This is a genomic window from Streptodolium elevatio (genome assembly GCF_053592165.1).
The window spans coordinates 383,819-439,570 of the sequence record NZ_JBSFVE010000003.1 but is presented as its reverse complement, the minus strand read 5'-3'; the positions used below and the strand labels follow the sequence as shown (position 1 = coordinate 439,570).

General features: G+C 71.3%; 54 protein-coding genes, 1 tRNA gene, 1 other RNA gene and 1 pseudogene (2 of these 57 only partly in view). 26 read left to right on the top strand and 31 right to left on the bottom strand.

Annotated elements, in window-relative coordinates; genetic code table 11:
* Positions 1 to 342, top strand: partial view of a TetR/AcrR family transcriptional regulator gene (locus ACWD12_RS09580; RefSeq protein WP_358356069.1) — the 3' portion only. Its footprint begins 282 nt before the window's first position; 342 of the gene's 624 nt are visible here — the last part of the coding sequence; its start codon lies beyond the left edge, outside the window; its stop codon occupies positions 340 to 342.
* Positions 343 to 388: 46 nt separating this feature from the next.
* Here the strand turns inward: ACWD12_RS09580 and ACWD12_RS09575 are convergent, their stop codons facing one another.
* Entirely contained in the window at positions 389 to 967 is a 579-nt protein-coding gene (locus tag ACWD12_RS09575; RefSeq protein WP_358356067.1) for a helix-turn-helix domain-containing protein, read from the bottom strand.
* 115 nt (positions 968 to 1,082) lie between these two features.
* On the opposite strand from ACWD12_RS09575, the gene ACWD12_RS09570 reads away from it, so the two are divergent.
* Positions 1,083 to 1,790 carry a B3/B4 domain-containing protein gene (locus ACWD12_RS09570; protein ID WP_450099035.1) on the top strand — a complete coding sequence of 236 codons (708 nt, stop codon included), beginning with the start codon at positions 1,083 to 1,085 and terminating at the stop codon, positions 1,788 to 1,790.
* Between the two features lie 12 nt (positions 1,791 to 1,802).
* Here ACWD12_RS09570 and ACWD12_RS09565 read toward each other — a convergent pair whose 3' ends face one another.
* Positions 1,803 to 2,207: an ATP-binding protein gene (locus ACWD12_RS09565; protein ID WP_450099034.1), complete on the bottom strand. Its 405-nt coding sequence runs from the start codon at positions 2,205 to 2,207 to the stop codon at positions 1,803 to 1,805.
* 66 nt (positions 2,208 to 2,273) lie between these two features.
* Between ACWD12_RS09565 and ACWD12_RS09560 the strand changes: the two genes are divergently transcribed.
* Together ACWD12_RS09560 and ACWD12_RS09555 are read left to right on the top strand one after the other, a co-directional pair.
* Entirely contained in the window at positions 2,274 to 3,311 is a 1,038-nt protein-coding gene (locus ACWD12_RS09560) for a Scr1 family TA system antitoxin-like transcriptional regulator (protein WP_450099033.1), read from the top strand.
* On the top strand, positions 3,308 to 3,514 hold the full coding sequence (locus ACWD12_RS09555) for a DUF397 domain-containing protein (protein ID WP_450099032.1): 207 nt from the start codon (positions 3,308 to 3,310) through the stop codon (positions 3,512 to 3,514). The genes ACWD12_RS09560 and ACWD12_RS09555 overlap by 4 nt, the downstream gene beginning before the upstream one ends.
* A gap of 76 nt (positions 3,515 to 3,590) precedes the next feature.
* On the opposite strand, the gene ACWD12_RS09550 is transcribed toward ACWD12_RS09555, so the two are convergent.
* On the bottom strand, positions 3,591 to 3,917 hold the full coding sequence (locus tag ACWD12_RS09550; protein ID WP_450099031.1) for a hypothetical protein: 327 nt from the start codon (positions 3,915 to 3,917) through the stop codon (positions 3,591 to 3,593).
* 271 nt (positions 3,918 to 4,188) lie between these two features.
* Between ACWD12_RS09550 and ACWD12_RS09545 the strand changes: the two genes are divergently transcribed.
* Complete coding sequence (locus ACWD12_RS09545; protein WP_358356056.1) at positions 4,189 to 4,878, top strand: restriction endonuclease; 690 nt, start codon at positions 4,189 to 4,191, stop codon at positions 4,876 to 4,878.
* A 125-nt stretch (positions 4,879 to 5,003) separates the two neighbouring features.
* Here ACWD12_RS09545 and ACWD12_RS09540 read toward each other — a convergent pair whose 3' ends face one another.
* The 3 genes from ACWD12_RS09540 to ACWD12_RS09530 form a co-directional block, all read right to left on the bottom strand.
* Complete coding sequence (locus ACWD12_RS09540) at positions 5,004 to 6,212, bottom strand: cytochrome P450 (RefSeq protein ID WP_450099030.1); 1,209 nt, start codon at positions 6,210 to 6,212, stop codon at positions 5,004 to 5,006.
* The gene (locus ACWD12_RS09535; RefSeq protein WP_450099029.1) at positions 6,202 to 7,083 is read right to left on the bottom strand and encodes a tRNA-dependent cyclodipeptide synthase; all 882 of its coding nucleotides are present in this window, start codon (positions 7,081 to 7,083) and stop codon (positions 6,202 to 6,204) included. The genes ACWD12_RS09540 and ACWD12_RS09535 overlap by 11 nt, the downstream gene beginning before the upstream one ends.
* 339 nt (positions 7,084 to 7,422) lie before the next feature.
* Positions 7,423 to 10,857 (bottom strand): BTAD domain-containing putative transcriptional regulator, encoded by a 3,435-nt coding sequence (locus ACWD12_RS09530; RefSeq protein WP_450099028.1) that lies wholly within the window; start codon positions 10,855 to 10,857, stop codon positions 7,423 to 7,425.
* Positions 10,858 to 11,026: 169 nt separating this feature from the next.
* On the opposite strand from ACWD12_RS09530, the gene ACWD12_RS09525 reads away from it, so the two are divergent.
* The 3 genes from ACWD12_RS09525 (at position 11,027) to ACWD12_RS09515 (ending at position 14,320) form a co-directional block, all read left to right on the top strand.
* Positions 11,027 to 12,166, top strand: coding sequence for an alkene reductase (locus tag ACWD12_RS09525; protein ID WP_450099072.1), 1,140 nt, complete (start codon positions 11,027 to 11,029; stop codon positions 12,164 to 12,166).
* Between the two features lie 49 nt (positions 12,167 to 12,215).
* On the top strand, positions 12,216 to 12,359 hold the full coding sequence (locus tag ACWD12_RS09520) for a hypothetical protein (RefSeq protein WP_450099027.1): 144 nt from the start codon (positions 12,216 to 12,218) through the stop codon (positions 12,357 to 12,359).
* 134 nt (positions 12,360 to 12,493) lie between these two features.
* Positions 12,494 to 14,320, top strand: a complete 1,827-nt coding sequence (locus ACWD12_RS09515; RefSeq protein ID WP_450099026.1) for an AMP-binding protein — start codon at positions 12,494 to 12,496, stop codon at positions 14,318 to 14,320.
* Positions 14,321 to 14,427: 107 nt separating this feature from the next.
* On the opposite strand, the gene thpD is transcribed toward ACWD12_RS09515, so the two are convergent.
* From thpD to ectA, 4 genes are all read right to left on the bottom strand, one after another.
* Positions 14,428 to 15,342, bottom strand: a complete 915-nt coding sequence (gene thpD, locus ACWD12_RS09510) for an ectoine hydroxylase (RefSeq protein ID WP_450099025.1) — start codon at positions 15,340 to 15,342, stop codon at positions 14,428 to 14,430.
* Entirely contained in the window at positions 15,342 to 15,737 is a 396-nt protein-coding gene (locus ACWD12_RS09505) for an ectoine synthase (RefSeq protein ID WP_450099024.1), read from the bottom strand. Before ACWD12_RS09505 ends, thpD begins: the two co-directional genes overlap by 1 nt.
* Positions 15,738 to 15,771: 34 nt before the next feature.
* Positions 15,772 to 17,052 (bottom strand): diaminobutyrate--2-oxoglutarate transaminase, encoded by a 1,281-nt coding sequence (gene ectB, locus ACWD12_RS09500; RefSeq protein WP_450099023.1) that lies wholly within the window; start codon positions 17,050 to 17,052, stop codon positions 15,772 to 15,774.
* A 75-nt stretch (positions 17,053 to 17,127) separates the two neighbouring features.
* Entirely contained in the window at positions 17,128 to 17,643 is a 516-nt protein-coding gene (gene ectA, locus ACWD12_RS09495; protein WP_358358203.1) for a diaminobutyrate acetyltransferase, read from the bottom strand.
* Between the two features lie 841 nt (positions 17,644 to 18,484).
* On the opposite strand from ectA, the gene ACWD12_RS09490 reads away from it, so the two are divergent.
* The gene (locus ACWD12_RS09490; protein WP_450099022.1) at positions 18,485 to 19,072 is read left to right on the top strand and encodes a hypothetical protein; all 588 of its coding nucleotides are present in this window, start codon (positions 18,485 to 18,487) and stop codon (positions 19,070 to 19,072) included.
* 75 nt (positions 19,073 to 19,147) lie between these two features.
* Here the strand turns inward: ACWD12_RS09490 and ACWD12_RS09485 are convergent, their stop codons facing one another.
* Positions 19,148 to 20,050, bottom strand: coding sequence for an IclR family transcriptional regulator (locus ACWD12_RS09485; protein ID WP_450099021.1), 903 nt, complete (start codon positions 20,048 to 20,050; stop codon positions 19,148 to 19,150).
* Between the two features lie 295 nt (positions 20,051 to 20,345).
* Between ACWD12_RS09485 and ACWD12_RS09480 the strand changes: the two genes are divergently transcribed.
* The gene (locus ACWD12_RS09480) at positions 20,346 to 21,377 is read left to right on the top strand and encodes a carboxymuconolactone decarboxylase family protein (RefSeq protein ID WP_450099020.1); all 1,032 of its coding nucleotides are present in this window, start codon (positions 20,346 to 20,348) and stop codon (positions 21,375 to 21,377) included.
* A gap of 127 nt (positions 21,378 to 21,504) precedes the next feature.
* On the top strand, positions 21,505 to 22,344 hold the full coding sequence (gene nadE, locus ACWD12_RS09475) for an ammonia-dependent NAD(+) synthetase (protein ID WP_450099019.1): 840 nt from the start codon (positions 21,505 to 21,507) through the stop codon (positions 22,342 to 22,344).
* Between the two features lie 15 nt (positions 22,345 to 22,359).
* Here nadE and ACWD12_RS09470 read toward each other — a convergent pair whose 3' ends face one another.
* The 5 genes from ACWD12_RS09470 to ACWD12_RS09450 all read right to left on the bottom strand — a co-directional run bounded on the left by ACWD12_RS09470 (position 22,360) and on the right by ACWD12_RS09450 (position 27,097).
* Positions 22,360 to 23,136, bottom strand: a complete 777-nt coding sequence (locus ACWD12_RS09470; RefSeq protein ID WP_450099018.1) for an ABC transporter ATP-binding protein — start codon at positions 23,134 to 23,136, stop codon at positions 22,360 to 22,362.
* Positions 23,133 to 24,137, bottom strand: a complete 1,005-nt coding sequence (locus ACWD12_RS09465) for a FecCD family ABC transporter permease (RefSeq protein WP_450099071.1) — start codon at positions 24,135 to 24,137, stop codon at positions 23,133 to 23,135. The genes ACWD12_RS09470 and ACWD12_RS09465 overlap by 4 nt, the downstream gene beginning before the upstream one ends.
* Before the next feature lie 98 nt (positions 24,138 to 24,235).
* Positions 24,236 to 25,201: a FecCD family ABC transporter permease gene (locus ACWD12_RS09460; protein ID WP_450099070.1), complete on the bottom strand. Its 966-nt coding sequence runs from the start codon at positions 25,199 to 25,201 to the stop codon at positions 24,236 to 24,238.
* Positions 25,202 to 25,265: 64 nt separating this feature from the next.
* Positions 25,266 to 26,093, bottom strand: coding sequence for a siderophore-interacting protein (locus tag ACWD12_RS09455; RefSeq protein WP_450099017.1), 828 nt, complete (start codon positions 26,091 to 26,093; stop codon positions 25,266 to 25,268).
* Positions 26,090 to 27,097 carry an ABC transporter substrate-binding protein gene (locus ACWD12_RS09450; protein ID WP_450099016.1) on the bottom strand — a complete coding sequence of 336 codons (1,008 nt, stop codon included), beginning with the start codon at positions 27,095 to 27,097 and terminating at the stop codon, positions 26,090 to 26,092. Before ACWD12_RS09450 ends, ACWD12_RS09455 begins: the two co-directional genes overlap by 4 nt.
* 107 nt (positions 27,098 to 27,204) lie before the next feature.
* On the opposite strand from ACWD12_RS09450, the gene ACWD12_RS09445 reads away from it, so the two are divergent.
* The 3 genes from ACWD12_RS09445 to ACWD12_RS09435 are packed head-to-tail and all read left to right on the top strand — an operon-like array spanning position 27,205 to position 29,898.
* Positions 27,205 to 28,017, top strand: a complete 813-nt coding sequence (locus ACWD12_RS09445; protein WP_450099015.1) for a helix-turn-helix domain-containing protein — start codon at positions 27,205 to 27,207, stop codon at positions 28,015 to 28,017.
* A 58-nt stretch (positions 28,018 to 28,075) separates the two neighbouring features.
* On the top strand, positions 28,076 to 29,110 hold the full coding sequence (locus ACWD12_RS09440; protein WP_450099014.1) for an ATP-binding cassette domain-containing protein: 1,035 nt from the start codon (positions 28,076 to 28,078) through the stop codon (positions 29,108 to 29,110).
* Entirely contained in the window at positions 29,107 to 29,898 is a 792-nt protein-coding gene (locus ACWD12_RS09435) for an ABC transporter permease (RefSeq protein ID WP_450099013.1), read from the top strand. Before ACWD12_RS09440 ends, ACWD12_RS09435 begins: the two co-directional genes overlap by 4 nt.
* Here the strand turns inward: ACWD12_RS09435 and ACWD12_RS09430 are convergent.
* From ACWD12_RS09430 to ACWD12_RS09410, 5 genes are all read right to left on the bottom strand, one after another.
* On the bottom strand, positions 29,876 to 33,016 hold the full coding sequence (locus ACWD12_RS09430) for an ATP-binding protein (RefSeq protein ID WP_450099012.1): 3,141 nt from the start codon (positions 33,014 to 33,016) through the stop codon (positions 29,876 to 29,878). The two genes, ACWD12_RS09435 and ACWD12_RS09430, sit on opposite strands and share 23 nt — an antisense overlap.
* A 46-nt stretch (positions 33,017 to 33,062) precedes the next feature.
* The gene (locus ACWD12_RS09425) at positions 33,063 to 33,371 is read right to left on the bottom strand and encodes a GNAT family N-acetyltransferase (RefSeq protein WP_358358238.1); all 309 of its coding nucleotides are present in this window, start codon (positions 33,369 to 33,371) and stop codon (positions 33,063 to 33,065) included.
* Between the two features lie 105 nt (positions 33,372 to 33,476).
* Complete coding sequence (locus ACWD12_RS09420) at positions 33,477 to 34,154, bottom strand: ankyrin repeat domain-containing protein (protein WP_450099011.1); 678 nt, start codon at positions 34,152 to 34,154, stop codon at positions 33,477 to 33,479.
* A gap of 9 nt (positions 34,155 to 34,163) precedes the next feature.
* A complete protein-coding gene (locus ACWD12_RS09415; protein ID WP_450099010.1) occupies positions 34,164 to 35,987 on the bottom strand; it encodes a methyltransferase in 1,824 nt (607 codons plus the stop codon).
* 139 nt (positions 35,988 to 36,126) lie between these two features.
* Positions 36,127 to 37,293, bottom strand: coding sequence for a 4-hydroxybenzoate 3-monooxygenase (locus ACWD12_RS09410; RefSeq protein ID WP_450099069.1), 1,167 nt, complete (start codon positions 37,291 to 37,293; stop codon positions 36,127 to 36,129).
* A gap of 464 nt (positions 37,294 to 37,757) precedes the next feature.
* On the opposite strand from ACWD12_RS09410, the pseudogene ACWD12_RS09405 reads away from it, so the two are divergent.
* Positions 37,758 to 37,949: pseudogene (locus ACWD12_RS09405) on the top strand (MerR family DNA-binding protein); the annotation flags it as partial.
* 119 nt (positions 37,950 to 38,068) lie between these two features.
* On the opposite strand, the gene ACWD12_RS09400 reads toward ACWD12_RS09405, so the two are convergent.
* The 3 genes from ACWD12_RS09400 to ACWD12_RS09390 all read right to left on the bottom strand — a co-directional run bounded on the left by ACWD12_RS09400 (position 38,069) and on the right by ACWD12_RS09390 (position 41,627).
* Positions 38,069 to 39,655, bottom strand: coding sequence for an AMP-binding protein (locus ACWD12_RS09400; protein WP_450099009.1), 1,587 nt, complete (start codon positions 39,653 to 39,655; stop codon positions 38,069 to 38,071).
* 175 nt (positions 39,656 to 39,830) lie between these two features.
* Positions 39,831 to 40,280 (bottom strand): nuclear transport factor 2 family protein, encoded by a 450-nt coding sequence (locus ACWD12_RS09395; RefSeq protein ID WP_450099008.1) that lies wholly within the window; start codon positions 40,278 to 40,280, stop codon positions 39,831 to 39,833.
* Positions 40,281 to 40,349: 69 nt separating this feature from the next.
* Positions 40,350 to 41,627, bottom strand: coding sequence for a phosphotransferase (locus ACWD12_RS09390; RefSeq protein WP_450099007.1), 1,278 nt, complete (start codon positions 41,625 to 41,627; stop codon positions 40,350 to 40,352).
* 90 nt (positions 41,628 to 41,717) lie between these two features.
* Between ACWD12_RS09390 and ACWD12_RS09385 the strand changes: the two genes are divergently transcribed.
* Positions 41,718 to 42,242 carry a MarR family winged helix-turn-helix transcriptional regulator gene (locus tag ACWD12_RS09385; protein ID WP_450099006.1) on the top strand — a complete coding sequence of 175 codons (525 nt, stop codon included), beginning with the start codon at positions 41,718 to 41,720 and terminating at the stop codon, positions 42,240 to 42,242.
* A 208-nt stretch (positions 42,243 to 42,450) separates the two neighbouring features.
* Here ACWD12_RS09385 and ACWD12_RS09380 read toward each other — a convergent pair whose 3' ends face one another.
* Positions 42,451 to 42,933 carry a TrmO family methyltransferase domain-containing protein gene (locus ACWD12_RS09380; RefSeq protein ID WP_450099005.1) on the bottom strand — a complete coding sequence of 161 codons (483 nt, stop codon included), beginning with the start codon at positions 42,931 to 42,933 and terminating at the stop codon, positions 42,451 to 42,453.
* Between the two features lie 41 nt (positions 42,934 to 42,974).
* The gene (locus tag ACWD12_RS09375) at positions 42,975 to 44,366 is read right to left on the bottom strand and encodes a Tat pathway signal protein (protein ID WP_450099004.1); all 1,392 of its coding nucleotides are present in this window, start codon (positions 44,364 to 44,366) and stop codon (positions 42,975 to 42,977) included.
* Positions 44,367 to 44,526: 160 nt separating this feature from the next.
* Here ACWD12_RS09375 and ACWD12_RS09370 point away from each other — a divergent pair, with 160 nt between their 5' ends.
* The 4 genes from ACWD12_RS09370 (at position 44,527) to ACWD12_RS09355 (ending at position 46,362) form a co-directional block, all read left to right on the top strand.
* Complete coding sequence (locus ACWD12_RS09370; RefSeq protein WP_450099003.1) at positions 44,527 to 44,730, top strand: hypothetical protein; 204 nt, start codon at positions 44,527 to 44,529, stop codon at positions 44,728 to 44,730.
* A 282-nt stretch (positions 44,731 to 45,012) separates the two neighbouring features.
* Positions 45,013 to 45,369, top strand: coding sequence for a PRC-barrel domain-containing protein (locus ACWD12_RS09365; protein ID WP_358358283.1), 357 nt, complete (start codon positions 45,013 to 45,015; stop codon positions 45,367 to 45,369).
* 30 nt (positions 45,370 to 45,399) lie between these two features.
* Positions 45,400 to 45,567 carry a hypothetical protein gene (locus ACWD12_RS09360; protein ID WP_450099002.1) on the top strand — a complete coding sequence of 56 codons (168 nt, stop codon included), beginning with the start codon at positions 45,400 to 45,402 and terminating at the stop codon, positions 45,565 to 45,567.
* Positions 45,568 to 45,792: 225 nt separating this feature from the next.
* Positions 45,793 to 46,362, top strand: coding sequence for a DUF5994 family protein (locus ACWD12_RS09355; RefSeq protein ID WP_450099001.1), 570 nt, complete (start codon positions 45,793 to 45,795; stop codon positions 46,360 to 46,362).
* A 160-nt stretch (positions 46,363 to 46,522) separates the two neighbouring features.
* Here ACWD12_RS09355 and ACWD12_RS09350 read toward each other — a convergent pair whose 3' ends face one another.
* Positions 46,523 to 47,398 (bottom strand): LysR family transcriptional regulator, encoded by an 876-nt coding sequence (locus ACWD12_RS09350; protein WP_450099000.1) that lies wholly within the window; start codon positions 47,396 to 47,398, stop codon positions 46,523 to 46,525.
* Between the two features lie 323 nt (positions 47,399 to 47,721).
* Here ACWD12_RS09350 and ACWD12_RS09345 point away from each other — a divergent pair, with 323 nt between their 5' ends.
* Positions 47,722 to 48,681: an EamA family transporter gene (locus ACWD12_RS09345; protein ID WP_450098999.1), complete on the top strand. Its 960-nt coding sequence runs from the start codon at positions 47,722 to 47,724 to the stop codon at positions 48,679 to 48,681.
* Between the two features lie 95 nt (positions 48,682 to 48,776).
* Entirely contained in the window at positions 48,777 to 49,988 is a 1,212-nt protein-coding gene (locus tag ACWD12_RS09340; protein WP_450098998.1) for an MFS transporter, read from the top strand.
* Between the two features lie 31 nt (positions 49,989 to 50,019).
* Here ACWD12_RS09340 and pip read toward each other — a convergent pair whose 3' ends face one another.
* The 4 genes from pip to ACWD12_RS09320 all read right to left on the bottom strand — a co-directional run bounded on the left by pip (position 50,020) and on the right by ACWD12_RS09320 (position 52,022).
* Positions 50,020 to 50,982: a prolyl aminopeptidase gene (pip, locus tag ACWD12_RS09335; protein WP_450098997.1), complete on the bottom strand. Its 963-nt coding sequence runs from the start codon at positions 50,980 to 50,982 to the stop codon at positions 50,020 to 50,022.
* Positions 50,983 to 51,068: 86 nt separating this feature from the next.
* Positions 51,069 to 51,491: a PIN domain-containing protein gene (locus tag ACWD12_RS09330; RefSeq protein WP_450098996.1), complete on the bottom strand. Its 423-nt coding sequence runs from the start codon at positions 51,489 to 51,491 to the stop codon at positions 51,069 to 51,071.
* Positions 51,488 to 51,703 carry a type II toxin-antitoxin system VapB family antitoxin gene (locus tag ACWD12_RS09325; RefSeq protein WP_450098995.1) on the bottom strand — a complete coding sequence of 72 codons (216 nt, stop codon included), beginning with the start codon at positions 51,701 to 51,703 and terminating at the stop codon, positions 51,488 to 51,490. Before ACWD12_RS09325 ends, ACWD12_RS09330 begins: the two co-directional genes overlap by 4 nt.
* A 231-nt stretch (positions 51,704 to 51,934) precedes the next feature.
* Positions 51,935 to 52,022: transfer RNA gene (locus ACWD12_RS09320), tRNA-Ser, on the bottom strand.
* 107 nt (positions 52,023 to 52,129) lie between these two features.
* Between ACWD12_RS09320 and ffs the strand changes: the two genes are divergently transcribed.
* The 4 genes from ffs to recR all read left to right on the top strand — a co-directional run.
* Positions 52,130 to 52,226, top strand: an RNA gene (gene ffs / locus ACWD12_RS09315) — signal recognition particle sRNA small type.
* A gap of 45 nt (positions 52,227 to 52,271) precedes the next feature.
* Positions 52,272 to 54,620 (top strand): DNA polymerase III subunit gamma and tau, encoded by a 2,349-nt coding sequence (locus tag ACWD12_RS09310; protein WP_450099068.1) that lies wholly within the window; start codon positions 52,272 to 52,274, stop codon positions 54,618 to 54,620.
* Between the two features lie 164 nt (positions 54,621 to 54,784).
* Positions 54,785 to 55,138, top strand: coding sequence for a YbaB/EbfC family nucleoid-associated protein (locus ACWD12_RS09305; protein WP_358350589.1), 354 nt, complete (start codon positions 54,785 to 54,787; stop codon positions 55,136 to 55,138).
* A 202-nt stretch (positions 55,139 to 55,340) separates the two neighbouring features.
* Positions 55,341 to 55,752: the 5' portion of a recombination mediator RecR gene (gene recR, locus ACWD12_RS09300; RefSeq protein ID WP_358350587.1), read on the top strand. Its footprint extends 188 nt past the window's final position; the window shows 412 of its 600 coding nt (coding positions 1-412); the start codon lies at positions 55,341 to 55,343; its stop codon lies off the right edge, out of view.

Here is a 55,752-nt window from a genome sequence, read left to right as displayed (position 1 = left end):
GAGGCCGTCGTCGACCTGCTGGCGGACATCGTCAGCGAGGCGATCCGCCAGGGCCGGGACCAGAAGATCGCCCGCTACGAACTGGCCCTGGAGGCCACCCGGCGGCCGGAGTTGCGCGGCGCGTACGACGAGGCCGGACGCGCGTTCCGCGAGGCGTCCGTCGGCATCATGGCCGCGATGGGATCGCAGGACCCGGTCCGGCACGGCCGCTTCCTGGTCGCGTGGTGCGAGGGCATCATGTTCGACTCGATCGCCGGCGCGGGGTGGTCCGTCCCGCCGTCACGCACCGACATCGCCGCGGGGCTCGGAGAATTGCTCGACGGCATGCTGCGCGCGGTCTGAGGCAGCCGCGCGGCGCGTGGCAATGCAGACACCCGAACCGGGCCGACTAGACCGGCTGTTGCCGCTGCGGAACGAGCACCACGCCGGTGTATTCGGTCACTTCGCCACCGAGGTTGGCGTACGCGTGCGGGTGGTCGGCCGCCATGCGCAGCGCGTGGCCGGTCGGCAGCACCACCTCGCGGTCCGCAACCGTCACCGTGAGGGTGCCGCTCAGTACGTGCAGCAGCTCGACGGTCCCGGCCATGTGCGCCTCGCTCGCGTGCCGCTCGCCGGGCAGCAGGCGCCAGTGCCACAACTCCGCCCCGACCGGACGCGAGACCCCGGTGGCCAGGGTGCCCGAGCCGCCGTCCGGGCCGGTCCACAGGACGGACTGCTCCTCGGGGGCGGCGGCTTGCAGCAGCAGCGGTTCGGGCGCGCTCAGCAGGGTGGTCAGCGGTTCGCCGAAGGCGTCGCACAGGCGTACCAGCGTCGCGAGGTTCGGGTTCGAGCGGCCGTTCTCCAGCGACACCAGCACACCCTTGCTGACCTGTGCGCGCGTCGAAAGGACGTCGAGGCTCCAACCGCGTTCCTTGCGCAGTGCGCGTACGCGGGCGGCGACCGCCTCGACGATGGCCCTGTCGTCCACGTCGTCTGCCTCCGCACTCGTCGTCCCATGCCGCCGACCCGCCGGCTCTCAGCTCGGCCCGCGGTCGGTTAATGCTACCGTAGAGTTCATCAGAACGACCGGAGGGAAGCCCGGCATGCCCACCACCCCCGACCTGGACCGGGTCGTCGCGAGCGTGCTCGTGGACCCGGCCGTCCACGCCCTGCGCCCCGACTTCGCGGTCCTGGTGGTCGCGGTGGACGGCCTGCCCGGCGGTCCCGCCGACGCCTGGTCCGGTGGACTCCTCAAGGCGGCCGCGGAGAGCGCGGCCGACCTCGACGTCACCGCCGACCCGCACATCGCGGCGTGGCGCGAGGCGTACACCGCCTTCGGCGCCAAGCCGAACCGTACGCGCAACAGTGCCGAGGCCCTGATCCGCAGGGCGGGCGCGGGTCTCCCCGAGGTCAACCGGATCGTGGACGCGTACAACGCGGTCAGCGTCGCCCACCGCCTGCCGGTCGGCGGGGAGGACCTCGACGCCTATTCAGGTGCACCGCGCCTGATCCGCGCCACCGGCACCGAGACCTTCGAGACCGTGGCCAACGGCGAGCCCGCCGTGGAACATCCGTCGGCGGGCGAGGTGGTCTGGGTGGATGACCTGGGCGTCACCTGCCGCAGGTGGAACCACCGGCAGTGCACGCGCACCCGCATCACCGAGGCCACCATGCGGGCCCTGTTCCTGTTCGAACGCCTCGCCCCGATGCCGCTCGACGCCGTGCAAGCCGCTGCCGACGAACTGCTCACCGAGTTGGCCGCGCAGTCGCCCGCGCTCCGCACCGCGCGTCGTCTCATCGGCCCTGTGTAGTCGCACTCGAGGTCAGATGCCCGGCTCGTAGTCGAGCGTGGCGGAGACGGCCTTGCGTCCCTGTCCGACGGAGTGGACCTCCAGGGTGCCGCCCAACAGGACGATCAGGGGTAACCCCCGCCCGCTCGTGGCGTCGTCGGTGAGGTGGGCGAAGCAGCTGTCCCCGTGGGGCAGTTGCGGGACAAGGGTCGGAGCGTGGTCGACGACCTCGACGAACCAGCACGCGCGGTTCGCGTACACCGACAGCACCATGCCGTCGCCGGTGGACGCGTGCCGTACGGCGTTGGTGACGAGTTCCGAGGCGACCAGCGTCGCGACGTCCTGGTCCACGCCGAGGAGACCGGCGACGTTGGTGATCGTGCCTCGGGCAGCGGCGACTGCTCTGGACTCGCACGGCAGCCTCAGGCGGAAGACCAAGTCGGCGTCTCTACCCGTGTGTTCAGCGTGCACGGCACCCCCCAGGGGCTGGGTGGGCGATGCGTCGTGGAAACGATCTTGCATCGCATGGTGATTGCGTGGTGGCTTTCCGTAACCTTCGCTGACCATATCGCAAGGCAGATAGATCGAAATGCCAATTACGAGAAATATTTCTCCATGCTGGTCAGTCCTTGCGTCCGCGCGACACACTGTGTCCGTCATCGCAGCGCAGATGCAGGGGGCACCGTGGCCAGGCCGCAACCAACCGTCCGCCGACGCCGATTGGGGCTGGAGCTTCGGCGCATTCGAGAGGAACGAAAGCTCACTCTCGAACAGGCCGCGAAGCTGCTCGAACGGGTGCCGTCCGCCATCAGCAAGATCGAGAACGGCAAGCAGGCGCTACCTGCGCGGGATGTCCCGTTCATCCTGGACAAGTACGAGGTCCTCGACACCGAAGTGCGTGAGCACCTCGCGCAGTTGGCTCGGCGAGGCACTCAGCGCAATTGGTGGCAGGACTACCGCGACGTTGTCCGGGACCCCCTTGCGGACTTCCTCAACCTGGAAGAGGACGCGAAGGAACTCGGCGTCTTCGACGGCCTTCGCATCCCCGGCCTGCTGCAAACCGAGGAGTATGCCACTGCGGTCGTGGAGGCCAGCCGCGCCTGGCGCACGGCCGAAGAGATGCGGCGGTTCGTCGAGTTGCGGATGGCCCGTCAGAACGTGCTACGTCGGCCAGAGCCCTTGCAACTCTGGGCTGTCATGACGGAGCAGGTTCTGATCCAACGCGTGGGCGGTGTCGAGGCCATGCGGCGTCAGCTTGCTCACCTGCTCGACGTGTCCCACAGCCACCCGAGCATCACCATCCAGATCCTGCCGCCCGCTGCGGGCGCGCATGGTGGGATGGACGGGCCGTTCTCGATCATGCGATTCGGGGGTCTGGACGCGGATATTGCGGTCGTCGAGAGTCTTACCGCGACGCTTTACCTTGAGGAGGACAACGAACTCGACCGCTACCGCACCGCATGGGAACACGTGAAGTCGGCCGCGCTGTCCCCAATGGACAGCCGAGCGGCCATCAAGCGGATCATCAAGGAGCTAGGTTGAACAGCCCTATCAACGTCGGTGTCGAGCGCTCCGGCACGGCATGGCACAAGAGCAGCTACAGCAGTGGCGGTGACAACTGTGTTGAGGTTGCCGGCCTGGAGGCCACGGCCGGTGTGCGTGACACCAAGGCGCGTGACCGCGGCCACCTGGAACTGGGCCCGCACACCTGGCGCTCGTTCCTGGACACGCTCAAGCGCGGCTAGTCCCGCCGCGCGCCACCGACGGCTGGACCGTACACGCGTGGATCGTCCGGTCCGGCCGTCCGTAGGCGCGCTCGGATCAGGAACCCGCGGCGACCTCGTCCGCCGCTCCGCGGTCGGCCAGCAGATACGACGCGACCGCGACCGACCCCGCCGCCGTGAACACCGCGGGCCAGGCGCCGATCTTCTTCGCCAGCGGATGCGAGACACCGAACGCCGCTAGGTAGAGACCCGTCAGTCCGGCCGCGACCGGTACGCCCGCGGCGTCCTTCCAGCCCCTCGCCGCCACCGCACCCGCGCCCGCGAGCACGACGCCGCCCAGCGGCCGCCGCTTCGAGAAGCGCGCCACCGCGTACCCGCCGACCAAGCCCAGCCCTGCCACCGCGGCACCCGGAACACGTCCCACGACCCGCACCCACTCTCACCCGGGCGGCGCCGGCCGCCAGCGAACAATTCCCCTCGAACGTACCTCGGCCCCGATCGGCCCCCGCCGACCACCCCAGGAGGCCACCGGGCGGGAAGCGGCCGAAGGCGTTTGCGAGGGGACGGCCGACGGGGTGGAGAGAGCGCAGGGCAGCAGACCCGGCCCCGAACGCTCCGGCGATCAACAGGCCTTCCCTTGCGACCGGGTGGCGCTCACACTGCTGTGGAGGGTGTCGATCCGGTTGGGGGCCGCCATGGCAGGCGGGCGGGGTACGGAAGGGCTCGGGGCATCCGAGCTGGTGTTGGTGGGCGGCGCGCTCGTGGTGGCCGTCGCGTTGGTCTACCGGGTGTCGGGCTGGCCGTACGCGCTGGCCGCGCTGGTGGTCGGAGTCCTGGGCGGTGCAGCCTGGTTCGCGGTACGGACCGATCGTCGCGTACGAGCAGCCGACCACGAATGGCGTGCCGAGGACGCGGTCGCCGCCGGGCGCCGCACGCTCGACGAACTCGACGCGATGACGGGAACGCAGTTCGAGGAACACGTGGCCGACCTGTGCCGCCGCGACGGCTGCACGGAAGTGCGGCGCGTGGGCGGAGCCGGCGACAACGGCGCGGACGTACGCGGGCGCATGCCCGACGGCCGGACGATGGTCGTGCAGTGCAAGCGGTACGCGCCGAAGGCCGCGATCCCCGCCCGAGACCTGCGCGAACTGCGCGGTGCGCAGGTGCACTTCGGGGCCGACGTCGCCATCCTTGTGACCACGAGCCGCTTCACGCGCCAGTCGACCGCCTTCGCGGTCGACAACGGCATCATCGCCATCCATCGGGACTTCCTCGGCCTGTGGAACAACGGCACGCGACTGCCGGTCCTCGCCGCGCTCAACGGCGCCGGGCAGGGCGACCGGCGGCACCGCGAGCGCTGGAAGCGGACGTACGACGACCGCTGAGCCGCAACGCGGGCCCGGGGCCGCCGACGGCCGAACGCGTGAGCGCGACCCCGCCGGAGACCGGACGGGGCCGCGCACGACGGCGGACGACTACCAGGGCAACGGCGCCGGGCCGCCTTCGCCGGCTACCACATGACGTGCAGGCGCTCCGGCATCCGCTTCATGAACCCGGTACGCCAGACGATCTGCTCGACCGGCACGGCGAGCCGCAGGTCCGGCATGCGCGCGATCAGCGTCTCCAACGCGATCTCCGCGTGCTTCTTGCCGAGGGCCGTCGCCGGGCAGTAATGCTGGCCGCCGCCGAACGACAGGTGGGTGTCGCTGTTCGCGCGGGCGATATCCACAAGGTGTGGATCGTCGAACGCCTCGGGGTCGAAGTTGGCGCCCTCCACCAGGACCAGCACCAGTTCGCCCTTCCTGACCTCGACGTCCCCGAGCTTCACGTCCTCCAGCGCGACGCGCGGGAGGCCGTCACCGATCGACAGGTTGACGCGCAGCAGTTCGTCGACGGCGCCCGGGATCTTCCTGCTGTCGTCCCGCAGTTCGGCCCACACCTCGGGGTGCTGGAGCAGTGAGAACACGGCCATCGTGAGGAACGCCGACGTCGAGATCACCCCCGCGCCGAACATGGTGACGCCGACCGTGGCCAGCATCTCGTCCGTGAGGTGGGCGTAGTCCGGGTTCCCGCGCAACGCCGCGATCTCCGCCATGAGCCCGGTGGTGGCCGGGTCGTCGAGGCGTTCGACCATGTACGCCATGTCGTGGTCCCAGTTCAGCTTCGCCCCGGTCACCGGGCACGCCGAGTTCATGAACGCGATGTCGAGGCTGGCCGCGAGCCGCGGCGCGTCGGCGAGCGGGATGCCCAGGATCCGGCAGTGCAGCGCCTCGGAGTACGGGTTGGCGAACCGCGACCGCAGGTCGACCGGCGCCCCCTGCGCGAACAGTCCGTCGACCAGATCGGCGGCGTACGCGCGCATCCACTCCTCAAGGCCCTTGCTCTTCGGGCTGATGGCCTTGAGCACCGCTTTGCGCAGCCCCACGCCCGTGATGTTGCCCATGTTGTTGACGACCTCGGGCGGAATCGTCAGCGCGTACTGCCGCGGCGCGCCGGGGGCCGACGTGTCCTTGAGGCTGAAACGCCGGTCCTCCAGCACCTGCCTGCACAGCGCATAGGAGGACACGAGCCACGCCTCGTCACCGGCTATCGTCCGGACCCGCTTCACCGGCTCCTTGCGCAACATCGCGATCTCGTGGGGGAGTTGGTCGCCCCGCCAGGAGAACGGAAAGTCGACGGGCGCGCCGGCGGGCTGGGGCGGCAGCGTCTCAACGGTCATGGCGGTTGCCTTCCGTGGCGATGGCGATGGCGGTGGCAGTGGCGGTGCTTTCAGAAGTGGTGTCGGCGGCAGCGGATGCGGCCCGGGATCCGCCGAGAGATCCGGTCAGGGACACGGCGACGGGCCTGTCGTGCGGTCCCTCGGTCGGCTTCACGATGGCGTGCCCCTGATTGCGCGAGGCCCGCAGTCCCGATCCGCGCGAGTACAGCAACTCGGCCATCGGCAGGAGCTGGTGGTAGCAGTTGAGCGAGGAGGGCACGTCCAGAATCGCGGGTGTGTCCAGGAACAACGGCGCCTCGGCGCACACGTACTTCAGGCACACCTCGCGCTGTTCCGCCGTCGCCGCTCTGCCGTCGAGGACCTTGGAGGATAGGAACGAGTCCACCAGGGCATCGCAGGTGCGGACGAATTCCGGGTCGTGTTCCAAAAGTTCGGATATGTGCTCGTGGATGGCCCGATAGGCCGGGTTGTCGGTGAACGCCGACATGGGGTGCGAGCGGAGCCGGCCCCCGTGCGGACCGACGGCCTCCACGGCGCCGGTCACCTTCGCCCGTACGCCCCGCAGGTTCTTCACCGCCTTGCGCCGCGCGTCGTCGGCCGGATAGCCGAGGGCTTCGTACATCTCGGCGACGTGCAAGTCGGTGTAGATGAGGTCGACTTCACCGAAGTTGGCGACACCCCAGCGGGCCAGGTCGATCACGCGCTGGGCGGAGAAGTAGCTGTTCCCCGGCGACACCCCGATGACGGCGTGGTCGCCTTCCTCGCGGATCACCTGGCAGTGGGGTGTGTAGGGCTCGACGTCGAAGACTCGGGCCGCCGCGCCGGCCATGGGGAGGGACGCGGGTTCGAGGATTCCGGTCGCTGTCGTCAACGATCATGTCCTTCGCGGCACCGCTAGTCCCTGGGAGCCCCGTGCTCCCGGTGTGGCGGCACCGCGCCCAGTCCATATTCGGATGCGGAGAGTGTCAACGAGGCCACGATCCGGAAGCGAAGATTCCTACGAGAGCCCGGCCGCGGGGTCTTGCCGGAGGTGAACTCCCTGGTCAGAGCACTGCGACCGAACCTCGGGCGCAGGACGGCGGCAGGGCTCGCCGGCCGACGCGCGGAGCCCGCTCGGCGTGCCGCGCCGCATGCCGCGGATCGACGGCGTGGATGTTTGGAGGTTCCGACAGTGCGTATACCCGGCCGTCTCGATGGCCCGCGGCTGCGGTCAGTTCGTGGCCGGAAACGTACGCCGAACCAGGTCCACGGCTTGTGCCGGAGCGAGTTCGGCACCGCGACGGAACGCGGTGCCGAAGTCGTCGTCGCCGAGCACCTTGACGGCTGCCGCGGTGATGCGGTCGACGTCGGTGCGTTCCGCGGCGGGCAGCGGTGCCCCGACGCTCTGCCGCGACGCGTCCGCAGCGCCGAGGAGTACGGCCGCCCGTTCCGCGCCGTCCCGATCCGCGGTCAGCGACGCCGCGCCCGCGAGGCCCTCCAACGACAGTGCCAGTGCCCGTGGTTCGTCCATCGCGAGGGCGACCTCCAGGCCGATGAGATGTTGTACGGCCGCTCGCTCCCGGTGGCCTTGCTGCTCGGCGGCGAATCCGAGTTCCGACCGGCGCAGGTGGACGCCCGCCGGAGCGGCGATGTCCGCGTACGCCTTGAGCAGATGGATCAGACGGCGCTCGGCGTCGTCGAGGTCGCCCGCACGTCGCGCTCCGAGCGCGAGCCCCATCTCGGCGTGCACCTTGCCCAGCATGTAGCCCTGGGAGGACGCCAAGTGCAGTGCCTCCTCATGGAGTTCCCTGGCACGCGCCCAGTCATGGGTGAACAGCGCGAGCCTGCCGAGCCCCGACAGCCGGGCCGCGATCTCGGCGGACAACCCCAGTTCCCTGGCAATACGCAGCCCGTCGTGCTGCCGACGGGACGCCTCCGCGTAGTCCCCTCTGATCTCGGCCAGCGAGGCGAGCGGTGAGACGGTCTGCAACTCGCCCCAGGAGTCCCCGAGTTCCCGGAACGTTGCGGCGGCCTCCAGACCCGCGGGCGCGAGCGCGTCGAGGTCTCCGGCGGCGAGCGCGTTGGTGGCGCCGAGTGCCAGCGACGCGGCTGTCGTCCACCGGTCGTCGGCGACTGTGGCCATGTCCAGGGCCCGGGCGTTGGCCGCACGGCTGGCGGCCGGATCGCCTGCGTTGAACAGTGCGTACGCGAAGAGCCAAACCGCTCGGGCGCGGCGCACCGGGTCCTCGATCGCCGCCTCGGGGCAGGTGCCGGAGGCCGACCTGTCGCCGGTGAGCAGGACGAATGCGCCGCGCAGGACATGGAGTTCGGCGATTTCGACGTCTTCGACGATTTCGGCGTCTTCGGCGGCAGGCGCGGAATCGGTACCGCCGTCGGAGGCGACATCCTCGGGCGTCGTCCTCCGCGGCCCGGCGGCCGGGACCGCGTCCGGGACCGGGGCCAGGACCGCGTCCGGGACTGCGTTCGGGACTGCGCACAAGACCGCGTCAAGCGCGCGCCGGCCCTCGGTCAGGTGTCCGCGCAGCAGCCACCACCACGCCAAGGCCCGGGCCAGGCGGACGGCTGTACGGAACCTGCCCCGGCGTACCGCCTCGTCGAGCGAGGCCCGTAGGTTCGCCGCGTCGGCATCGAGGCCGACCAGCCACTTCCGCTGGTCGGCGCCGCGCAGTCCGTGCTCCGCCGCTTCGGCGAGTGCCAGGTGGTGGTCCAGGTAGCGGTCCCACACCGGTCCCGGGTCCTCCGCCTCCGCGAGCCGCTCCCGCGCGTAGGCCGCCACCGACTCCAACAGTCGGTAGCGTCCGCCCGCGGGGCCGTCCACGGCGACCACCAGCGACCGGTCCACGAGCCGCGACACGACGCCGACGACATCCTCGCGGCGTACCTCCGCATCGGCGCAGACCGACTCGGCGGCGGCCAGCGTGGAGCCGTCGCTGTGCACGGACAGCCGCCGCAGCACCGCCCGTTCCGGCTCCGAGAGCAGGTCCCAGCTCCAGTCGAGCACCGCGCGCAGCGTCTGCTGCCGCGCCGGGCGGGCGCGCAGGCCGCGGTCGAGAAGGCGGAAGCGGTCGTCGAGCCGGGCCGCCAGTTCCGCGACGCCGAGCGAGCGTACGCGCGTGGCCGCGAGCTCCAGCGCCAGGGGAATGCCGTCGAGTCGGCGGCAGATCTCGGCGATCGTCGCACGGGTCTCGCCGACGGCCCCGGCGAGCGACAGGCCGGGCGCGGAGGCCGTCGCCCGGTCGGCGAACAGGCGTACGGCGTCCTCGGGTTGCAGCGGTTCCACGACGTGGACCGTCTCACCGGCGATTCCGAGCGGCTCCTGACTGGTGGCCAGGACGCGCAGTCCCGGGGCCTGGTGCAGCAGGAACTCGGCAAGCTCCGCCGCCGGTTCGACGACGTGCTCGCAGTTGTCCAGGACAAGCAGGTCGCGGCGATCACGCAGCGCCGTGGCCAGGTGGCCGAGTGGTGTCCCGGATGCCCCGAACCCGGGGGGCAGGGCCGGTGCGTCGTCGCGGATGCCGAGTACGGACGCGATCACCTGGGCCAACTCGTCCGCGTCCCCCCGCCGCCCGGCGAACTCGACGAGCCAGACGCCGTTCGGGAATTCCTCGGGGGCGGCCCTGCCGGAGCGGGTGGCGGCCTCGACCGCGAGGCGTGTCTTGCCCACGCCGCCCGGGCCGGTCAGCGTCACGAGCCTTGAGGTGTCCAGGAGTTGGCCGACGTCTCGAAGGGAGTCGTCGCGCCCGATGAGAGGCGTCAACGGTGTAGGGAGATTGGTCGGCGGGGTCGTGGGCCGCGTCGGTGCGACAACCGGCTGCGCCTCGGTCGCCGACGCCACAGCCACAGCCACAGACACAGCCGGAGTCGGAGCGGCGGTGACTGTTGCGGCGGTGGCCAGCGCCGGGTCCTGCCGCAGGATGGCGTCGTGCAGCGCGGCGGTCTCGGGTCCGGGATCGAGCCCCAGTTCGTCCGCGAGGCGGGTGCGGAGATCGGCGTACGAGGCCAGTGCCTCGCCCTGACGTCCCGCCAGGTAGAGCGTCCGCATCTGCACCGCGCGCAGGCGTTCGCGCAGCGGATGGCGCTCGACTAGGCCGGCGAGTTCGCCGGTGAGCAAGGTGTGGTCACCTGATTCGAGGCGGGCCTCGGCCTGTTCCTCGACGACGGAGAGACGCTGCTCGGTCAGCCGGTGTGCGGCGGCGCGGGCGAACTCCTCGTCCGCGAAGTCGGCGTACGCGGGCCCGCGCCACAGCCCCAGCGCCTCGGTGAGCAGGTCGGCCCGTACGCCCGGATCGGCGGCGCGGCGGGCCTCCGCCACCAGCGACCTGAACCGGTCCGCGTCGATCTCGTCGCCCGTGTCCCCGTCGTCGGCAGGGCGGTCGAGGTGCAGGCGGTAGCCGGGTGCCTGGCGTACCACCCGCTCCCGGCCCAGAGCACGCCGCAGTTGGGAGACCTTGGTCTGGAGCGCATTGGCGGGGTTGCCCGGCGGTTGGTCGCCCCACAGGTCGTCGATGAGCCGGTCGGCGGAGACCGGACGGCCCTCGTGCACCAGCAGATCGGCCAGGAGCGCACGGACCTTGGGCTCGGCGACCTTGACCGGGGTTCCGTCGCGGTCCCACACCATGAGCGGACCAAGCACCCCGTATCGCATGAGATCACCGTACATAGCGCAGGTAGGAGGCCCGTCAGCGGATCATCAGCGCTTCCACAGCGCCGCCGCGCACAGTCGTCCCGTGAACACCGAGACGAACACCCTCGCAACCGCCGCTCCCACGACCACCACCACGGCCACCACCCCCGTCCCGGGCGCAGCGGCCTCCATCGCCACGGCCGCCGACACCGCCGGAGCCTCCTCCGCCGCCGAACGCGGCCTCTTCGACACCGACGCCCGCCTCGGCGCCCTCACCCTGCCGAACCGCCTGGTCATGGCCCCGATGACGCGCAACCGCGCGGCGGCCGACGGCGTCCCGCAGGCGATCATGGCCAAGTACTACGCCCAGCGCGCGTCGGCCGGGCTCATCATCGCCGAGGCCGCCACGCCCAGCGCGGTCGGCATCACGTACCCGAACATCCCCGCGATCCACGCCCCCGAGCACGTCGTCGGCTGGCGGCGCGTCACCGACGCGGTGCGCGAGGCCGGCGGCCGAATGTTCCTCCAGATCCAGCACGGCGGCCGCATCGGCCATCCCGACAACAGCGGCCACATGCCGGTCGCGCCTTCGCCGGTCGCCCTCCCGGACACGATGTTCACGCCTGCCGGCCACCAGCCCTCCGTCGTCCCCCGCGAGATGACGGTCGACGAGATCCGTTCCACCGTCGCCGACTTCGCCGCCGCCGCGCGCAACGCCGTGGAGGCCGGGTTCGCCGGTGTGGAGGTGCACGCCGCCAACGGCTACCTGCTGCACCAGTTCCTCGCACAGAACACCAACCTGCGCACGGACGAGTACGGCGGCCCGGTCGCCAACCGGATCCGCTTCGTGACCGAGGTCGTCCGCGCGGTCGCCGACGAGATCGGCGCCGAACGCGTCGGCGTGCGCATCGCGCCCGGCCTGACCGTGAACGGCATCGAGGAGGGCGACACCGAGGAGATCTACCCGGCGCTGATCGCGGCGCTGTCCGAGATCGGTCCGACGTACCTGCACGTCGTCTTCGCGGACCCGGACAAGCCGCTCTTCCACGACATCCGCCGCCGCTGGTCCGGCACGCTTGTCGCGAACCCGTTCCTGGCGTGGGGCGAGCCGCTGCCCGCGGACGGCGGCAAGGCGCAGGCCGAACGGCTGCTGGCCGCCGGGGCCGACTTCATCGCGCTGGGCCGCTCGTTCCTGGCGAACCCCGACCTGGTCGACCGCCTGCGCACCGGCGCGCCGCTCAACCAGGTCCGCGACCGGCACCTCATGTACGTCGGCGGCGAGACCGGCTACACGGACTACCCGACGCTCGCCGAGTCCCGGGCCGCATGAGCACGGCCCGCGAATCGGACTCGTCGACGACGACGCAGGGCGGCCCGGAATGCGCGTCGGCACACTGCCGGAAGGGATCGGTTTCCGGGCCACCGACGAAGTCCCCGGCCTGGCGGCCTTCCTGAGCTGCTCGACCGCCCACCACAATCTCCTCATCGAGCCCGCGCCTGTGCGGTTCCCGAACCACACGTGATGGGAGGTGGACGACGTCGACGACGAAGCCGGAGGTCTTCGACGACCTGCGGATCCCCCACAGTTGGGGCCGCCCGTGCCCGCGTCGTTCATCGAGCCCGACGACCTGACCGACCTCATGGCAGGAGGCCACTCGTGAGCGAGCACCACACCGACGGTCCGCGTCCGCTCGTCCTCGTCCCCGAAGACGTGCCGCGCATCGAGGCGGTACCGCTGGCCGAGCGCGGGCTCCCGGCGAACACCTACCAGTTGCTCCGGCGGTCCGTGCAGGCCACGCCGGACGCGCCCGCCCTCCACCTGCTCGGCGAAGACGGCGGGCCGTGGCGCGAGGCGCCGACCTGGACGTACGCCGACCTGCTGCGCCGCGTGCACCAGGCCGCCAACACCTTCACCGCGCACGGCCTGCGGCCCGGCGGAGTGGTCGGGATCATGCTGCCCAACAGCGGCCGGATGTTCTCCGTGCTGCTCGCCGCGGAGGCGGTCGGGGTCGCCAACCCGGTCAACCCGGCCCTCGGCGACGAGCACCTCGCGCACATCCTGCGGCTGACCCGAGCCGAACTCCTGGTGGCGGACGTACGCCTGCGCGAAAAGGCGGAACGTATCCGTGACATGGTCCCGTCGCTGCGCGAAGTCCTGCTGGTGGGCGGGGACTTCGACGAGGCCGCGGCGGGGCAGCCGGACGACCGCCTCGTCAACGGCCACGAGGCGCAACCCGGCGACATCTGCGGCTACTTCCACACCGGCGGCACCACCGGCGTCCCGAAGGTGGCGCCGCACACGCACGCGATGCAGGTCTACATGGCCTGGGCCCTCGGCTTCATCGGCGTGTACACCGGTGACGCGGTGGCGCTCGCCGGGCTGCCGCTGTTCCACGTCAACGCCCTGCACGTGACCGGCCTGGGCGCGTTCATGCACGGCCGGCCCGTGGTCAGCCTCGGCCCGCTCGGCTACCGCGACAAGGCGCTGACCGCCGACTTCTGGCACATCATCGAGCACTTCCGCGTCACCTCCTTCTCCGCGGTCCCGACCGTCTACGCCGCACTGCCTCCGGTGCCCGACGGCGTCGACCTGTCCAGCCTGCGCGCGGGAGCGGTGGGCGCCGCGCCGCTGCCCGGCCGGGTGCGCGACAGGTTCGAGGCGGAGGCGAAGGTGCCGATGCTGGAGGGGTACGGCCTGACCGAGGCGACCTGCGCGACCTCCGCCACGCCGCCGTTCGCGCCGCGTGCCGGATCGGTGGGACTGCGCCTGGCGTACCAGCACGTGAAGGCGGTGACCGTGGACGCGGACGGGCGGCCGGTCGCCGACTGCGCGCCGGGGGAGACCGGGGTGCTGGCCATCTCCGGGCCCTCGGTGTTCCCGGGCTACCTCGGCCCGGACGGACCCGACCCGGTCGGCAGCGTCTTCGACGGCTGGCTGCTCACCGGGGACCTCGGCGCGGTCGACGAGGACGGCTATGTCTTCCTGCAAGGACGCGCCAAGGACCTCATCATCCGCGGCGGGCACAACATCGACCCGATCCCGGTCGAGGAATCCCTGCTCGCCCACCCGGCCGTCACCGGGGCGGCGGTCGTGGGGCGCCCCGACCCGTACTCCGGCGAGGTCCCGATCGCGTACGTCACGGTGGGCGGCGAACCGGTGTCCGAGGCGGACCTGCTCGCGTGGGGCAAGGAGCACGCCCCCGAGCCCGCCGCCGCCCCCAAGGCGGTGCACGTCATCGACGCCATCCCGGTCACCGCGGTGGGCAAGCCGGCCAAGTCCGTGCTTGTCGCCGACTCCATCGCCCGCATCGTGGCCGCGGAGCTGGCCGCGTGCGCGCTCGACGGGAGCGTCGAAGTCACCGGTGCGGACGGGCGGTTCACGGCCGTCGTCAGGGGTACGCCGGGCTCGCCCGAACTCGCCGCGGCGCTGGAGCGCTATCCGTTCGACCACCGCGTCGTACCCGTCGACCGAGAGGACGCGTGACGGGCCGCGCTCCGGCACCGACGCAGGAGTGCAGGAAGTAGTGCGCGTCCGCGCCGCGCCGGGCCCCACCCCGGTCGCGGCACGGACAGCACAAGGCGCCGCCGGGGTCAGCCGACCGGGACGAACGAGCGCGAGGCGATGTGCTCGGGGCGCGGCGCCGGTGCGGCGAACGGCTCGACGAGGGTGTTCTCCACGCTGTTGTAGACGATGAACACGTTGGCGCGCTCGTACGGCGTGATGTTGCCGTTCGACCCGTGCATGCAGTTGGAGTCGAAGAACGTCGCCGACCCGGCCGGCCCGGTGGCCTGCGCGATGCCGTGCCGGTCCGCGAGCCGCCGTACGTCCGCAGGGCCCGGCGTGCCGACCTGCTGGTCGCGCAACGACACCCGGTGGTGCTCGGGCGGCGTGCGGCCGGGGCACGGCAGGAACGTGCGGTGCGAGCCGGGCATGATCATCAGCGGCCCGTTGCTCGGCAGGTTGTCGGTCAGCGCGATCGAGACGCTGAGCGCGCGCGGGCGGGGCATGCCGTCCTCGCTGTGCCAGGTCTCGAAGTCCGAGTGCCAGTAGAAGCCGTTGCCTCCGTAGCCGGGCTTGTAGTTGACCCGGCTCTGGTGGATGTAGACCTCCGAGCCGAGCACCTGCCGGGCGCGCGCCACCAGCCGGGGGTCGGCGGCGAGCCGGGCCAGCATTGGGCTGATGCGGTGGACTTCGAAGATCGACCGCACCTCGTCCGAGCCGGGCTCGCGGATCGCGCGCTCGTCGCGGCGCCCCTCGGGTTCGGTACGCAGCCGGTGCAACTCGCCGAGGAACTGCGCGACTTCGAGTGGATTGAGCAGCGACTCCGCGGTCAGAAAACCGTTTCTCCGATAGCCGTCCAGCTCCGCGGGGGTCAGCGGTCCGGGCGGCCCGCCGGACCAGACGACCGGATCGAGGCGCGGGGCCTCGACGTACGCGGTCGCCGCCTCGCGGGTCGGGTACGCGTCGACGGACGGCGCGCTCTCCGTGTCGGTTCGGATCGTCATCAGACCGCCTCCTCGGTCAGCAGGGGGTAGACCCCGTGTTCGTCGTGGACCTCCCGTCCGGTGCACGGCGGGTTGAAGACGCAGACGAACCGCATGTCGCCGGCGGGCCGCATGGTGTGGCGCTCGTTGCCGTCGAGGACGTAGAGCGAGCCGGGGCCGATGCGGTACCGCTCACCGGTTTCGTCGTCGGTCAGTTCGCCGTGGCCCTGGACGCAGTACACGGCTTCGATGTGGTTGGCGTACCACATGGATGTCTCGGTGCCCGCGTACATCACGGTCTCGTGCAGGGAGAAGCCGACGCCTTCGCGGGCCAGGACCATGCGGCGGCTGCGCCAGGTCTCGGCGCGCACGTCGCGCTCGGTGCCGTCGAGGTCGTCGATGGACAGGACGATCATGTGTGGGGTTCCTCGCAGTTCGTTCGATCGGGGGTCAGGCTGCGGTCGTCGTGGGCACCACCGCCCGGACGGCGTCGGCGAGCAGCGCGAGGCCCTCGTCGATCTCCGCGGTCGTCACGGTGAGCGGCGGCATGAGCTTCAGCACCTCGCCCCGGGGTCCGGAGGTCTCCACGAGCAGGCCGCGCTCGAACGCGGCGGCGCCGATCCGGTCGGCGGTGCCTGGGTCGTCGAACGTCAGGCCGCGGATCAGGCCGGCGCCGCGCGCCTCGGCGCCCAGCGGCGCGTACTCCTGGGCCAGCTCGGCCAGGGCGCGGCCGATCCGCTCGCCCGAGGCGAGCGTCTGCTTCTCCAGGGCGTCGTCGCGCCAGAAGTCGAGGGCCGCGGTCGCGGTGACGAAGGCCGGGTTGTGGCCGCGGAAGGTGCCGTTGTGCTCGCCGGGCGCCCACAGGTCCAGGTCGCGGCGGAACAGGGTGAGGGCCATGGGCAGGCCGTAGCCGCTGATGGACTTGGACAGGCACACGATGTCGGGCGTGATCCCGGCGGCCTCGAAGCTGAAGAAGGGACCGGTGCGGCCGCAGCCCATCTGCACGTCGTCGACGATCAGCAGGATCTCGTGCCGTGCGCACAGCTCGGCCAGACCGCGCAGCCACTCCGGACGGGCGACGTTGACGCCGCCTTCACCCTGCACGGTCTCGACGATGACGGCGGCCGGCTTGTTGAGGCCGCTGCCGCTGTCCTGCAGCAGCGTCTCGAACCACAGGAAGTCCGGGGTCTGGCCGCCGAGGTAGTTGTCGTACGGCATGGGCGTCGCGTGCACGAGCGGGATCCCGGCGCCCGCGCGCTTCATCGAGTTGCCGGTGACCGCGAGTGCGCCGAGCGTCATGCCGTGGAACGCGTTGGTGAAGCCGACCACCGCCTCGCGGCCGGTCACCTTGCGGGCCAGCTTGAGCGCCGACTCGACGGTGTTGGCTCCGGTCGGCCCGGGGAACTGCACTTTGTAGTCGAGGCCGCGCGGACGCAGGACGACCTCCTCGAACCTCTCCAGGAACGCCTGCTTGGCGGCCGTGGACATGTCGAGCGAGTGCGTGACGCCGTCGCGTTCCAGGTAGTCGAGGAGCGCGCGTTTGAGGTGCGGGTTGTTGTGCCCGTAGTTCAGTGCGCCCGCCCCGGCGAAGAAGTCGAGCCAGGAGCGGCCCGCGGTGTCGTGGATCCGGGCGCCCTGGGCGCGGTCGAAGACCGCGGGCCAGGACCGGCAGTAACTGCGTACCTCGGACTCGAGCGACGTGAAGACATCGGGCAGGGCGGCGGTGGTCATGGATCCTCCGGGGGGTGGGGGGCAAAGGTGGCGCTGCGCGAGCGCGTCGGCGAGGAGCAGGCTTCCGCTCACGGCTCAGCCCGCCAGGGACGCGAGGGGGCCGATCCGGAACAGGACCTCGGGCTCGTGCCCGCCGCCGGGGAAGTGGTCGGCGGTGAACAGGTCGCAGCGGGAGACCGGCATCGCGCGGTCGCGGCCGAACGCGTTGAAGAGCGCCATCGAGGCCGTGTTGTCGGGGGTGACGGTCGCCTCGACGAAGACCTGGCCGTGCGGCGCGCGCCGTTCGAGCAGCTCGCCGAGCATGCGGGCGGCGATGCCGCGGCCGCGAGCGTGGTCGGCGACGGCGACCTGCCACACCATCAGGGTGTCGGGTACGTCGGGGCGCACATATCCGGTCACGAAGCCGCACATGCGCCCGTCGAGGCGGGCGACGACCGAGGTCGCCGCGAAATCGCGGCACCACAGCAGGTAGTGGTACGCGGAGTTCAGGTCCAGCGTCCCGACCTCGCGGGTCAGGCGCCACAGCTCCGGCCCGTCCTCCACGGTGGGCGCTTCCAGGGTCAGGGCATCGGCACAACGTGTTTCAGCCATGCCACGGCAACTTACCGAGACGTCACTTCGGGGCCAGGGGCCCCGGGGGTTCCCTGGCGGCGCTTTGTCGGCCTACGGTTCACGCGCACCCGCACGCGTAGACCGGCCTCCGCGCAGGCAAACATCGAATCCGTGTCGGGGTGGTCCGCCGATCGCGCGAAACGGGAGATTCTCGTGTGCCAGGGACTTTTTTGACGGACGATCAGCGGACAATTCGGACGAGAATCGGGACGGATGACCACTCTTGCCGTGTGCCCCGCCCGTCGGCCCGGCTGTCGCCCGGGCGTGAGAATGTCGACAAAACGCGGCGCGGGGCGGGGTTGTTCGCTTTCGATGTGAGGATTGCCACCAGTTGTCCGTTCGACGTCGTGCGGGGGCGGGGCGCGGCGGCCGGGACGACCGTGCGGCGGACCGCGGAGGGCACGGTGTGGGCACCGTTTGGCGTATGTGAGGAGGCACGTGCCCCGTGGGTGCCGACCACGCCTTATCCTCGCTGTGCTGCCGTGTGGTTTCTTCCGGTGCGACGCCGGAACGCCGTGAGGCGGCGCCGCCCGGTAGTCCGGAGCCGGGCGTGCGGTCACTGGGCCGGACCCGTCCCACAGGAGTGTGCATGTCGATACCCCAGGGTGGCGGCTATCCGCCGGGACCTCCTCCTGGCGTGCCCGGACCGCCCGGCGGCGGATGGAACTACCCGGGACCTCCGCCTCCGCCCGGGGGGCCCGTGCCGCCCGGAGGGCTCGGAGGTTCGGGAGGCCCGCCCGGCGGCTGGCCCCCGCACGGCTATCCGCAGGGACCGCCGCCCCCGCCGGGCCGCGGCAATCGCACCGGGATCATCATCGGGGTGATCGCCCTCGTGGTGCTCGTCATCGGCGGCGTGGTCGCCGGCGTGCTGCTCACCCAGGGCGACGACAAGGGGAAGAAGGCCGATCCGACCCTGAGCCCGACGTCCGAGACCACCTCCAAGCAGCCCACGAGTCGCCCGCCGACCAGTGACGAGCCCACCGGGCCGACCACGCGTCCGGTGACGACGCCGCCCACCCGGCCGCCGTCGTCGTCCTCGGCCCCGCGGGGTTCGGTGCTCGCCAATCTGAAGGTGGACGACTGCATAAACAGTGTCGCCGGGAACTCGATCGTGGTGGACCCGATCCTCCCGGTCCCGTGTTCGAGTGCGAACTCGCACTGGAAGGTGATCTCCATCTTCCCGTCCGCGGATCCCACCGCCTGCGACAAGCTGCCCCCCGAGGACGGCTACGTGGGGCAGATCAAGGAGTTCAGCAGCGCGGGCCGCATGGCGTGCCTCGGATTCACCCGCAACACGACCCTCGACGACCTGAAGAACCTGGCGGGCTCGGCCGTCGCGAACCTGACCGAGGCCGACTTCGCGGCGCTGGTGCAGAGCTACAAGGACAAGGGCGTCGTGATCGAGTAGCACCGCTGCCCGTGCCGAACGCACTCGGCCCCCGACCGGTCGCCGGTCGGGGGCCGAGCCGTGTTCCGGGACGGTTCAGCGCGCGGCGGTGTCCCAGGGGTTGTGCCCGCCGAGGGCCTCGGTGGACGCGCGGCCGGCCGCGACCACGGCCGCGGTCGCGTCCTCGCGTTCGGCGGGGGACAGCCTGCGGTCCAGGACGGCGGTGAACAGGTACCGCTGGCGCCCGCGGCGGTCGAAGACCGGCGCGGAAATGCTCGACACCGGTACGCGCGGATCCTCCTCGCCCGGGACCTCGTACTCCCGAAATGTGGTCGGCGGCAGATGCGCGCACACCCTGCGGAGCACCGGCTCGGGCAGATGCGAGGACACGAGCTGCGCGACCACCGCGTGGCCGGTGTCGGTGGGCCCGCCCGCCCGTTCGACGACGTATCCGCGCTCGCGGGCGCCGGCGGCGACCGCGGCCAGTCGCCCGGGTTCGGGATCGAGGCGCACCAGCGGCTCGCGGGCGAGCCAGTCCTCCAGCACGCCGTCCGGGTTCCACAGGTGGTTGACGAGGCCGAGCGGCGGGACGAGCGGGAAGCGCTCGCCGACGAAGTCCCGTGCGTCGCCCTCGGCCAGCGTGCCCCGGCGGTCCAGGACGACCATGTCGTTCTCGACGTTTCCCACGATCAGGCAGCCCGCGCGCAGGCGTCCGTGCAGGCCGTCCAGGTACGGCCGCATCAGGTCGAGCGGGGCCACGCTGTTCTCCGCCGCGCTGCCCATGCGGAGCAGGGCCGGGCCGAGCGCGTACGCCTTGTCCTCGTCCCGTGTCAGCAGGCCGCCCGCGGTGAGACTGCCCAGGACTCCCAGGCAGGTGGGCTTGCTGAGGCCGAGCCGGGTGGCGATCTCGGTGAGCGTCAGCCGCTCGGCCGGGTGTTCGGCGAGCAGTTCGAGGATCAGCACGACGCGGTCCGCCGACGGGGACATCCGTTCCGCCATGGCGTGCGCTCCTTCCGCCAAACCAAGCCAAGCCAAGGCAAGCCGGGCCAGGCCAAGCCAGGACTGGTCGTTGACGGTGCGTCAGATTCCCGCCTACCATCGATTCACAATAGTGAACCATGAATTCACCATTTGGAACAACAGGGAACGTCAGGCCCTCCGGTGCACGACGAGGATCCGGGCCGGGGCGCCAAATCGCGGCAATGCGCCGGGATTTGGCGTCGGGCACGGGGTTGCGACCGCGGTTCGGAGTTGCGGTGTGCGTAGCGGCCGGAGCAGAGACCAGGAGCCCCAGATGACGAGTTGGCTGTCACGGACCACCCCCGCCGCGGTGGACTTTCCCGGCACATTGGGGCTGTTCCCGGCCCTGCGCACCAGCTATGGCGACTACTTCACGCGCTTGTGGGAGCCCCAGGTTCTCCCGGTCGTGATCACCGAGTTGTGCCGCCTGCGTATAGCGCAGTTGCACGAGTGCGACTCCGAACTGGCCGTACGCACGCGTCCCGCGGCGGACGCGGGTCTCTCCGAGGCCAAGGTCGCCCGCCTCGAACACGGCAGCGGCGACGGCGCGTTCGACGCCGCCGAGTCCGCGGCCCTGCAATACGCCGAGCAGTTCGTCATGGCCCCCGGATCCGTCACCGACGCGGAGCGCGGCCGGCTCACCGAACTGCTCGGCGAAGCAGGCCTGGTCGGGCTCGCGATGGCATGCGCGGTCTTCGACGGCTTCGCCCGCTATCAGGTCGTGCTCGGCACCCACGCGGAGGCCGACCCCGCTGCCGAACCCCACGTGGCGGACCTCCCGGGCCTGGACCCCGCGGCTCCAGCGACGCCGCCCCCGACCGACCCCACCGACCCCATCGCGGCCAGCCCGTTCGCCCTCCAGCCCGATCTTCTGGCGTCCTTCCTGCGGCTCTACGGCACGCTGTGGTCCGGCGGCACCGTCGACCACCCCTCCAAGGAGGTCGCCCGGCTGCGCAACGCCCGGGTCACCGACTGCCGCTTCTGCCGCGCGGTCCGCTACGACCAGGCCCGCCAAGCCGGTCTCACCGAAGACCTCGTGGCCCTCATCGACGACGGTTTCGAGGCCAGTGCCCTGGAGGAACGCCACAAGGTCGTCATCCGTCTCGCCGACGTCTTCCTCGGCAATCCGCACGGTGTCACCGACGACCTGCGTACCGACCTCCTGGACGCCTACGGCCCGGCAGGCACGGTGGAGCTCACCGCCGGACTCGCGCTGTTCATGGGCTTCTCCAAGATCGCGGTGAGCCTCGGCACCATCCCCGACAACCTCCCCGCGCAGATCCCGCTGCCCACGCCCACCCGCTGACCCGCACTGAGGTCCGCCGACACGTGCCGACATCTGCCGACACACCTCGGCATCCGTCGACCGGCCGTCCACCGAAGCCCGGCCACCGCCCCGGCCGGCCCGAAAATCGGGCCAGTACAGTACCGGGATGGCAAATCTCCGCGAGCAGATCGTCGCCGAGCTCGGCGTCAAGCCGACCGTCGTCCCCAAGGTCGAGATCCGGCGGCGCGTCGACTTCCTCAAGGCCTACCTGCGGTCGACCCCGGCCCAGGGCTACGTCCTCGGGATCAGCGGCGGCCAGGACAGCACGCTCGCCGGCCGGCTGTGCCAGCTCGCCTGCGAGGAGCTCCGCGCCGAGGGGCACGACGCGACCTTCGTCGCCGTCCGCCTGCCTTACGGCGTGCAGGCCGACGAGCACGACGCCCAGATCGCCCTCGGCTTCATCGGCCCCGACCGGTCGATCACCGTGAACGTGAAGCCGGGTGCGGACGCCGTCGCCGCCGAGACCGCCCGCGGTCTGCGGGTCGAGCTCGGCGACGACACCGTGCTGCGGGACTTCGTCCGCGGCAACATCAAGGCGCGTGAGCGCATGGTGGTCCAGTACGGCATCGCCGGGCAGCTCAACATGCTCGTCGTGGGAACCGACCATGCCGCCGAGGCGGTGACCGGCTTCTTCACCAAGTACGGCGACGGCGGCGTCGACCTCACCCCGCTGACCGGCCTGACCAAGCGTCAGGGCGCGGCGCTGCTCCAGGAGATGGGCGCGCCGGACAGCGTCTGGAAGAAGGTGCCCACCGCCGACCTCGAGGACGACCGGCCGGCGCTCCCCGACGAAGAGGCACTGGGCCTGACGTACGCGCAGATCGACGACTACCTCGAAGGCGCCGACGTCCCGCCGGAGGTGGCCGCGAAGCTGGAGTCGACGTACCTGGCGACCCGGCACAAGCGGGCGCTGCCCACCACGCCCCTCGACACCTGGTGGCAGTGACCCGGGCGCTGCGGCTCAGGCGGTCGGCACGACCATCGGCGTCCCGGTGACGGGATCCGGCACCACGAGGCTCGGCAGGCCGAACACCTCGTCCATCAGCGCGGCGTCCACGATGTCGCCGGGCGCCCCCTCGGCGCACACCCGGCCGTCCTTCATCGCCACGATGTGGTCCGCGAACCGGCACGCCTGATTGACGTCGTGCAGGACCGCGACGATCGTGCGCCCGTCGTCGCGCAGTCGGGCGAGCAGGCGCAGCAACTGGTACTGGTGCGCGAGGTCGAGGAAGGTCGTCGGCTCGTCCAGCAGCACGTACGGGGTCTGCTGCGCGAGCACCATGGCGATCCAGACGCGCTGGCGCTGCCCGCCGGAGAGCCGGGCGACCGGGCGGTCAGCCAGGTCCCGCACGCCCGCCGCGTCCATCGCCTCGTCGACCGCCCGTATGTCGGCGGCGGTGCGGACGGAGAGCAGCGAGCGGTGCGGGAAGCGTCCGCGGTCCACGAGCTGGCGTACGAGGATGTTCTCCGGGGCCGCCAAGTCCTGGGGGAGGAAGGCCATTTCCCGGGCGATGTCCTTGGGGCGGCAATCGTGCACGTCGCGCCCGTCGAGCAGCACCGCCCCCGTGGACGGCCGCAACAGGCGTACGAGCGCCCGCAGCAGGGTCGACTTGCCGGACGCGTTGGCGCCGATGATCGCGGTGAACGCCCCGTCGGGGAGGGCGAGGGTGAGGTTCGCCGACACCGTGCGGTCGCCGTACGTGAGGGTGATGTCCTGCGCGGTCAGGCGTGCGGTCACGATCGTTTGACTTCCTTGAGGAGCAGCAGCAGGAGGTACGCGCCGCCGATCGCGGTGGTCACCACGCCGACCGGCAGCGTCACCGGCGCGAGCACGGTCTGCGCGACCAGATCGGCGCTCAGCAACAGGACGGCTCCGGTCAGCGCCGCGGGGACGAAGTGGATGCCCGGCGACCGGGTGACCGCACGGCCGAGGTGCGGGGCGGCGAGTGCGACGAACGCGATCGGGCCGGTGATCGCGGTCACGGTGGCCGTGCAGCCGGCGCCCGCGACGACGGCCAGCAGGCGGTGCCGGTTGAGGCGGACGCCCGACGTCACCGCGATCGCGTCGCCGAGTGCGGCCTGTTGGGTCGCCCGCGCGTTGAGCACGAGCAGCACCGCGAGCACGGCGGCGACGACGAACGCCACGTCCAGGTCGGCCCAGTCCACGCCGTTGAGCGAACCGATGTTCCACATCTCGGCGGCAATTGCGATGTCCAGGTCGGCGCGCAGGATGATCCACGAATTGACCGCGGTGAGCATGGCGTTCACCGCGATGCCGATGACGATGAGCCGGTGGCCGCCGAAGCCGGAGCGCGTGGAGAGGGCGAGGACCACAGCCGCGGTCAGCAGGCCTCCCACGACGGAGCCCGCCGCCGTCGAGACGGTGGATCCCTCGATCACCACCATCACGGTGAGCGCGCCGGTGTAGGAGCCGACGTCGAGCCCGATCACGTCCGGGCTGCCCAGTTCGTTGCGCGTCAGGTTCTGGAACACCGCCCCGGCGCAGCCCAGCAGCGCGCCGAACAGGCAGGCCGCGACGACGCGGGGCAGGCGCCACTCGCGTACGACGACGGACAGGTCGCCGTGCCCGGCGAGGGCGTCGGCCACGTCGAGCGGGTTGCTCCAGGTGTCCCCGCGGCACAGGCCGGCCGCGGCGAAGCCCAGGAGCAGCACCAGCAGCACGCCCAGTCCGCCGATCGCGCGGGGCTCGACGCCGAGGGCACGGCAGGCCCGGGTGATCGGCCCGGGGCGGTACGCCGCCTGCGGCTGCGCGGCCTTGCCCGGCTCCGGTGCGTGCGGGGCCGCGTCGGCCGCCGGGAGCGTCCGCGTCGGCCCGGTCACAGGGCACTCCCTTCGTAGCGCCGCACGGCCCAGATGAGGACCGGAGCGCCGAAGAAGGCGGTGACCACGGCCACCGGCACCTCTCCGGTCGGCAGCAGCAGTCGGCCCGTGACGTCGGAGGCGAGCAGCAGCACCGGCCCGAGAAGCGCGCTGTACGCCAGCAGCCACGGCACCGACCCGCCCGCGGGGCGCCGCACGATGTGCGGAACCATCAGGCCCAGAAAGGCGATCGGCCCCGCGACGGCGGTCGCGGTGCCGGCCAGCACGGTCACGACGGCGAGTACCGCGACGCGAGTGCGGACCACATGGGCGCCGAGGCCGTGCGCGACGTCCTCGCCCAGGGCGAGCGTGTTGAGCGCCCCGGTGAGCAGGAACGCGCCGATCAGCGCGCCCACGATCAGCAGTACCGGCAGCAAGAGCGGCACCTGTTCGCGGCCCGCGAGGGAGCCCACGCTCCAGAAGCGGTAGTGGTCGAAGGCGTCCGGGTCCAGGATGCGCAGCGACAGCGAGACGCCGGTGAGCACGGAACCGAGTGCGACGCCGGCCAGCACCAGCCGCAACGGCGACGTGCGGCCGACGGCGTGGACCACGACGCCCGCGACGAGCGCCCCGGCCAGCGCCAGCGACACCTGTACGTCCTGGCGCCCCGCGATGCCCGTCGTCGCGCCGACCGTCACCGCGAAGCCCGCGCCCTGGGTGATCCCGAGAAGGCCGGGCTCCGCCAAGGGGTTCCGGGTCAGGGTCTGGGTCAGGGCCCCGGCCACACCGAGCGCCGCGCCCACGCAGATCCCCAGGACGGTGCGCGGGACCCGGATGTCACGGATCGTCAGATCGGTGTCACGCCCTGCGGGATCGGTGAGCGCGCGCCAGACGTCGCCGAGCGGTATCGACCGGGCGCCCAGGGCGAGGCTGAGCCCGCAGACCACCGTGAGCAGGGCGACGAGGCCGACGAGCAGCAGGATCTTGCCCGGGGCGGCCTCCGGAGCCGGCTCGGTGCGCGGGACTTGCCGGGTCTCGGGGACCTCTTCAGTCTTCGAGTCCGGCGACACCGCGCCTCCAGTACCCGGTGAACAGGGCGTCGAGGCGGTCCTTGGCCCACGCGCGCAACGGCTTGATGTCGTCGGCCTCGCCCGCCGCGAACAGGAAGACCCGTCCGGCGGGGAGCGGCAGTTCGCGCACGGTGCCGGCGAGACCGGACGTGTCGCCGCGGGTCAGCCAGACCACCTCGACGCCCGGGCGCTCGGCGAGCGGGTACCGGTGCTCGTCGCGATGCCCGGTCTCGACCACGAGGTGCGCCGACACGTCCCGCGGGGACTCCTCCAGCCACCGTGCCGCGGCCGGCAGCGCGGTGGTGTCGACGGCGAAGACGTAGTGGTCGTAGTTGTGCGGGAACGCCTTGGCTCCGGGCGGCCCGGCGATCGCGACGTCGTCGCCGGGTTCGGCGGCGACCGCCCAGTCCGAGGCCACCCCGCCGGGGTGCACGACGAAGTCGATGTCCATCTCGCGGGCCCCGGCGTCGTACCGCCGCGCCGTGTACCGGCGGCTGACCGGCGACGGCTTCGGCCAGGTCAGCGACTGCTCGTCGTCGGGCACCGGCAGGCGCAACGTGCCGTCCGGGTCCGGGAAGACGATCTTGAAGTGGTCGTCGCACTGGTAGGAGTGGAAGCCTTCGAGACCCGGGCCGCCGACGGTGAGGCGGAGGATCGACGAGGTCACGTACTCCTTGCGCAGCAGCGTGACGGTGCGGATGTGGATCGGGTAGCCGATCTTGGCGATGCCTTCGCCGTCCGCGTGGTGGGCGGCGACGCGCGGGCCGGGGTTGTCGCGTTCGATGAGCACGGCGGATCCGATCACTTGGCCAGGAGAGGGGCGAGGGCCTGGTCCACGGAGTCGAGCGTGCGCTGCGCCTGCGCGTACGTCGCCGCCGCCGTGTACCGGATCGGGTAGGCCTTGCCGGCCTTGACCGCGGGCAGGTTCTTCCACAGCGGCGAGTCGAGCACGTACTGCACGCCGGCGCTCGGGGTGCCGTCGTCCTGGACCGTGTACGTGATCACGTCCGCCTCGCCCAGGCTGGCGGGCAGCTCCTCGATGGACGGCGTCTCCGAGACCGCGGACGAACCGCCCGTGTCCTTCTTGACCTGGCCGTAGTAGTTCAGGCCGATGTCCTGCGCGATGTTGGTGCCCCACGAACCGGCGAACTCGCGCTGGAAGGTGCCCTGCGAGGTCTCGTTGTACGCGCCGAGGTGGCCGAACTTGAGGCCGCCGACGGCGCCCGCGTACTTGGCCTTCAGCTCCTCGGTCCGCTTCTCGTACGCCTTGCGGGTCTCCTCGGTGTGGCCCGCGCGTCCCGCGGCGTCGGCCTGACGGGCCGACAGTTCGCGCCAGGCGGACGGCAGGCTGGGGCCGATCGCGACGACCGGCGCGATCGACTCCAGGCGCTTGAGGTCGATCTCGCCGAGCACCGGCTTGGGCACGCCGATGATGATGAGGTCCGGCTTCGTGGCGGCGATGGCCTCGTAGTTGGTCTCCTTGGCCGTCGCGCCGCCGATCTTGTGGAGCTTGTCGTAGTCGGTCCGCTCCTGAGGGGTCATCAGCCCGAGGCCGCGCGGCCAGGTGGATATGCCGACGAGCGGGGCCTTCGCCTCGATCAGCACCGGCACCGCGTACCCGGTCGCGACCACGCGCTTGGGGTCGACCGGGATGGTGATCTGCCCGTTGTCGGCGGCGACCACGCGCGTCGCGCCCTTGCCCCCGCCCGCGTCGCCGTCGGAGTCGGACCCGCAGCCCGCCAGGAGCGCGGCCGCGGTCACGGTGGCCAACCCGGCCGAGACGATTCGGAGCGGCGGACGAACGGACATTTGGTTTCCTTTGGGTCGAACGGCGGTCAGGCGCCCCCAATCGGTCGGCGCGGCCAACTTAGGCTAGCCTCACCTGAGTCTTGGCGGTTGTCCGGAAAGGTCACCTGATGTCGATCAGAGGACAGGACGTGGGCGGCGATCCGATCGCCTGCGACGCGTTCGGGTATGGCCTCGGACGGCCCGCGGGCATCCTGGTCCTGCTCTACCGAGCGGACGGGCCCATGGGATTCGGCGCCGTCCGCCACGACCTGCTCCACCAGCTCTACTGGTCGCCGGACGGAATGCTCTCGGCGGTGTACGGCGGCCGCTCCTGCTTCACCGCGCCGGGCGAGGCCTTCTGGGCGGAACGCGGGGTCAGCCACGAGGTGCGCGCCCCCGACCGGCAGACCGTCTACCGCCTGTGCCTGCGCGAAGTGCCGGACCCCCTGGCCGGGTTCCGCCGCGGCCACGTGGCGGTCGGCGCGCGGGCGACGCGCCTCGTCCAGGAGATCGCCACCCCCGGGTACGACGAACGCCTGGCGCTGGAGGCCCGCGGGCGGATCCTGTCCGACCTCGCGCCGATCACCCCGGACGTCGCCGCGCAGTGCGCGGACGGCAAGGGCTTCGCCCGCGCCGTCGCCCGAGCGATGAGCCACAATCCGGCCGACCCGACCCGCCTCGACGAGTGGGCGGAACAACTGCACATCAGCGCCAAGACCCTCCAGCGGGACTTCGTACGCGAGTTCGGCATGTCCTTCAGCCGGCACCGCACGACCCTGCGGCTCCGGGCGGCCCGCGCCCTGCTCGTCGTCGAACCGGTCTCCGTGGTGGCCCATCGCGTGGGGTACTCCAGCGTCTCGGCGTTCGTCGTGGCGTTCGCGAAGGAGTACGGATCGCCGCCCGGCCAGTACTCCCGCGCCCGCCTCGCCTCGCCGGTCTGAAGGCCGCTGAAACCGCGGTGAAACCGCACTGAACCGCCTCGGGCGCAGGCTCGGCGGCATGACCACAACGACCGGCGAACCCGCGATCGCGGCCACAGGGCTGCGCAAGGCGTACGGCAGCAAGACCGTCCTCGACGGCATCGACCTCCACGTCCCGGCCGGCACCGTCTTCGCGTTGCTCGGACCCAACGGCGCCGGCAAAACCACAGCCGTGCAGATCCTTTCCACCCTCATCGGCGCCGACGCCGGAGAGATCCGGGTCGCCGGCCACGACCTGGCCGCCGACCCTCAGGCGGTACGCGCCGCGATCGGCGTCACCGGGCAGTTCTCCGCCGTCGACAACCTGATCACGGCCAGGGAGAACATGCTGCTCATGGCCGACCTGAACCACCTTCCGCGCCGCGAGGGCCGCCGGGTCGCCGAGGAGTTGCTCGGCCGGTTCGACCTGGCGGACGCGGCCGGCAAACCGCCGATCACGTACTCCGGCGGCATGCGCCGCCGCCTCGACCTCGCCATGACCCTGGTCGGGCGGCCCCGGATCATCTTCCTCGACGAGCCGACCACCGGCCTGGACCCGCGCAGCCGCCACAACATGTGGCAGATCATCGGAGAGCTGGTGACCGGCGGCGTCACCGTCTTCCTCACCACGCAGTACCTGGAGGAGGCCGACCGGCTCGCCGACCGGATCGCCGTGCTGAACGACGGGAGGATCGCCGCCGAGGGCACCTCCGCGGAACTCAAGCGGCTCGTCCCCGGCGGGCACGTGCGCCTGCGGTTCGCCGAGCCGTTCGCGTACGAGAACGCGGTCGACGCCCTGGGCGAGGTCACCCGGGACGACGATTCGCTGTCCCTGACCATCCCCAGCCGCGGCAGCCAGCGCGAACTGCGCGGCATCCTCGACCGGCTGGACGCCGCCGGGGTCGAGGCGGACGAACTGACCGTGCACACGCCCGACCTCGACGACGTGTTCTTCGCACTCACCGGCCACCCCGCCGCCCCGGGCGGTGATCCTGTCGACCCGGTCGGCGCGGTCGATCCTGTCGACCCCGTAGAAGAGGCTCCCTCCGCCGACCGCAGGGAGACCGTCCGATGAGCCCGCTGTCCCTGACCGTCCGCGACTCGACCACGATGCTGCGCCGCAACCTGCTGCACGCCCGGCGCTACCCCTCGTTGACGCTCAACGTGCTCCTCACTCCGGTCGTGCTGCTGCTGTTGTTCGTGTACGTCTTCGGCGACACCATGAGCGCCGGCATCACCGGCAGCGTCGACCGCGACGTGTACGTCACCTACCTGCTGCCCGGCATCCTCGTGATGACCATCGGCGGAACCGCGCTCGGCACCGCCGTGTCGGTGGCCGGCGACATGTCGCAGGGCATCATCGACCGGTTCCGAACCATGGCGATCTCCCGCGCCTCGATCCTCGTCGGGCACGTCGTCGGCGCGGTGCTCAAGACGCTGATGTCGCTGGCGTTCGTGCTGGCCCTGGGGCTCACCATCGGATTCCGGCCGGAGGCCGACACGTTCGACTGGATCGCCGCCGTCGGCGTGCTCACGCTCGCGAGCCTGGCGCTCACCTGGATCGCCGTCGCGCTCGGCATGGCCAGCCCCACTCCCGAGGGGGCGAGCAACAACGGGCTGCCGCTGATGCTGCTGCCGTTCCTGAGCAGCGCGTTCGTACCGCTGGACGCGATGCCGGGATGGTTCCGGCCCATCGCCGAATACCAGCCTTTCACCCCGGTCATCGAGACGCTCCGCGGTCTGCTGCTCGGGGACCCGATCGGTGCGAGGAACGCGGTCCTGGCCCTGGCGTGGTGCGTCGTCCTCAGCGTGCTGGGCTACCTCTGGTCGAAGACGCTGTTCAACCGCGAGCCGCGACGCTGACGCCGCGCAGTTCCCGTGCCGCCGTGGCCTCCAACTCGGGGCGGGACAGGGCGGCGTACGCCGAGACCGCCTCGGCGTACCCTGCCGCGTCCACCCGCTCGGCGAACCGCCGCCCCACGTCGGCGGAGAGCGACGGGAACTGCCGGTGCACGTGCAGGTGTTCGGCGAGCACCACCAGGCGTACGCCGGCCGCGTCACCCTCGGCCAGAACCGCAAGACCGACCGCCAGCAGCGCGGTCCCGGCCGCCGGCAGCCGCAGGTGGCGGTTCTCGAGCACCGGCTGCGACAACAACGGGTACAGCCAGGAACGCAGTTCGCGTGCCGTATCGGCGACCGCGTCGACCCTGCCGTGCAACGCGTGCGCCGCCACCGCCGCGGACCGCACCTCCACCGACCACACCTCGGCGAACGGGTCGTCGACGGTGGGCAGGTCGTCCGCGCGGACCCGTTCGACGGCCTTCCGCCACAGGCCGAGCCCGGCCTCGGTCAGGTTCCGGGCCAGGGCGATCTCGGCGCGCGAGGCGAGGTCCGGACTGAAGACCAGGGAGACATCCCGCGGCTGGTCCAGTGCCGCCAACTCCAGCCAGTGCTCCGCCTCTTCCACCTCGCCGCGCTGCACGCAGGCGAGCGCGAGCGCCCAGCGGAAGCCGATCGAGTCGGACCAGTCCCCGGACCGGTTCAACACGTCCACGGCGTGCCGCAGGTGCCGGTACGCCTCCTCGCCGCGCCCGGTCTGGAGGCACAACTCGCTGACGCGGCCGAGCCCGAGCATCTGCGTCGCCGGGTTCCGCAGCGGCGAAAGCGCGGTCAGCATCCGGCGGGACGCGTCCAGCGCGGCGTCCACGTCGTGCGCGTACTCCCACAGATAGCTGGCGAAGCAGTCGGCGACGCCCTGGAGGAGCGGCGCGTCGGACGCGCACAACTCCCGCAGGCGGGTGAAGTCGGGTGACCGCAGCTCGGGCAGCGCACGCAGCATCAGGTCGAGAGCGTGCACCAGGGTGTCCGGCGCAGGCGGGGGCAGCCTGCGCAGGGTGACCAACTGCCGTACGGCACGCGGTCCGGAGAGCATGAACAGGCTCACCGTGCACACCGCCGCCGCGCTCCGGACCGGTTCGACGTCCTCCGGCCCCGGCCGGAAGTGGGACAGCGGCGGTCCGGTGTCCGCGGCGAGCGCCGCCAGCCGGGCGAAGTTGTTGTCCGACGCCCACAAGGAGGCGAGCACGGCGGCGACGGCCGCGATGGCGGGGCCGTCCGACCGCGCGAGGGCGTGCCGCAGAGACAGCACGAGGTTGTCCTGCTCGGCTTTGATCAGCGCCCACGCGTCCCACGGGTCGGCGGTGAACAGTGTGTCGTGCCGGGCCCTCCCGAAGTCCCGGGCCCAGTAAAGGAATCGCGTGGTGACGTCGTCGTCCTCGCCCGCCTCGGCACGGCGGGCCGCGCTGAACTCGCGCACCGCCTCCAGCATGTGGAAGCGCACGCCCACGGATGTGTCACCGGCCTTGATCAGCGACTGGTCGGCCAACTGCGCCAGCAGCGACAGCGCGTCGGCGCCCAACACATGCTCCGCGGCGTCCCCGGTGAACCCGCCCGGGAACACCGAGAGCATGCGCAACGCGGCCTGGCCGTCCGGGTCGAGCAGGTTCCAGCTCCACTCGACCACGGCGAGAAGGGTGCGGTGCCGCTCCGGAGTGTCCCGGGCACCGCCGCGCAGCAGCGCGAACCGGTCGCGCAACCGCTCGGCGATCTGCGGCACGGACAGCACGCGGACCCGGGCGGCGGCCAGTTCCACCGCGAGCGGCAGGCCGTCCAGCCGGCGGCAGATCGCCCCGACCGGTTCGTCCGGCAGCTCCGCGTCCGGCCGTGCGGCGCGGGCCCGCTGCCGGAACAGCTCGACGGTCGAGGCGGCGTCGAGTTCGGGCAGCGCGTACAGGGATTCGGAGGTCAGCCCGAGCGGTGCCCGGCTGGTGGCGATGACCCGCAGATCCGGTGAGCGCGACACCAGCGCCCGGACCAGGTCGGCGGCGCCGCGCACGACATGCTCGCAGTTGTCGAGCACCAGAAGTGCCGGGCCGGGACCGAGGGCGCCGATGATGCCGTCGAGGTCGGTGACCGGAAGCGCGAAGTGCCTGGCCTTGCCGACCCCGAGCGCCGAGGCCACCTCACCGGCCACCTCGTCGTCGGCGGTGACGCCGGCGAGCGGGACGAAGCACACCGTCCGCTGCTCTGCCGCGCGGCCGACCGCGTGCGCGATGCGGGTCTTGCCGATTCCGCCGGGGCCGATGACCGTGGTCACCCGGGCGCTGCGCACCAGGTCGGCGATCGCGGCGACGTCGGCGTCCCGGCCCACCAGCGGGTTCGGCTCGTGCAGGACGCCGTGCCGGACGATCGGCGCCGTGCCGCGCAGCAACTCCTGGTGCACGGACTTGACTTCGTCGCCCGGATCGGCGCCGAGCGCGTCGCGCAGGGAACGGCGGTAGGTGTCGTACCGGGTGAGCGCGGCGGCCGGACCGACGGCGGACGCCTCGCAGCGCAGCAGCTCGGCCAACACCTCCTCGTCCCGCGGAAGTTCGCGGGCAAGGCCGACGAGCGGGGCGATGGCCTCGGCCCGTCGTCCGAGCCGGGCGAGGGCCAGCGCGCGGGAGCGTACGAGCGTGCGATGCGCGGCGGAACGCGCGGCTCGCAGCGCCGCCACCGGATCGTGCAGGTCCTCGTCGGCCGCGGGCGCCACCACCCCGTCCCACAACGCGAGCCCGGCCTCCGCCTCGGCCAGCGCGCCGACGTGGTCACCGGCCGCCGCCCGGGCCTCGCCGCGTGCGGCGTGCATCAGAAGTGCGGAGCTGTCGACCTCCTCCGCGGCGAGGGCGAGACGGTACCCGGCCGCCGTACCGACGATCAGTCCGGCACCGACCTGCGCCCGCAATCGGGAGACCAGCACCTGCACGGCCTTGCCGGGCCGCTCCGGCAACACATCGGGCCACAGGCCCTGGACCAGTCGCCCGGTGCTGCACCCCGCTCGCAGGTCCTCGGCGAGCAGCGCAAGAAGCCCGCGCAGCCGCGGCGCGGTGATTTCCCGGCCCCGGTAGGCCACGCGCGTCAGCAACGTCAGCTCGGTGGTCACCTTTGCAGACTAACCAGCGGCTCGAAGGTGGCCGGGTGTACGCCGGTCAGTCCGTGACCCTGCTCCGCGACTTGTACACCACGTCCTGATAGTCGGGATGCCGGGCGATCCACCCCGCATAGAACGGACACGTCGGCAGCACCGCCAGACCCGCCGTGCGCGCCTCGTCCAGCGACGACCGCACCAGCGCGGCACCGACGCCCTGGCCCTCGTACTGCGGCTCCACCTCGGTGTGGACGAACGCGATCACGCCCTTGGACCGGATGTACTCGGCCACCCCGGCGACCTTGCCGTCGATCCGCGCTTCGTACCGGTTCTCGGCCGCATTGTCGGTGACCTCGATGACGCTCCCCATTGACGCTCCTCCGGTCGGTGGTGAGGCAGCGCGCGCACACAGCTGTACGCACTGATCACCATTGTTCACGACTCGGATCGTCGACGACTCGGGCCGACCCGCCGATCAGCCGGGCGGGGACGGTGTGGGGCGCCCGATGTTGTCGAGGATGGCGAGGAGGCCGCGTGCGGGCTCGGGGGATTGCGTGGTCAGGTAGCCGGTCAGGTACACGCGTACGTTCGTGTGCTCGCGCGACGCGACCTTGCCCGAGCCGGCGTACACCGAGATCCATTCGCCGGTCGCGTCGGCGTCGGCGCCCGCGTCGACCAGGGCCCGGAACACGGCCGTCAGCCCGGTGACGTCGCCGGCGCTCAGTTCGGCCCACCGCCGGTACCGCACACGGAACACCGCCCACCACAGCACCGGCCGCCCGGAGTCGGGGTGCGGAGCGGTGACGTCCGCACCGCGTTCCAGCATGAGCTTCAGGACCGCCAGACTGTCGGTGGCCGCCGCGGGGTTCCGGCCCAGCGCGCTCGCGACCGCGGCCTCGACCGCATCGTTGACCACCGGCTGGCGATTGTCGATCCCGGGGGCTTCGATGAAGTTCACGTCCGCGCCGCGGTCGAGCAGCAGGCGGGCGATGTCGTACCGGCCGGTCTTCAGGGCGACGCCCAGCGGCTGCTGCCCGGCGTCCTTCTTCGGCGGGGGCTTGCGTACGGCGGCCACCAGCGCGGGGTTCTTGTCGAGCAGCGCGGTCACCACGGCGATGTCGCCGTGGCGTATCGCCCGGAACAGCTTCTCCATCCGGAGACACTAGGCGTTGTGCCCGGTTGACGTGGCTTCGTCGCGCGCGGACGGGAGATGGGCCGGAGCGTCCGCCTTGCGCGCGTGCAGGACGCTGGCTCCCAGGGGGAGAGGGGAATCCTCGACGAGGCGCAGCCCGGCGGCGGCGAGCAGACGCGCGTAATGGTCGGCTCGGCGCTCACGGCCACCGACGTTGCACATCATGTGGAGGTCCCACGCGGTGGCCAGCGACGGCGAGCCGTCGGTCGGCAGCAGGCGCTCGATGATGAGGAGGTCGGCGTCCGCGTGCATGGCACCGGAGCAGTGGCGCAGGATCTCCTCGCAGCGCTCGTCCTCCCAGTCGTGCAGGACGCGTGAGAGCACGTAGACGTCGCCGCCTGCGGGTACGTCCGCGAAATCACCCGCCTGGAAGGTGCAGCGTTCGTCGAGGCCGGACGCCGCGAAGGAGCCGCGGGCGGACTCGACGACGTGCGGGCGTTCGAGGAGGACGCCGCGCAGATTGGGGCGCGCGGCCAGCAGGCGGCGCAGCAACTCGCCCGTACCGCCCGCGACGTCGACGACCGTCCTGGGCTTGGGGGCGGCGTCGGCCGCGGCGATGACGGGGTGCATGGGGAGCGGGTCGAACATGCGGGCGCTCGCGGCCATGGACTGGTCGAAGCGGGCGGCCAGTTCGGGGTGGCGTACGAAGTAGTCGAAGTGGTTCTCGCCGAAGAGGTGCTCGAAACCGGTGAGTCCGGTCCGTACGGCTTCCGTGAGCAGGGCGAACGACTGGTAGAAGGGACCGCCGTACATGAGGGCGAGCGGACGCATCGAGCCGGGGGCGTCGGTGCGCAGCAGCCTGCCGAGCGCGGTGAGCCGGAAGCCGTCGGACTCCGCGGCCACCACACCCAGCATGGCGAGGTAGCGCAGCAGCGTCGCCAGGTTCCCGGGGTGGGCGTCGACTTCCCGGGCCAGCGCGGCGACTTCGATGCCTGTGTCGGTGTCCATGGACTCGCACAGCCGCAATTGCGCGCAGGCTGCCAGCGCCTGGGTCGTCCATGCGCCGGTCAGGAGGCGCAGCAGTGTCTCGGCGGGCTGCCGGGCCTGGTGGTCCTCAAGGTGCGCGGCAAGCACCTGGCGGTGGTCGCCGCGCGCGTACAATTCGAGCCTGCGATACCCGGCCTTCGAGTCCGCGGGGGCGGTGAAGTAGAAGACCGTGCCGTCCTCGTGCGGGTTGTAGCCGCCGCCGTCGGCCACCGCGCCGTGCCGGACCAGCATCGACCACAGCCCGCGCAGCACCAGCGGATCCGGCCGTTCGACCTCGAACGCGAGGTGCGCCTCGTGATCCCGGTCGCGCTCGTGCGCGGCGATCTCGGCAAGGTCCGAGCAGGGCGGGACGGCGAGTACGAACACCTCGACCGCACGCTGTTCGCCCTCGGGGCCGGAGACGGCGGGGCGCAGGATCCCCACGTCGAGGTCCGCGGCGTCGCGGCGGTGCCGGGAGGCCAGGCGTTCGCGAACGACCACACTCGGCTGCGGTGCCGCGTCTGCGTCGAGGCCGTGCGCGGCCAGTTCGGTGCGCAGCGCGGGTAAGTCCGGGGGAAATACGAGGAGTCCGGCGTGCGCGAAGCGGCAGCGGTCGACCAGTGCACGCAGTTCGAGGCCGTCGAGGCCGGGCAGGAGCAGCGCCAGCAGCGTGGTCGTCTCCTGATGGCGGACGAAGTCGATTGCGGCGCTCAGCCGGGCCGCGTCGTCGCGGGTAGTCGGCGGCGCGGTGTGCAAAGGCGGCGCGGTGTGCGAAGGCTGCGGCGTATGGGTGGACAGCGGGGACGGTGAGGTCGTTTGCGTGGTCATCGCGAAGAGGTCCTTATAGCTGGGCAATAGCTGAGCAATATCTGGGCACATCAGTACATTTCGATACCGCGCGGGTCGAAAATGGGCGTGGCTTGCCGCCCGGTGGCGACGCCGTACCGGCACGGACGCCGCGGCGCCCTCAGACGCCGACGTAGTTCTCGGCGAACCAGTCCTGATGGGTGCGTGAGGTCCGCAGTGACTCGATGCGCGCGCGGCGCAACTGGTCCTGGAACAGCGCCTCGTCGTCCGATCCCGGCGCGCGGTGCAGCAGCCGGATCATCCAGTGGGAGAACTCCTGCGCGCGCCAGATGTACGCGAGGCACTGTGCCGAATAGCGGTTCAGGGACTCGGGGTCGGCCTTGGTGAGGTCGTCGACGAGCGCGCGAGCAAGGATCTCGGCCTCCAGCACCGCGAGGTTCGCACCCTTCGCGGCTGACGGACTGATCAGACTCGCCGCGTCGCCGACCAGGAACAGCGAGCCGTGACGCAGCGGTTCGAGGACGTCCGACTCCAGGTCGACGACGGCGCGCTGCACGATGGGCCCGTGCCGCAACGCCCCGTAGTCCGCCGCCCGCATCCGCACCGTGAGTTCGTCCCAGATGCGATCGTCCGGCCATGCGTCCGGCGAGGTGCCGGGCGCACATTGCAGGTAGTACCGCGTGGTCTCCGGCGTGCGGGCCATGTGCCCGGCGAGACCACGCGGGTGCAGCGCGTAGCCCACCGCGTCGAGGCTGGGCGGCGCCTCGGCGAGTACGCCCAGCCACGACACCCCGTGGTTGCGGTGATGGCGGCGTACCGCCCCGGGCGGGATCGAACGCCGTGCCGCCCCGTGCCGGCCGTCGCACCCCGCCACGTACCGCGCGTCCCATCTGCCCGGACGGCCGTCCGCGTCGCGCACTTCGACCCACGGCCGCGTGCCGTCCGCGTCGCGTACGGCCACCGCCTCGGCCTCGAAGAGGATTTGCCCGCCGGCGTCCAGGTACTGCGCGAGCAAGTCGGTGACCAACTCCTGCTGCGGGTAGACCGTGTGCCGTTCCCCCTGGCCGAGCCGGCTGTAGTCCAGGCGGAACCGGGCGTCTTCGGTACGGAACTCGCAGACGCTGTGCTCCCGGCCGCGGCTGCGTAGCCCGGCGTCCAGCCCGTTTCGGGCGAGGACCCGCGCGGTGTTCGCAGCCAGGAACCCGGCCCGCGCGCGCGTTTGCACATGCTCCCGTGTCGCGCGCTCCAGGATCACGCACCCGATTCCGCTGCGCAGCAAGAGATTTCCGAGAACCAGTCCGGCCGGTCCGGCGCCGAGGACGACCACGTCTGCGGTGTTCCTGCCGGCCCGGGCAGTGTGGCTATCTGTCACGGGACTGGATGCTAGCCACAGTGAACTACCCAACTGGTTAGATCTCACCCGATTGCGCTGTTCCGTCAGCAATTTCTGCCAAGCGAGCCGCTCGCGGTGTACGGAGTGTCCGTCCGGCCGGGTGGTCAGGCGGGTGGTGAGGCGAGAGGGGAACCGGATGAATCGGCCGGCGTGCGGGGTTGTATCCGGCACCCGGGTTCAGGTTTACCGTCGAAGGACCGGCCGGGCGACGGGCCCGGGCGTTGTGTACCGATGACCCGGGCGGCTCGTGCCGAGGACCCGTGGCACTCCCGGCGGAAGGAGCGGCGCCATGACGTGGGTACCGCAGTCGTGCACGTTGCCGACCGAGGAGCAGCCTTTGCGGGTCGCCGAGTTCGACGCGCTGTTCGCGGACGCGCTGCGTCTACCCGCCCGACGCGTTGGCGCTCCTGCGGGTCGTCAAGGCCGCCCAGCGCCTCGGGTTCACCTTGGACGAGGTCGCCGAGCTGCTGGAGGCAGGCGGCCGGCACCACGGAACCCGCCGTGGCGACCGTGACGGGCTCCAGGCCCGCGCCGCGGCGAAGCTCGCCGAGATGGACGCGAGGATCGCCGACCTGCACGTCATCCGCACGGCCCTGGTGCAGGCCGTCGACGCCGGCTGCGACGACCTGGCGGTGTGCGCGACCAGCGACTGCTGCCCCTGCCCTTCCCCGCGCTTGCCCGTGACCGGTCCCAGGGTGGGGGAGCCGCGTCAGCCGGACCGTGACGGTGTCCACGGCAACGCCGCGTACGTGTCGCGCAGCCGGTACTTGAGGACCTTGCGCAACGTGTCGTTGCGCGGCAGCGCGTCCACGACCTCCAGTTGCTCCGGGATCTTCTGCGCCATCAGCCCGGCTTGGCGCAGGTGCCCGGCCATGGCGGCGAAGTCCAGGTCGGTCGTGCCCGGGCGGCGCTCCACGACGGCGCAGACGCGTTCCCCGCGTTCGGGGTCGGGCAGGCCGATCACCGCCACGTCGGCGACGCTCGGATGCGTGAACAGCACGTCCTCGATCTCGCGTGCCGAGATGTTCTCGCCCTTGCGGATGATGATGTCCTTGAGGCGGCCGGTGAGCGTGAGGTGTCCGTCCGCGCGCAGGTGCCCCAGGTCCCCCGTGCGGTAGAAGCCGTCCTCGTCGAACGCCCCGGCGTCCAGGGCGGCGTCGGTGTAGCCCTTGAACACGATGGGTCCGCGCAGCCGGACCTCACCCTCCTCGCCCGGTCCGGCGATTGTGCCGTCGGCCCGTACGACGCGTACGTCGAGTCCGTCCGAAGGAGCGCCTTCGCTGTGGGTGAGTTGATCCTCGGTGTCGGAGGGCGCACCTTGGGCGATCTGCGGGACCTCGGTCATGCCGTAGCCGTGGCAGAGCACCGCACCGAGTTCGTCGCGCACCTCGCGGAACAACTCCGGCGGCTTGGGCGCGCCGCCGCCGGAGACGATGCGCAGCGTCGGAATGATCCGCTCGCCCGGCTGCTTGCGCTGCTCGGCCAGGAACGCGAGGTAGAAAGCGGTCGATCCGCCGACCATGGTGACGCCGAGGCGCCGGTACACGGGGATTGCGGCGACCGGGTCGAAGTGCTCGACGACGACGGCCGGAAAGCCGGTCATGAGCACGGTGTTGAGGTAGTTGGGCCCGGCGATGTGGGCGTACGGGAAGGCGATCGAACCCACGTCGTCCGGTGTCATGGCGAGCGCGGCGGCCAGCGCCTCGCCGCCCGCGAGGAGCGTGCCGTCGGTGTGGCGAACACCCTTGGGATCAGAGGTGGTTCCGGACGTGTAGTACAGCCAGCGCACGTCCGTTCCGTCGGCCGGCGCCGGCGCCGGGGGCAGGGCGGCCGGATCACCTTCGGGCAGGGCGTCGTACGCGGTGAGCACGCGCGGCGGGGCGGGCATGTCCGCGGCCAGGGCCCCGCCCATCGCGGTGAAGTCGAAGCCGCGCCACGAGCCCGGTGTCAGGAACACTTCGGCGCCGGTCTGGCGTAGGCAGAAGCCGACTTCCTTCTCCCGGTAGAACGGGATTACGGGGTTCTGCACCGCGCCGAGCCGGGCGAGGGCGAGCGAGACGACGATCGACTCGACGCGGGTGGGCAGTTGCCAGGTGACCCGGGTGCCCGCCCTGATGCCGAGCGCGCGGTACCCGGCGGCGACGCGCTCGGCCCAGTCGCGTACTTCGCGGAAGGTGAACGACCGGCCGTCCGGGTCGAGCAGCATCGGCACGTCGGGCGACGCGGCCGCCCGGCGCTCGACGAGCTCCCACAGCGTGGCCGCACCGGCGATGCGCGCGGCGGGGTGGTCGGGCAAGGTTCCTCCTGGTCAGAGGGTGAGGTCACGGCCGACGCGCCGCAGCCGACCGGGGTCGGCCGGGCCCGGCCGGTGACGGTCGCCGCACCGCCGCCGGCCGGTCGCCGCGGACACCACAGGGGTCACGTGCACCACGGGGATCTCGTACACCCGGAGGTGGCCGGCGCGGGCGCGGTCAGGCGTCCGCGCTCTGCGCCTCGTCGCCGATCACCGAGTCGACGGTGATCCAGTCCGGCGGCATGATCGGCGGGGTCTTCCAGAAGATGTCGAGCTTGGTGATGAGCCCTTCCTCGTTCAGCTCCATGTGGTTGGCGAACCGCATGGCGAGGGGCTCCTCACCGGGCGCGTACGTGATGATCTCGACGGCCTCGTTGAACGCGTGGCGGCCGTCCGCGCTCAGGAACGTGAAGCGCGACTGGAGTTCGTGGGTCTGCGTGCGGCCGATGACGCCGGTGAGGAACGAGAGGTACGCCTCCTTGCCGCGGCAGGTGTCCTCCTCGTTGTCGCGCATGCCTATGCGTACGAAGTCGTCGGCGAGGGCGGACGCCACGAGGTCCCAGTCGTGGCTGTCGACGCCCTTCCAGAAGTTCGCGACGGTCGTCGCGCGCTCGTCGTGGTTGCTCATGTGAGTGACCCTCTCTCAGGTTCTGTCCCCAGCCGCTCTGGGTGCTCCGGACTTCCCGGTGACAGTGCGTCAGAAGACGTCTTGCAGGCGGTGGTGCGTCGTCATGGCCGAGCCGGCCGGACCCATGAGCTGGTGGGCCCGCCATAGGCGGCGGTGGAACAGCGGTACCAAGTCCGCGTCGTGGGCGCCGTCGTCGGCGATCACGAAATCCTCCAGTGCCGCGTCGCCTTCCTGCCAGGTCCGGGGACGGTGCCCGAGCAGCGCGGCGAGGTCGTCGAGGTCCGCTTCGGCGCACTCCCGGCCGATCGCGTCGAACCGCTGGAGGTGGCGGGCGAGTCGGAAGAGACGGCGCATCTCGTAGTCGCCGGAGCGCAGCGAGTCCACCAGGTGCCGGGTCGGCACCGCCACGGCACTCGCGGAGGACGCGTCCGCGTCCGGGAGTTCGGGCGCCGCCAAGGGGATCCCGAGGTAGTCCGCCAGCGCCTCGACCGCGAACAGGTTGGTCTCGTTGCACCACTGGAGGTTGGTCATGTAGTCCGAACCGGGCGGCGGGTCGGCGAGCGCCGAGTGGAAGGCCAGCGCGTTGGTGAGCGTGAAGGCGAAGTGGTGGTGCGCTATCGCCTCGGGGTCCACGGGGGTGCCGGACAGTTCCTCGTACTTCGCGTACATGCGGCGGAAGTCGCCGTACCCGATGATCGTGTCGCGCATCCGGTACGCCGCGAGGTCCATCAACGGGTCGCCGATGTGCGCGAGTTCGAGGTCGAGGACGGCCGTGACGCGCTGCCCGTCGTGGTGGAACTGCCCGGAGTCCCAGACGATCACCGACTCGCGGCCGCGGGTGTCCAGCGGGTGGCGGCGCAGCCAGCCGAGGCAGAACTCCATGAACGGGTCGGGCCGCTTCTTGGACGCCCGGTACCAGTCCCGGTAGGCGCCCATCCCGTCGCGCCGCACCCCCGCCTCGGCGAACGGAGCCACGTCCAGCGCGTGCAGGTCGGCGAGGATGCGCAGGTAGTCGTCCATCACCGCATCCCGCTGCGCGTCGGTGCAGCCGGCGAAGTCCGGCTGCCCGCCGACCCGGTCGATCACGAACGCGCGCGGGTCGTCGATCCAGCCGTGCACCCCGGCCACCCGTACGCCGCGCTCGTGCATCAGCCGCTGGGCGAGCATCTCGTGCTCCAGCGGGAACACGCCCGGGTAGTCCGTGCGGTCCCCGCGTACGCACAACTCCAGAACCCCGCCGTCGCGGACCACGTCGGCGAACCACACCGGCCGCCACCGCCCCTGCCGCTCCAGCATCTCGACGCGGCCGACGTTGCCCTCGAGCCACTCCCGCACACGGTTCTCCATGGCCGTCACCGAAGCATAGTTGCGCCACTCATGCAACCATTTCTAGACTGCCTCCGCCGGGCGACCCGGCCACCGACCCCGGGAAGGCTGATGACGGACAAGACCCCGCACACCGGCACGCGGCCGCGGCTCAGCGAGACCTCCATCGCGGACGGCAACGCCCAGGGCGAGTGGCTGCGCGCCGTGATCCCGTCGCTGCGCGACCTGGTCCGGACCTCGCGCGACGACCGGCTCATCGAACGCGTCGGCCGCGAGGCGGGCGTACGCGTGCCCACCCACCTGCTGCTCGCGCTCACCCGCATCGGCGACTTCCAGCCCGTACGCCTGTCCGACCTGGCCGACCAGATGGGCATCGGCCGCACCACCCTCAGCCGCCAGGTCACCGACCTGGTCGCCGCCGGACTCGTCGAACGCACCCCCGACCCGGCCGACGCCCGCGCCGCCACCCTCGAACTCACCCCCGCGGGCACGGAGACCCTGCGCCAGATCTGGGACGCCTGGGGCAGCCTCATCGCGGACATCACCAACGACTGGCCCAACCTCGAACGCGACCTACTCCCCGAACTACTCAGCCGCCTGGCCCAAGGCCTCCAAACCCTGGCCGAGGACCTCTAGTGCTGTGGCCGGGAAGGTTTGCCGGTTCCTGGTGTTCGGTGCCGTGCATCGCAAGGCGCAGGCCCGAAGCTCGTACTCGGTCGTACTCGCGAGGGCCTGCAACGCGGCGAGGTGGGGTGCCGGGCGCCGGGAACCGGTGAACCTTTCCGGTCACAGCACTAGTGACGCCGGGACCATGCTGGTGGGCGGCACGCGTGCTGGGCGGGGGTCAACTCGGCTTCGGGGCGTAGTAGTCGCGCAACATCTCGGTGGGCCAGGCGGGTTGGTGGACGTCGCCGCGGGGACCCATCTCCTGGAACCAGGGCTTGACGTCGATCACCGGGGTCCCGTCCACCGCGTCGAGGTCTTCGACGTGGAGGTCGAGGCCGTCGACCGCGAGGAGGCGGCATCGGGAGACGCCGAGCCAGTTCTGCCGCCGCATGTTGCGGTGCGCGAAGATGCCGCTCGGCGGCCAGTCGGGATTGTCGCGGGGCCTGCGCGCACCGGGGTGCAGGTCGGCGGGGTCGGTCAGGTGGAAGCGGAACACGACCTCGAGGTGCGAGAACTCCGCCAGCCCGGCCACCGAGTCGACCGGGAACGAGTCGTCGATGCGGATGATCGCGCGCGTCCCGCCCCAGTAGTCGTCCGTGGGTTCGATCCTGCCGCCCACCACGTGCGCGACTGCGGTGATCTCGAACGTCTCGCGGTCCATGGGGTCCCCTCGGGCTGGTCTCGCCGCCCGGAGGACCGCCGCTAGATGGTGCGGGTCAGGTACTCGGCGGCTCGGGTGTCGAGTTCCGAGACGAGTCTGACGCCTCGTCGGCGGAACGGCGACAGTGCCCGTCGCATGTCGACGACGGTCTGGCGGGTACGGCCCGAGCGGATGCCCTCCATGTTCTCCAGCGCGCGGGTCCATGTGGCGCACGCTTCCTCGATGGCGCCGCCGGATGCCTGTATGGAGCCCAACAGGCCGAGGGTCACGGCGTGCGTGCGGCGGAAGGCCGCCCCGTTGCGCGTGCGTACGCTCCGCCGGAACTCGGCGACGGCGCGCTTGCCGTCACCGGCCGCGGCGAGCGTACGGGCGGTCTCGTGGGCAAGGCTCGCCTCGCCGAAGAAGAAGACACGGTGCGGTTCTTCGATGCCGGGGGAGGCCCGGGCAAGGTCGTCCTCGGCACGCAGCAGGGCCGCCGCGGCCGCCCTCCTGTCGCCGGTCGCGGCGAGCGCACGGGCGTGCACGACGCCGAGGAGCGCCTTCTCCCGCGGAGTTGCCAGGCTGTACCGGTGGCCTTCGACGGAAGCCGCCGCGAGGCCAAGAGCCTCCTGGTGATGGCCCAGTTCGAGCGCCTGGTGGGCCATCGCGCGCAGCACGTGAGCGGCCATCGGCGGGTCGTCGGCCATCGCGGCGAGCTTCACCGCGTTGGTGAAGTACGGCTGCGCCACCGCATGTTGCGCGTTGTCGAACGCCGTCCAGCCCGCGAGGTACGCGAGTTCGCCGGCCGCGGAGAACATGTCGCGTCGGACCTGCTCGCTGGTGAACCGTCCGGCGAGGTACGTGCATACGTCCGACTGGAGATAAAGGACGAGCGCGCGTCGTCCGTGACCGCCGCCGTGCCGCTGGTCCATCTGCGAGAAGAACGCGGTCGTCTCCCGGACCGCGTCCACGTCGCCCCGACCTGCCGTATAGCCGCTCCCCGCATCCTGCTGCGGCGCGCGGGCGGCGTGCGCCGTCCGCTCCCACCAGTCGCCGTGCGGCAGGGCGAGGGCGGCGGCCGCGTACGCGGATCCCGCCAAGACTTGCCGGCGCTCCAGGTCCACGTCGAGTCTCCCGAGATCGGCCAGAGAGGTCACGGCGTCAGCGTGCCAGCTCGTCGCACCTGCGGAGGCGGAAGTCCCGTTCGCAAAGCCCGCTTCGGTGGCGGTGACCGCGCGTCCGAGCCGCCGCGACAACGCCTCGCAGATGAATGCCGTCACCGGCCCGGAAGGCCGCGTACCGCCCACCCAGTGGGCCACCGCGGACTTGTTGGTCTGGAGCAACTCGCCGTTCTCCGCGGCCACTCCGCGCACGGCCCGGGCGAGCGCGTCGTACGTCCAGCCTGCCTGCGCAATGGCCTCCGCGAGGCGTCTGTTGGGTTCCCGTCCGGTCATGGCCCCCGTCCTCAGGGTTAAACCCGTTAAACCTCCTGCGGCCGCCTCCACCGTACCCACGGTCCGCGGCGCTCTGTTGACTGAACGTGATGCGGTTTGTGCGCTCGTGTGGCCGTGCGGTCGTGCGCTCGTGCGGTCGGAGCTTAGGGAGGGCAGCGGAATGGGCGAGGACAGCACGGGAGTTGCGCCGGTCCCGGGGGAGATCGTGGACACGGTGTACGGACGCCAGCGCGTGACCGCCGTGATCGACATGCCGCTGATCGAACCCACCATCTACCTGCGCCCGGAGCGCGGCGGCCAGGAATGGTCGGTCCCCGTAGCGCAGTTCGCCCGCGTGAGGACCGACCACAGCGACACCCCCTAGCCGTACCGGCCCGCATCCCCGATAGGCCAGTCGGCGAAGTACGGCGATCCCGGCACCACTTGGTCCCTCCGCGCATCATCCGGGCCACCCGCGCCGACAGAGCCCCAGTCCACGGCACGTGTCCGACATTCCCGAACAGTGGCCGCCCGGGCCTCACGCCGACCCGCGAAGCCGCGAAACGCACCGCCGCGCCGTGCCTGCATGGCCGAATTCCGGGCATCCGCGCAACAGGACGCGAAATGGGAAACCCGCAGGCAAGCCGCCGTGGGATAAGGAGTCGGGATGATCCAGATAGCGGATATCCGCGAGTGGCGTACGCACGATGTCATCGACGCGAGTGGCCACAAGATCGGGGAGCTGGAGTCGGTCTACGTGGACACGAGCACGGACGAACCGGCGATGGCCACTGTCAAGGTCGGGCTGCCCACCCGCCACCGCCTCGTCTTCGTCCCTCTCGCCGACGCCGTTGTAGGGCCCGGCTACGTGAAGGTCGCCCACGCCAAGTCACTGGTGAAGCGGGGACCTTCGATCGGCACCGACGACGTCCTGCCTGCCGAGGACGAAGCGTCGGTGTTCCGGCACTACGACCTGCCGTACAAGCCGGGGGCCGACGGCGAGCGGCAGCTCGCCCGCCGCTGAGCCCGCATCGACTAGGGAGGCCTCGGCGCCGTGAACCCCTTCCTGATCCTGCTCGTCATCGCGATCGTGCTCGGCATCATCGGCGTGGTCGCAGACGGCATGCTCTACCTGCTGATCATCGGCATCGCGGTCTTCGTGGCCGCTCTTGTCTACCTTGCGATTTGGTGGCGACGCTCCGGCCGACGACCCGTGCGCTGAACGCCTGGCGCGCGATCGATGCGTACCAGCAGGCGCGTCCGTGGCCTCCGATGGCCCGTGCCCCCAAGACGTGCGAATCCGTTCGCTGCGCGGAGTCCGCGCGGGTCGGCGCCGCAGTAGAATGGGGGTACCGAGGACATTTCGTACGCCGACTTCGATATCGGCGTCGTGCTCGGCGAGCAACCACGCCGGACGGTTTCCACCGTCTGGGGGCAGGTCGACATCATGACCGCGACCGACGATCGCCGGGCGACGACCGTACCCGTTCACGCCATTCCCGCACGCCTCGCGCGGACCCCGGCCGGACAGGCCGCAGGTCGCCTCGACGGCGCGTGGTGGCCCCGCTCCCGCGATCTCGCCCGTGAACTCCCGTCCCTGGTAAGGGCAATGGAGGACATGGGCGGGATCACTCGTGCCACGGTGAATCCCAAGCTTTGGCAAGGCGTGCCCCGGCAGGTCCCGGCCTCCGGGCGCCTGGTCAAGGTGGGCTGGTTCACCGACGAGCAAGACCTCCACGAGATCATGCTCCTGTCCTATCGGGTAGGGCGCTGGGAACTCCTCGTCGTCCCGCCGGAGACCGAGCCGGACACGGCCCGGCGCATGATGGCGGCCGCCTCGACGGCAGGGGACATGCGCAGTGCCACCGCGCTGGTCGAGGCCATGAGCGCACCTGTTCGGGGCCGCACCGACGTCAGGGATGTCGACGACCCGTCGGAGAGCGACTGGGAAGCAGAGGGCGGTCACCTCCGTACCACGAGGGAAACCCCCTTCCCCGTCGCGGCCGCAGTGGGCTGACCACGGTGCCGCTGGCGACCAAGTGGTCGAGGCGGCCTCGCCGGAACTGAGACCACAACGACGTCGGCCCGGACCGTACGTACGGTCCCGGCCGACGTTTGCCCGTTCCGGTCGGCGGCGTCGGACTCCTCGCGCCTTGGCCGGTCGGGCCAGGGCGCGGTCATTCCTCCTCGATGCCCAGCAGCTCCAGGAAAGCGGCGGCTGCCGGGTGGCGGCCCTCCCGGCTCCAGATAACGTACTCGGCACGGGTCGGCGCGTCCGTGACCTCGATCACGGCCATGCCGGCCAGGCCCGCGACGTACGTGGGCGGGAGCAGGGCCACGCCCAGGCCCGCGCCGACCAGGCGGGCCAGGTAGTCCGCGTTGGTCACCTCGAAGGCGACGACGCGGGTGAGGCCGGCGGCGGCGAACGCCAGATCGGACTGGGCCCGTCCGGCGGTCTTCGCGGGCAGGTCGACGAACACCTCCGAGGACAGCCGCCGGAGGTTCACCGAGGTCTCGCCCGCGAGGGGATGGTCCGGGGAGACCACGGCGACCAGGCGCTCCCGGTTCAGCTCCCGAGCCACGACGCCCTGGGGGCGGGCGGTGACCGGAACACCGAGGAAGGCCACCTCGATCTCGCCCTGCCGGACCTGCTCGACGAGATCGTCACTCGCCCCGACGCTCAGGCTGATCCGGGCGTTCGGGTGCCGCTGGTGGAACTCCCTGAGGGCCGCGGGAATGTCCACGGCGGCGACGGTGGGGATCAGTCCCACCGCGAGGCGTCCGCGTACCTCCCCTACGGCTGCCGCGACTTCGGCGGCGGCCCGCTCCGCCGCGTTCACACACTGGCGGGCAGCCGGCAGGAAGGCCGCGCCCGCCGGGGTCAACCGGACGCGGCGACTGGTGCGTTCGAAGAGCCGCGCCCCCAACTCCTTTTCCAGACGCGCGATCTGGTGGCTGAGCGCGGACTGCACCACCAGACAGCGCTGGGCGGCCCTCGTGAAGCTGTTCGTCTCGGCCACGGCGATCACGTAGCGCATCTGCTGAAGCTCCATTGATCCATCGTGATCCGCGATGCATCGGATGACAAGCATGTGTTGGACTCATTGATCTCCCCGGCCTGACACTGGTCACGACCGCAAACGGCAGAAGCGTGCTCGGGCCGACGCAGCCGGGCGGGCCCACGATCGGGGCTCCTCTGGCGGCCCGGCGGCCTGGTAGCCCGGCGGCCTGGTAGCCCGGTAGCCCGGTAGGCCGCACCGCTGTTGCCCTCTTCCCGCATCCCGTACCTGGGCGTTGTGCCGAGTCATGCCTGCGCGCGCCCACGTATCTGAGACACCGACAAGTACCCGTGACACGGAAGGGATCCGCGACCGCCATGAGCAGTACGGCGCGTACCAAGACGACCACCGCCGTGACCGGCCTTGCGCCGGCAGTCTGGGGGAGCACGTACCTGATCGCGACCGAACTGCTGCCGCCGGATCGGCCGCTCCTGGCGACCACCGTACGAGCGCTCCCAGGCGGCCTGATTCTGCTCGCGATCGGCCGACAGCTTCCGGCCGGGGTCTGGTGGTGGCGCGCACTGGTGCTGGGTGTGCTCAACATCGGCGCCTTCAACGTCCTGCTCTTCGTCGCGGCGTACCGGCTGCCGGGCGGGGTCGCCGCCGTGATCATGTCGGCGCAGCCCATGTTCGTGGTGGTCCTCGCCGCCCTCTTCCTCGGCGAGAGGATCAGAGCCGTCCACGCCCTGGCCTGCATGTTGGGCGCCGGAGGCGTGCTGCTGCTCGTCGCCCAAGGCACGGTCTCCTCCGACACGACGGGGGTCCTCGCCGCCGTCGGCGGCGCGCTGTGCATGGCCTCGGGCATCACGTTGACCAAGCGGTGGGGCCGGCCCGACGGGGTCAGCCTGTTCACCTTCACGGGGTGGCAACTCACCGCGGCCGGACTGGTCTTGCTGCCGATGTGGCTGTCGTTGGAGGACATTCCCGACCGTCTCACCGGATCCAACGTCTTCGGGTTCGCCTACCTCGTCATCCTGGGCGCGGTCCTGAGCTACATCGTCTGGTTCCGGGGCATCGAACGCCTGCCGGCCGTGGCGGTCTCCTTCCTCGCGCTGGGCAGCCCGGTCGTGGCGACGCTGCTGGGCTACCTCGTCAAGGACCAGACGCTGTCGGTCCTCCAACTCGTCGGCATGGCCGTCATCTTCCTCGCGGTCGTCCTCGGTCAGCCCCAGCCGCCCGGGCGGGCGCCGGTGGCCTCGGCCGAACTCCGCACCATCCCCGACAGCGACAGCGACAGCGACGCCGTGTCCAGCGGCAGACGTACCTCTCGCGGCTAGCAGGGGGCGTACCTCCCCACCCCACTACCTCCATCGATCGGGCCCCATGCGGAACGAAATGCGGGCCCCCGCCCGGCCACGTCCAGAGAGACGACATGACCACTCAAGAAGAGACCAACACGCCCGCCACGCCGCACACGCAGTTGTCTCCGACTCGGGGATGGCTCGGCGTGGCCGCCATCACCGCCAGCCTGTTCGTCTTCCTCACCACCGAACTCATGCCGATCGGCCTGCTCACTCCGCTCAGCGAGAGCCTCGACGTCCCGGTGGGTGCGGCCGGCCTCATGGTCACGGCGCAGGGTGTCGCTGCCGGTCTCGGCGTGCCGTTCATCGTGGCCTGGACCCGCCGCGTCAACCGGCGTCGGCTGCTCACCACGCTGCTGGCTGTGCTGGCCGTCGGCAACCTGGTCACCTCGATCGCGCCGAACTACCCGCTGATCCTGGGCACTCGCCTGCTCATGGGCTTCGCCAGCGGCGTCTTCTGGGCCATCGGCGTCAGCATGGCAATGCGCATCGTGCCGGAGAAGCACGCCAACAGGGCTGCCGCCGTGGTGATGTCCGGCATCTCCGTAGCCACCGTCGTCGGCATCCCCCTGGGCACGTTGCTGGAAGGCGTCAGCGACTGGCGTACGACCTTCCTCATCTGGGCCGGCCTCAGCGCGCTCGTCTTCCTCGCCGTCGCCTTCACCATCCCGTCACTGCCGTCCTCGAACGCGGTCTCCGTACGCGAGGTCTTCGAACTCCCGCTCAGGAACGTGCCGTTGCGGGTGGTCCTGGTGATGGTGGTGCTATTCGTCCTCGGCCACTTCGGCGCGTACACCTTTGTCCGCCCCTACTTGGAGGAGACAACCTCGGCCGGCGTCGGCTTCATCACCGTCGTCCTCATCGTCTTCGGTGTCGGCGGCGCGGTCGGCAACTTCATCGGCGGCCAGACCGTCGCCAAGAGCCTGCGCGGCAGCTTCGTCGTGGGCGGCCTACTCCTCGTCGCCGCACTCGTCATGCTGCTGACCATCGGAGCGAGCGACATCGGCGTTGTCGCCGCCATGGCCGTGTGGGGCATCGCCTTCGGCGTCGTCCAGCTCAGCCAGATCAACATGACGCTCTCGGCCGCGCCCGAGACCTTCGAAGCCGCAATGTCGCTCAACACCATGGCCTACAACACCTGCATCGCCCTGGGTGCTCTCATCGGCGGCTTGTTCGTCGACCACATCGGCGTCGACAGCGTCATATGGTTCGGCATCGCCCTGGTCGCACTCGCCGTGACCCTCCGCGCTTCCACCGGCCGCCGCGACGCCTCGCTGACCTGACGCCTCCCAGCCCACCAAAGCCCGGTGGCGGCTACGCCGTTCGCGCGAACTCATCGAGGGCCGTAACGATGCGGGCACCGGTGCTGGCGCCGCCCTTGTGCCCTGCGTCCTCGACAATTTCCAGGCGGGCGTCCGGCCACGCCCGAGCGAGTTCCCAGGCGGTGTCGAGGGGGCTGGAGAGGTCGAGGCGACCATGCACAAGAACGCCGGGAATGCCCGCCAATCGGCGTGCTCCGCCCAGGAGTTCACCCTCTTCCAACCACGCCGCGTTCGCGAAGTAGTGGGTGCAGATCCGCACGAAGGCGAGCCGCGCGTCCCCGACGCGATCGGTGTACGGAGTGGGCTTGCCACCGGGTTCGAGAGAGAGAACGGCGTCCTCCCAGGCGCACCACTCAGCCGCGGCGTGCGCGCGGACGGCGTGGTCCGGGTCCTCCATGCGCCGGGCGTACGCCTGGATCAAATCGCCGCCCGGGCCCGCCTCCGGCACTGCGTCACGAAACCGGGCCCACTGCTCGGGAGAGAATCGGCCGACGCCGCGGTAGAGCCAGTCCGTCTCGACACGCCGGGTGGTCGTGACCCCGGCGATGACGACGGCCGACACACGCTCGGGGTGCCGTTCGGCGTACGCCAGGGCCAACGTCGACCCCCACGAGGCCCCGTACATCACCCAGCGGTCGATACCCAAGTGCTCGCGCAGCCGTTCCATGTCGGCGAGCAGATGCGCCGTGGTGTTGTGGCGCATGTCAGTAGCCGGGTCGCTCGCGTGCGGCGTACTCCGCCCGCATCCGCGCTGATCGAACAACACGACCCGGTACCGCTCCGGATCGAAGTACCGACGCGCCCCCGGCGAGCAGCCCGACCCCGGCCCACCATGCACAACAACCGCAGGCTTCCCCTCCGGGTTGCCGCACACCTCCCAATACACAAAGTTCCCATCCCCCACATCCAGCAGCCCCCCGTTATCCGCCCCAACCACCCCATACAACTCCCGCACACCCCCCAACCGCGTGAGGGATAAGTCCCCGACACGTTTTCCAAACGGCCGTCTGCCCCTTTGTCAGCCCTCGCCAACGTCCTGACTCACTTGGCGGCTGTTGGCCCGTACCACTGCAAGGCCTGGCCAGTTACGGCGGCGATGCACTCGAAGTCCTTGTCCCGGTGGAGGAGCGTCAGACCTTGCAGTTCCGCCGTCGCGGCAACGACAAGGTCTACCGGGCCGGCACTCCGGTGCTGCCCTCGCTGGGTCAACAACTCCTGCACCTGCCAAGCGCGGTCGTACGCACGGTCGTCGACCGGCACCCAACCGAACAACGTCCGAACGTCCTCGACCCCCTGTGCGCGGTCGGCGGCCGAGCGCGCACTGTAGAAGAACTCGAGTTCGGTGATCGGGCAGACCGCGATGAGCCCGGCTGCCGCCGCCTGGTCCCAGCCGTACTGTTCGGCGTCGTTGTGCACAAGGCGCGCAAGGGCGCTGGTGTCGATCAGGAACTGCGCCGCGTTCACCGGCGGTAGTTCCTCTTGTCCTCCAGCAGCTCCAGATCGAACGCGCCCTCATCCGCCGCGGCACGGAGTCGAGTCAGCGCCAGGGCCCGACGCCGGTTCTCCAGGACCTCGCGGAGAGCGGTGTTGACGGTCTCCTTCTTCGTGCTGGTTCCGAGCGCCTTCGCCACGTCGGCGACCAAGTCGTCATCGAGGTCGATCACGGTCCGTGCCATGTATACCTCCGCTGATATCAAGGATATCTAGAATGATACCCCGACGCTGCCCATCCCAGCGGGCCACGCCAGAGGTGGCCTGAGGGTGGGCTGGGCCACGGCCACGCACGAACGGCACCAGCAGGTGGCCGACCCGATACGCCACGGGTGAACCGAAACGGAAACGGAGACGGAGACGACGTCAGCCCCGACCGGCGGTGCGGTCGGGGCTGACGTTTTGCCTGTTAGGGCTGGCGGAGGATACGAGATTCGAACTCGTGAGGGGTTGCCCCCAACACGCTTTCCAAGCGTGCGCCCTAGGCCACTAGGCGAATCCTCCGCCGGACAGCTTACCGGAGGGTTCGGGGTGGTCGCGCACGAGTATCCGGGGGAGGTGGGTGGGGGAGTGGTGGGAGCGCGGGGGGCCGCGGTTCGGGTACTGTAGGCGCGGACCCCCCGTGTGGCGGCATCCTGCTAAACCCCCCCAGGGCCGGAAGGCAGCAAGGGTAGGCGGGCTCTGTCGGGTGCGCGGGGGGTCTTCAGCGTTCCCGGGGCGTGGTGACGGGCGCCGGACGTGGCTTGGCTCCGGATGTGGGTCGGTCCGGCTATCGTCGTCGTCGTGTCGCTTGCCCTTTACCGTCGCTATCGCCCCGAGACCTATGCCGAGGTCATCGGGCAGGAGCACGTGACGGATCCCCTGCAGCAGGCCTTGCGGAACAACCGCGTGAACCACGCGTACCTGTTCAGCGGGCCACGGGGGTGCGGCAAGACGACCAGTGCGCGCATTCTCGCCCGGTGCCTGAACTGTGAGAAGGGCCCGACGCCGACGCCGTGTGGTGAGTGCCGGTCGTGCGAGGACCTCGCGCGGGGCGGGCCGGGGAGCATCGACGTCATCGAGATCGACGCGGCGTCGCACGGTGGCGTGGACGATGCGCGTGATCTGCGGGAAAAGGCGTTCTTCGCGCCGGTCAACTCGCGCTACAAGATCTACATCATCGACGAGGCCCACATGGTCACGTCGGCGGGCTTCAACGCGTTGCTGAAGGTGGTCGAAGAGCCGCCGGAGCACCTGAAGTTCATCTTTGCGACGACCGAGCCCGAGAAGGTCATCGGGACGATCCGGTCTCGTACGCACCACTACCCGTTCCGCCTCGTGCCGCCCGGTGTGCTGCGCGACTATCTGGAGCAGGTGTGCTCGACCGAGGGCATCTCGGTCGACAAGGAGGTCTTCCCGCTGGTCGTGCAGGCCGGCGCGGGGTCGGTGCGTGACTCGATGTCGGTCATGGACCAGCTGCTGGCCGGGGCCGACGAGGGCGGTGTGACGTACGCGATGGCGACGTCGCTGCTCGGGTTCACCGACCGGGCGCTGCTCGACGACGTGGCGGAGGCGTTCGCGGCGCGGGACGGGGCGGCGGCGTTCCAGGTGATCGACCGGGTGATCGAGGGCGGGTTCGACCCTCGGCGCTTCGTGGCGGACCTGTTGTCGAGGCTGCGGGACCTGGTGATCCTGGCCGCGGTGCCGGATGCGGCCGACAAGGGGCTCATCGACGTACCGGGTGACCAGTTGCAGCGCATGGTCGCGCAGGCGCGCTCCTTCGGGCAGGCGGAGTTGACGCGTGCGGCGGACATCGTCAATGCCGGGCTGACGGAGATGCGCGGGGCGACCTCGCCGCGTCTACAGCTCGAACTCATTTGCGCGCGTGTGCTGTTGCCCGGCGCCGGGGCGGACGAGCAGTCCCTCGGGGCGCGGCTCGATCGGCTGGAGCGTCGCGTCGAACTCGGGCCGCCCGGCAACGCGTTCGGTGGGTCGGTCGGCCCGGCGGGCGGTGGCATGGGGTCCGGGGGCGGCGGGTTCGAGGAAGCGCCGCCTGTGCAGCGTGCGCCCGAGCCTGCGCCTGCGGTCCGCCCTGCCGCGCCGCCCCGCGAGGCCCCGGCTCCGGTGCCCGCCGCTGCCGAGCCCGCAGCGGCCGTGGCCGGCTCGGCCGCGAAGGCGCCCGGCGCCTGGCCGACGACGTCGCGTCCACCGCAGCAGCAGCAACAACAGCAGCAACAACAGCCACAGCCGCAGCAAGCCGCCGCCCCGGGGGGAGCACCCGCGGCGGTGCGGGCGCAACCTTCGTCCCAGCCGCGGCCGCAGGCTTCGGGAGGCGGCGGGGATGTGAACCGTGTCCGCGGGATGTGGCCGCAGATCATAGAAGCCGTCGCGCGGCGCAAGCGTGTGACCTGGGTGCTGCTCCAGCGCGCGGGCGTGGCCGGGTTCGACGGGTCGACGCTCCAGGTGTCGTTCGAGCACGCCGGGGCCCGCGACGGGTTCGTCAACAGCGGGCACGACGAGGTGTTGCGCCAGGCCGTGATGGACGCGGTCGGCGTGGAGTGGCGTATCGAGTGCATCGTCGACCCGGGAACGGGCGGCGGCTCGGGGCCCGGCGGCGGTTCGGGACCGGGCGGCGGTTTTGCGTCCGGTGGCGGCTCGGGTGGCCCCGGCGCTCCGGGCGGCGGTTTCGGCGGCGGCGGGCGTACGCAGGCCTCCGCGCCCGCGCAGCCCCCCGCGGCCCAGGCGCCGCAGGCTCCCACCCAGCAGGCCTCGGCTCAGCAGGCCCCGGGGGCGTGGCCCGCGACGTCGCGTCCGCCGCAGCAGCAGACGGCCCAGGCGGCGGTCATGGCGCAGGCAGCCCCGCCGATGTCCGCGCCGGCGGGGCCGGTGGCCGCGGTCCCGGCGCCCGCGTCGCGGCCCGTCGCGCCGCCGTATGCGGAAGAGCCGCCCGTCCCCGAGTACATGCCCGGCCCGGCCGACGAGCCGCCGCCGGACGACGCGGTCGACTATGCGGACGCCGGGTCGTACGAGGACGAAGAGGTCGACTTCGGCGGCGTCAGCAGCCACGAGCTGCTGGCGCGGGAGCTGGGCGCGACCGTCATCGAGGAGACTCCCGGGCACTGAGCAGCGGCCCGTGCACCCGGTGTGATGATCGCATCGGACGCGCCGCCCAACGCCACCCCTCCCGCGCGCCTCTTAACAGCGCCACACCTCTCCACCCCGTAGTCTCAAGCCCAAGTGGCAGCCGCGATCCGGGCTGCCGCGGTCAGCGACGAAGGGTGCGTCAAGTGTTTCCCGGTGGAGGCCAGCCCGACATGCAGCAATTGCTGCAGCAGGCGCAGAAGATGCAGCAGGACCTGATGGCCGCGCAGGAGGAGCTTGCGCGTACGCAGGTGAAGGGCACCGCCGGCGGCGGCCTCGTCACCGCGACCGTCAACGGCGCCGGTGAGCTGCTCGCTCTGGAGATCTCGCCCAAGGCGGTGGATCCTGAGGACACGGAGACACTCGGCGATCTGATCGTCGCCGCCGTCCGCGACGCCAACCGCGCCGCCGCGGAACTCGCCTCCCGCACCATGGGTCCGCTGGCCCAGGGTCTGGGCGGCGGTGGCGGCCTCGGCGGTCTGGGCCTGCCGGGCATGTAGCCGTACGGCACGACAGCCGCACAGCACAACGACGCGGCAGGGACAGCAAGGCAGCACAGCAAGGCAACACAGCAAGGCACACAGCACCACGACGGCACCACCAGGCAACATCCAGCACCACCGCAGCATTACCGCAGACACCGCAGCATCACCCGCAGAAGCACACCACCAGCCCGAGCAGCCCGAGCCGAGGAGCCCGCAGGTGTACGAAGGCGCCGTACAGGACCTCATCGACGAGCTGGGCCGCCTGCCCGGCGTCGGTCCGAAGAGTGCGCAGCGCATCGCCTTCCACCTCCTCGCCGCCGACCCCGCCGACGTACGCCGCCTGGTGAACGCCCTCGTCGAGGTCAAGGACAAGGTCCGCTTCTGCACCACCTGCGGCAACGTCGCCGAAGCCGACCAGTGCCGCATCTGCCTCGACCCGCGCCGCGACCCCGCGGTCATCTGCGTCGTCGAGGAATCGAAGGACGTCGTCGCGGTCGAGAAGACGCGCGAGTTCCGCGGCAAATACCACGTGCTCGGCGGCGCGATCAGCCCCATCGAGGGCGTCGGCCCCGACGACCTGCGCATCCGCGAGCTGATGACCCGGCTCGCGGACGGCACGGTGACCGAGC

Excerpts from the sequence above, each read along its gene's own strand:
- ACWD12_RS09395 (WP_450099008.1), bottom strand. The coding sequence starts at position 40,280 with ATGAGCAACCACGACGAGCGCGCGACGACCGTCGCGAACTTCTGGAAG.
- ACWD12_RS09370 (WP_450099003.1), top strand. The coding sequence starts at position 44,527 with ATGGGCGAGGACAGCACGGGAGTTGCGCCGGTCCCGGGGGAGATCGTG.
- ACWD12_RS09450 (WP_450099016.1), bottom strand. The coding sequence starts at position 27,097 with ATGTCCGTTCGTCCGCCGCTCCGAATCGTCTCGGCCGGGTTGGCCACC.
- ACWD12_RS09355 (WP_450099001.1), top strand. The coding sequence starts at position 45,793 with ATGACCGCGACCGACGATCGCCGGGCGACGACCGTACCCGTTCACGCC.
- ACWD12_RS09340 (WP_450098998.1), top strand. The coding sequence starts at position 48,777 with ATGACCACTCAAGAAGAGACCAACACGCCCGCCACGCCGCACACGCAG.
- ACWD12_RS09520 (WP_450099027.1), top strand. The coding sequence starts at position 12,216 with ATGCGCGTCGGCACACTGCCGGAAGGGATCGGTTTCCGGGCCACCGAC.
- ACWD12_RS09485 (WP_450099021.1), bottom strand. The coding sequence starts at position 20,050 with ATGGCGGAACGGATGTCCCCGTCGGCGGACCGCGTCGTGCTGATCCTC.
- ACWD12_RS09350 (WP_450099000.1), bottom strand. The coding sequence starts at position 47,398 with ATGGAGCTTCAGCAGATGCGCTACGTGATCGCCGTGGCCGAGACGAAC.
- ACWD12_RS09415 (WP_450099010.1), bottom strand. The coding sequence starts at position 35,987 with ATGACCACGCAAACGACCTCACCGTCCCCGCTGTCCACCCATACGCCG.
- ACWD12_RS09420 (WP_450099011.1), bottom strand. The coding sequence starts at position 34,154 with ATGGAGAAGCTGTTCCGGGCGATACGCCACGGCGACATCGCCGTGGTG.
- ACWD12_RS09325 (WP_450098995.1), bottom strand. The coding sequence starts at position 51,703 with ATGGCACGGACCGTGATCGACCTCGATGACGACTTGGTCGCCGACGTG.
- nadE (WP_450099019.1), top strand. The coding sequence starts at position 21,505 with ATGGCAAATCTCCGCGAGCAGATCGTCGCCGAGCTCGGCGTCAAGCCG.
- ACWD12_RS09480 (WP_450099020.1), top strand. The coding sequence starts at position 20,346 with ATGACGAGTTGGCTGTCACGGACCACCCCCGCCGCGGTGGACTTTCCC.
- ACWD12_RS09445 (WP_450099015.1), top strand. The coding sequence starts at position 27,205 with ATGTCGATCAGAGGACAGGACGTGGGCGGCGATCCGATCGCCTGCGAC.
- ACWD12_RS09545 (WP_358356056.1), top strand. The coding sequence starts at position 4,189 with ATGGCAGGCGGGCGGGGTACGGAAGGGCTCGGGGCATCCGAGCTGGTG.
- ACWD12_RS09385 (WP_450099006.1), top strand. The coding sequence starts at position 41,718 with ATGACGGACAAGACCCCGCACACCGGCACGCGGCCGCGGCTCAGCGAG.
- ACWD12_RS09570 (WP_450099035.1), top strand. The coding sequence starts at position 1,083 with ATGCCCACCACCCCCGACCTGGACCGGGTCGTCGCGAGCGTGCTCGTG.
- ACWD12_RS09365 (WP_358358283.1), top strand. The coding sequence starts at position 45,013 with ATGATCCAGATAGCGGATATCCGCGAGTGGCGTACGCACGATGTCATC.
- ACWD12_RS09540 (WP_450099030.1), bottom strand. The coding sequence starts at position 6,212 with ATGACCGTTGAGACGCTGCCGCCCCAGCCCGCCGGCGCGCCCGTCGAC.
- ACWD12_RS09380 (WP_450099005.1), bottom strand. The coding sequence starts at position 42,933 with ATGGACCGCGAGACGTTCGAGATCACCGCAGTCGCGCACGTGGTGGGC.
- ectB (WP_450099023.1), bottom strand. The coding sequence starts at position 17,052 with ATGACCACCGCCGCCCTGCCCGATGTCTTCACGTCGCTCGAGTCCGAG.
- ACWD12_RS09505 (WP_450099024.1), bottom strand. The coding sequence starts at position 15,737 with ATGATCGTCCTGTCCATCGACGACCTCGACGGCACCGAGCGCGACGTG.
- ACWD12_RS09310 (WP_450099068.1), top strand. The coding sequence starts at position 52,272 with ATGTGGGTCGGTCCGGCTATCGTCGTCGTCGTGTCGCTTGCCCTTTAC.
- ACWD12_RS09390 (WP_450099007.1), bottom strand. The coding sequence starts at position 41,627 with ATGGAGAACCGTGTGCGGGAGTGGCTCGAGGGCAACGTCGGCCGCGTC.
- ACWD12_RS09345 (WP_450098999.1), top strand. The coding sequence starts at position 47,722 with ATGAGCAGTACGGCGCGTACCAAGACGACCACCGCCGTGACCGGCCTT.
- ectA (WP_358358203.1), bottom strand. The coding sequence starts at position 17,643 with ATGGCTGAAACACGTTGTGCCGATGCCCTGACCCTGGAAGCGCCCACC.
- ACWD12_RS09440 (WP_450099014.1), top strand. The coding sequence starts at position 28,076 with ATGACCACAACGACCGGCGAACCCGCGATCGCGGCCACAGGGCTGCGC.
- ACWD12_RS09425 (WP_358358238.1), bottom strand. The coding sequence starts at position 33,371 with ATGGGGAGCGTCATCGAGGTCACCGACAATGCGGCCGAGAACCGGTAC.
- thpD (WP_450099025.1), bottom strand. The coding sequence starts at position 15,342 with ATGACGATCCGAACCGACACGGAGAGCGCGCCGTCCGTCGACGCGTAC.
- ACWD12_RS09530 (WP_450099028.1), bottom strand. The coding sequence starts at position 10,857 with ATGCGATACGGGGTGCTTGGTCCGCTCATGGTGTGGGACCGCGACGGA.
- ACWD12_RS09375 (WP_450099004.1), bottom strand. The coding sequence starts at position 44,366 with ATGACCGGACGGGAACCCAACAGACGCCTCGCGGAGGCCATTGCGCAG.
- ACWD12_RS09435 (WP_450099013.1), top strand. The coding sequence starts at position 29,107 with ATGAGCCCGCTGTCCCTGACCGTCCGCGACTCGACCACGATGCTGCGC.